Here is a 55,764-nt window from a genome sequence, read left to right as displayed (position 1 = left end):
CGATCGTCACCGGTGGTTCCAGGGGCATTGGTAGGGCAGTGGCCGCGCATTTGGCCCGGTCGGGTGCCGACGTTTGGATCTGGGACGCGGATCCAGTGCCGGCCGACGGAATCCGCAACCAGACGGTCGACGTGACCAAGGCCGGTGACATAAAGGCCGCCCTGACTGAGATTGTCGCTGGAACTGGCCGCATCGACATCCTTGTCAACAATGCTGGCTACCTCGGCCCTTACCACGGCTTCGAGACCTTCGATCCGGCCGAATGGCAGCGCATCATCGGTGTCAATCTCCTCGGAACGTTCGAGGTCACGCACCAGGTTTTGCCGGTCATGCGCCAGGCCGGCAGCGGCCGCATCATCAATATGGGGTCGCTTGCGGGCAAGGAAGGCTTGCCGAATCTTGCCGCCTATTCGGCGGCGAGCGCAGGCGTCATCGCCTTCACCAAAGCGCTGTCACGCGAGGTCTGCGACACCGGTATTCGCGTCAATTGCGTTGCGCCTGGTCCAATCGACACCGACCTTATCAGACGCCTCGGCAATGAAGTCGTCAGCGACATGATCGGCGCCAGCCCGTTGAAGCGGCTGGGTGCGGTGGACGAGGTCGCGGCGCTGGTGCTCTGGCTCTGTTCTGATGCGTCAAGCTTCAACACCGGCGCGGTATTTGACATGTCCGGCGGGAGGGCTCGGTATTGATATCGGCGGCTAGGTGCTGACCGAGGTCGAGGCGCGCAGGCTGCAGCCGGTGATCTTGAAGCTACCGTCCGGCTGCTGCTCCAGCGTATAGACCGCTTCATAGTCCTTGCCGTCGGGGCCGACGATCAGTACCTGCTGGATGATCGAGGCCGGTCCGGTCTGCTCCACCTTGCCGAAATTGTAGCTCTGCGGCCTGCGCACCGGCGCGTAGCCGTTGGTGACCATGTTCATGAAGGTCTCGACCGTCGGGAAGATCCGCTTCACGTTCGGGGCGGCGAAGCTGTAGGCGGTGGCGCCGTCATCGGCCAGGAAGGCCTTGAGCTGGCTGTCGATGACCGTTTGGGCCGCTTTGATCTCGGCGTCGCCGGCCAGGGCCATCGAAGCGATGAGCATTGGAACGAGAGCTAATGCGAACAATACGCGGCGCATGACCTGCCTCCCCGGAATTCGCTTGCGAATGCAATCTAACATACGCGCATCGGCGCGCCGCGGTTTCATCGCTGCAGAACATTCTTGGTACCCGCCGCTGCCAGGGGATGCCCGGCCCAAGGGGCACTCTGTCGCTCGTTATGGGCGGCAGCTCGTAGCCGGTGCGGCATGCCGGTCGCAATTGCGGCAAGCGGTCGCCAGGGCTCGTGCAGCCTGATGCTTGAAAGCCTGTCGCCAGTCTGCCACAAGGGCCGCTTATTGGTGAAGACTGGCAGGATCGGGCAATGAAGGCATTTTTCGTGCAGATAAAGTGCGATCTGGGCAAAGCCTATGAGGTCGCCAGCGCGCTCGCCGATGCCGAGATCGCCTCCGAAATCTACTCGACCGCCGGCAATTACGACCTGCTCGCAAAGTTCTATGTCGATGACGAAGAAGACATCGGCCACTTCATCAACGAGCGGGTGCAGATTCTGCCCGGAATCAAGGACACCTTCACCATCGTCACCTTCCGGGCGTTCTGAGCGCCCCGGCAATGCCCCGCCGCGAGGCAGTGCCTGACCCGGCATCGCTCCGGCTGCCCTAATCTTAGGCAGTTTGCATAGAGTGACCGTCGCCATCGCCCAAATCACCGATTGCGCTTGATTTTCTCCGGCGAGGCCAGTGAAATGGTTCCAGAGGGGAGTACGCGATTGGCAGCCTTCGACGAAATGCTTCCGGAAGTCTCCGGATTGAGAAGACCATACCAAGCTTACGATCGCTGGCTGAAGGAACAGGACCCGGCCAGGCTCACCCAGAAAATGCAGGACGCCGAGCGCGTGTTCCGCAAGACCGGCATCACTTTTGCCGTCTATGGCGAGCAGGAAGCCTCGGAGCGGCTAATACCCTTCGACATCGTCCCGCGCATCATTTCCGGCCAGGAGTGGCGCCGGCTGACGCAGGGCATAGAGCAGCGCGTGCAGGCGCTGAACGCCTTTCTCGACGATATCTATCACCGTCAGGAAATCTTGCGCGCCGGGCGCGTTCCCAGGGATCTTGTCGCTAGGAACGAAGCCTTCCTGCCCGAGATGATCGGCGTGCGGCCGCCGGCGGGCGTCTACACCCACATCATCGGCGTCGACATCGTCCGCATCAGCGAGAACGAATTCTATGTGCTCGAGGACAATGCCCGCACGCCGTCCGGCGTCTCCTATATGCTGGAGAACCGCGAGACGATGATGCAGCTCTTCCCGGAGCTGTTCCAGCAGATCAAGGTGCGGCCGGTCGAAAATTATCCGCAGCTGCTGCGCCAGTCGCTTGCCGCGGTGCGGCCGCAGAGCACAAAGGGCGCCCCCACCATCGCGGTGCTGACGCCGGGCTCCTACAACTCCGCCTATTTCGAGCACGCCTTCCTTGCCGACCAGATGGGCGTGCAACTGGTCGAGGGGCAGGATCTGCGCGTCGTCGACGGCCATGTCACGATGCGCACCACCGAAGGCTACAAGCAGATCGACGTGCTTTACCGGCGCGTCGACGACGCCTTCCTCGATCCACTGACTTTCCGGCCAGATTCGGCGCTCGGCGTGCCGGGCATCATGGACGTCTATCGCGCCGGCAACATCACCATCGCCAATGCGCCGGGCACCGGCATCGCCGACGACAAGGCGATCTATTCCTACATGCCCGAGATCGTCGAGTTCTACACCGGCCGCAAGGCGATCCTCGGCAACATCCCGACCTGGCGCTGCTCGGAGGCGGACAGCCTGAAATATGTGCTGGAGCACATCAGCGAGCTTGTCATCAAAGAGGTGCACGGCTCCGGCGGCTACGGTATGCTGGTCGGTCCGGCGGCAACCAAGAAGGAATGCCAAGAGTTCGCCAAGAAGCTGCAGGCGAAGCCGGCGAACTACATCGCCCAGCCGACGCTCGCGCTGTCGACCTGCCCGATCCTGACCGAGAAGGGCCTGTCGCCACGCCATGTCGACCTCAGGCCCTATGTACTCGTCTCGGACCGCATCCAGCTTGTGCCTGGCGGCCTGACCCGGGTGGCCCTGAAGGAAGGATCCCTCGTGGTCAATTCCTCGCAGGGCGGTGGGACGAAGGACACGTGGGTGCTCGATGATTGAAGAGGCCGGCAGTGAGCAGATGGGACAGAACAATGTCGACCGGACTTCGACCAGCCATTATTCGCTATTCGCTACTCTCTATTCGCTAGCCCGAAGGGCCTGACATGCTTCTCGGCCGCACCGCCAACGGTCTCTACTGGATGAATCGCTATATCGAGCGGGCCGAAAACATGGCGCGCTTGGTCGATGCCGGTTTGCGCATGGCGCTGACACGCACTCAGAACGCGTCTGAGGAATGGAACTCGGTGCTGCTCAGCGCCGGCTCCGACTATGCGTTCTCGCAGAAATACCAGGACTACACCGTCGCCAACGTGTCGGACTTCCTGCTGCGCGACACTTCGAATCCGTCGAGCACGATGTCGTCGATCGAGACGGCGCGCAACAATGCGCGCATGGTGCGCACGGCGCTGACGCGTGAGACCTGGGAGAGCATCAACGAAGCCTGGATGTCGCTGAAGCGCATGCTGGCGAGGCCGATCGACGAGCGCGACCTGCCGACCGTGCTCGATGCCATCAAGCGCGAGACGGCGCTGATCCGCGGCTCGTTCTACGGCACCATGCTGCGCAACGAGATCTTCGATTTCTCGCAGCTCGGTACCTATGTGGAGCGCGCCGACAACACCGCCCGCATCCTCGACGTGAAATACTATGTGCTCTTGCCGTCCATCTCCTGGGTGGGCTCGACGCTCGACAATTATCAATGGGAATCGATCCTGCGCTCGGTGTCGGCGCATCGCTCCTATCGCTGGGTCTATGATGCCGAGTACAAGCCGACCAACATCGCCGACTACCTGATCCTCAATGTCCGCATGCCGCGCTCGCTCACCTTCTGCTATCGCTTCCTTGGCGAACATCTGAAATTCCTCGCCGACGACTATGGCGAGCGCCATGCCTGTCACGCGACGGCCGAGAAGATCCAGGCAATGCTGAAGAAGGGGTCGATCAAGGACATTTTCGACCACGGCCTGCACGAGTTCCTGGTTGAATTCATTCGTGACAACACCAGGCTGGGCGACGAGATCGCCTTGGACTACCGGTTCTACTGAGCGCTGGAGAGACAAGCGCCATGCGGCTCAAGATCACCCACCGGACCGAGTACCGCTACGACGCGCCGGTGCAGTATCTCTTGCAGCGGCTGCGCCTGCTGCCGGTTAGCGGACCGACACAGACGGTTGCGTCCTGGGCGATCAAGATCGACGGCGCGCGCGAGGAGGTGCGCTTCACCGACCATTTCGGCAACGACACGCGGCTGGTGAGTGCCGAGGGCGGCCACCACACCATTACGGTCGAGGCAGCGGGCGAGGTGACGACGCGCGACACGGCCGGCGTATCCGGCCCGCACTATGGTTTCGCGCCGCTCTGGCTGTTCGGCCAGCAAACGCCGCTTACGACCGCCGGCGACGGCATTCGCGAACTGGCGGGCGCGGCGGGCGAGGGGACCGATATCGAGCGGCTGCACAGGCTGATGGCCACGATCCGGGAGCGCGTCGACTACAAGCCGGGCACGACGAGCGTCGTCACAGCGGCGGAGGAGGCCTTGGCGCTGAAGAGCGGGGTCTGCCAGGATCATAGCCACATCTTCGCCGCCGCGGCGCGTGCCATGGGTTTTCCCGCGCGCTATATCAGCGGCTATCTGATGATGGACGCTTCGGTCGAGCAAGCGGCGAGCCATGCCTGGGCGGAAGCGCATGTTCCGGGGCTCGGCTGGGTTGCTTTCGACCCCGCGAACGGTATTTCTCCCGATGAACGTTATGTGAGGGTGGCGACGGGACGCGACTATCGCGATGCCTCGCCGGTGTCGGGGATACTGCTGGGGCAAGCGGAAGAGAAGCTTGCCGTCACCGTCACGGTGGAGCAGTAATTTCCGCCAGGATTCGCTGCTAAAAAGAATCATGACCTATTGCGTCGGCCTCAAGATCGATCACGGGCTCGTGTTCATGTCGGACACGCGCACCAATGCCGGCATGGATTCGATCTCGACCTTCAAGAAAATGCATGTCTGGGAACAGCCCGGCGAGCGCGTCATCGTGCTGATGTCGGCGGGGAACCTCGCCACGACCCAGGCCGTGGTCAGCCTGCTCGACGAGCGCACCAAGGCAGTCGGCGATCGCCACGAGAAGCTGCTTGAAACACCATCCATGTATCAGGCGGTGCGGCTGGTCGGCGACACGGTGAAGGAAGTGATCGCCTATTCGTTGCCGGCCGGCGAAAAGGCCGATTCCTATTTCAACGCCTCCTTCATCCTGGGTGGCCAGATCAAGGGCAGTCCGCCCAGGCTGTTCATGATCTATCCGGAAGGCAATTTCATCGAGTCGACCGAGGACACGCCGTTCTTCCAGATCGGCGAAACCAAATACGGCAAGCCGATCATCATCCGCGCCTATGACCGTGCGATGAGCCTGGCGGAGACGGTAAAGCTGCTGCTCGTCTCGTTCGATTCGACGCTGAAGTCGAACCTGTCGGTCGGTCTGCCGCTCGACCTGCTCTACCTGGAGAACGACGCCTTCAAGGTCGGGCTCAAGAGGCGGATCGGCCAGGACGATCAATATTACCGCACCATCTCCGACGGCTGGTCGAACGCGCTGAAGACGGCCTTCGCCAGCCTGCCGGACTTCCCGGGGTAGGGCGCCCGTCCACGCAGCCGTTGCCTTGCTGTATTTGGCATGTCAATCAAAATTGAGATGCCCGGTCGACCTGCGTCCGGACAGCCGCCGGGAGGATGCATGGATAACAAGGAATTCCGCGACTGGTCGAGGCGCGCAGCCGATTGGGGCGCGGACTACAGGGCCAGCCTGCGCGACCGGCCGGTGCGGCCGGCAATCACGCCCGGGGAGATTTTCAGGAGCATTGAGGAGTCGCCGCCCGAAACGGCGGAGCCGATGGAAAAGATCTTCGCCGATTTCGAAGCGAAGATCGTGCCCGGTATGACGCATTGGCAGCATCCGCGCTTCTTCGCCTATTTCCCGGCTAACGCGGCGCCGGTTTCGGTTGTGGCCGAATATCTGGTCTCGGCCATGGCGGCGCAGTGCATGCTGTGGCAGACCTCGCCCGCGGCGACCGAGCTCGAGACCCGCGTCGTCGACTGGATGCGCCAGGCGCTCGGGCTGCCCGAAGGTTTTTCCGGCGTCATCCAGGATTCGGCATCGTCGGCAACGCTTGCCGCGGTGCTTACCATGCGCGAGCGCGCGCTTCAATGGCAGGGAAACAGACAGGGCCTCGCGGGGCAGGCGAGACTGCGTGTCTATTCCTCCGACCAGGTCCACACCTCGGTCGACCGAGCGATCTGGATTGCCGGAATCGGCGAGGAGAACCTCGTCCGCATCCCGGTTGCCGGCCCTTTCCGCGCCATGGAAACGGCGGCGCTCGAAGCGGCGATCATCGCCGACCGCGACGCCGGCCTGCTGCCGGCGGGCATTATCGCCTGCGTCGGCGGCACCAGCACGGGCGGCACGGACGACATCGCCGCCGTTTCGGCTGTCGCGAAGCGGCACGGGCTCTATCTGCATGTCGATGCGGCCTGGGCCGGATCGGCGATGATCTGCCCGGAATACCGCCATTTCTGGGCTGGCGTCGAAGGCGCCGATTCAATCGTCTTCAATCCGCATAAATGGCTGGGCGCGCAGTTCGACTGCTCGATGCAGTTCATTCGGCAGCCGGAAGATCTCGTGCGCACGCTTGCGATCAAACCCGAATTCCTCAAGACGCATGGTCATGACGGCATTATCAACTATTCGGAGTGGACCGTGCCTCTTGGCCGCCGATTCCGGGCGCTGAAACTCTGGTTCCTGTTGCGTGCTCATGGTCTCGAAGGCCTGCGTGCCATGATCCGCAGCCATGTCGCCTGGAGCGAAGGTCTTGCCGAACGCCTGGCCGGAGAAGCGGATTTCGAGATCGTCACCGAGCCGATGCTGTCGCTGTTCTCGTTCCGCCACCGCACCCCGGCGGGAGCTGACGCGGATGAGCACAATCTGCGCCTTGTCGATGCCATCAACACGGGCGGCCGCATCTATCTGACGCAGACCCGCGTCGACGGGCGGGTGGCGATCCGCTTCCAGGTGGGGCAGTTTGAGACTACGGCCGCCGATATCGATGCGGCGTTCGATGTCGTCACCGAGGTCGCGCGACGCCTTGCGTGACGGCACAGGTCCTGTTGCGAACCAGTTTGTCTTTGCGATCATATGAATTTCGTTAGCCGGCTTATCCCTTTTCATTGTTTTCGTTTTCCGATATAGACGGGAAAAGCGAAAATGGAGGATGCCGGATGTTTCTTTCGCCACGCCATGCAGAGATCATCCAGATGGCGAAGGATCATGGCCGGGTGCTGGTCGATGACCTTGCGACGCATTTCAGCGTCACACCGCAGACGATCCGCAAGGACCTCAACGATCTCTGCGATCAGCGGCTGCTGACCCGCATTCATGGCGGGGCGCTGTTTCCCTCCGGCATTGAGAACATGGAATATGAGGCGCGGCGCAAGATCGCTGCCGATGAGAAGGAGGCGATCGGCCGCGCCGCGGCCAGGCTGATTCCCGACAACGCCTCGCTGTTCATCAATATCGGCACCACGACGGAAGCTGTCTCGAAGGCGCTTCTCGACCATAACGGGCTTATGGTCATCACCAATAACATCAATGTTGCCAATAGGATGCGTATCTATCCTTCGATCGAGGTGGTGATCGCCGGGGGCGTCGTGCGCGGCTCCGACGGCGGTGTCGTCGGTGAAGCAGCCGTCGATTTCATCCGCCAGTTCAAGGTCGACTACGCCGTCATCGGCGCCTCGGCCATCGACCATGACGGCGCGCTGCTCGACTTCGATTTTCGCGAAGTGAAGGTGGCGCAAGCCATCATCGCCAATGCGCGTCACGTGATTCTCGTCTCCGACCAGACCAAATTCGAACGCACGGCGCCGGTTCGCATCGGCCATCTGTCGCAGGTCAACACCTTCATCACCGACCGCTGCGACATCCCCTCGGTACGCAGGATCTGCGAGGAAACTGAGGTTCGTTTGATCGAGACAGCGCTCGGATAAAGGGCCGTCTTGCGGGTATCTCACGCATCTGTGATATTTCGTTTGACATTCGTTCTTAGTTCGAAATAATTCCCCTACGGTTTCGCGAAACACAAAAATGGTGCAATGCGAAAATCGTGGAGGAACCCTGTGAACGCATCCCCGATCCATGACATTTTCGTCATAGGCGGCGGCATCAACGGTTGCGGCATCGCCCGCGACGCCGTCGGCCGCGGATTTTCGGTATACCTCGCCGAGATGAATGATCTCGCCAGCGGGACGTCCTCTGGTTCGACCAAGCTGATCCACGGCGGTCTGCGCTATCTCGAGTTCTATGAATTCCGCTTGGTGCGCGAAGCGCTGATGGAGCGCGAAATTCTCTGGAAGAACGCGCCGCACATCATCTGGCCGATGCGCTTCGTGCTGCCCTATGCCAAGGGCCTGCGTCCGGCCTGGCTGATCCGGCTCGGCCTGTTCCTCTACGACCATATCGGCGGGCGCAAGCTGCTGCCGGCGACGAAGACGCTGGATATGGCCAGCGATCCGGCCGGCAAGCCGCTGAAGCCGCTCTTCCGCAAGGCGTTCGAATATTCGGACGGCTGGGTCAACGATGCCCGCCTGGTGGCGCTCAATGCCCGCGATGCGGCCGACCGCGGCGCTGTCATCCGCACTCGCACCAAGGTGATAAGCGCGCGCCGCAACGGAGCGCTTTGGACGATAAAGATCCAGAATGTGCTGACCGGCGAGACCGAGGAAGTCCGCGCTCGCCTTCTCGTCAACGCCGCGGGGCCTTGGGTCGACCAGGTGCTGGCAAAGGCGGTCGGGCAGAACGACGTCCACAACGTCCGGCTGGTGCAGGGCAGCCACATCGTCATCGCCAAGAAGTTCGATGACCCGCGCGCTTATTTCTTCCAGAACAAGGACGGGCGCATCATCTTCGCCATTCCATACGAGGAAGAGTTCACGCTGATCGGCACTACCGACCGCGACTATCCGGGCGATCCGCATGACGTGAAGATCAGCGACGCCGAGGTCGACTATCTCTGCGCCGCGGCAAGCGAATATTTCGCTCAAGCCGTGAAGCGTTCGGACATCGTCTGGACCTATTCGGCGGTGCGCCCGCTCTATGACGACGGCGCCTCGAAGGCTCAGGAAGCGACGCGCGACTATGTGCTGAAGGCCGATGGCGGGGAGGGCGCAGCGCCTTTGATCAACGCTTTCGGCGGCAAGATCACAACCTTCCGCCGGCTGTCGGAATCGATGCTGGAGAAGATCGAGGGATTTCTCGGCAAGCGCGGCAAGCCGTGGACCGCCAATGCGCCGCTGCCAGGCGGCGATTTTCCGGCGACCGGCTTCGACGCGCAGGTCGCCAGGCTCAAGAACGCCTACCCGTTCCTCGACCAGCGGCTGGCGCGCAGGTTCACCCGGCTTTACGGCACGCGCGCCGAGAAGCTGCTTGGGCTCGCCAAGTCGAACGCCGATCTCGGCCGCAATTTTGGCGTCGACCTCTACGAGGCCGAGGTGCGCTATCTCGTCGAGAACGAATGGGCGGTCACCGCCGAGGACGTCTTGTGGCGCAGGACCAAGCGCGGCCTGCATTTCAGCCGCGAGCAGACCGCGGCGCTCGAAGAATTCATGCGCGGCCGGCGCCACGTCGCGGCGGCCGAATGAGGGTCGCCCGATAATGCGCAAGGCCCGGGAGGAGGCGTGATGCTGGAATTGAGAAACGTGACGAAGACGGTCGGCGCGCAGGAGCATATCCGCGACGTGTCGCTGACGCTTCAGCACGGCTCGCTGAACGTCCTGCTCGGGCCGACGCTTTCCGGCAAGACCAGCCTGATGCGGCTGATGGCCGGGCTTGACGCACCGACAACTGGTTCGGTCTGGTTCGACGGCAAGGATGTCACTGGGCAGCCGGTGCAGAAGCGCAACGTCGCCATGGTCTACCAGCAGTTCATCAACTATCCGGCGATGACCGTCTACGAGAACATCGCCTCGCCGCTTCGGGTCGCCGGCGTCGAGCAGGCCAAGATCGACAAGGAAGTCCGCAACGCCGCCGCGCTTCTCAAGCTCACGCCCTATCTCGACCGCACGCCGCTCAGCCTTTCGGGCGGCCAGCAGCAGCGCACGGCGCTTGCCCGTGCCATCGTCAAGAACGCCAGCTTGGTCCTGCTCGACGAGCCGCTCGCCAATCTCGACTACAAGCTGCGCGAGGAATTGCGGGCCGAGCTGCCGAAGATCTTCGCCGCCGCCGGCACCATCTTCGTCTACGCCACGACCGAGCCGCACGAGGCGCTTTTGCTCGGCGGCAACACGGCAACGCTGTCGGAGGGGCGCGTCACCCAGTTCGGCCCGACCGTCGAAGTGTTCCGCAAACCGGTCGACCTGGTGACGGCGCGAACCTTCGCCGACCCGCCGCTCAACACCATCGTGCTCGCCAAGAAAGGGTCGGATTTCCTGCTCGAAGGCGGCGTCAAGCTGCCGGTGCCGCCGGAACTGCTGAGCATTCCGGACGCCAGCTACACGATCGGCTTCCAGCCGCATCACCTGTCGCTCGAGCGTCCCAATGCCGGCGCCGTGCCGGTGCGAGCCAAGGTCACCATCACCGAGATCACCGGCTCGGAAAGCTTCGTCCATCTCGACTTCGCCGATGCGCGCTGGGTCATGCTCGCGCACGGCATCCTCGATTTCGAGACCGACGACGAAGTCGAGGTGTTCATCGATCCACGACACATCATGGTGTTCGACCAGAACGGCCGCGCCGTGACGGCGTCGAAGCTGGCGGCCTGAGGAGGAAACGATGGCGCGCATCGATGTCAACCATATCCGCCACTCCTACTTGCCCAATCCGAAGAAGGATTCGGATTTCGCGCTGAAGGAGGTGCACCACACCTTCGAGGACGGCGGCGCCTATGCGCTGCTCGGGCCGTCGGGTTGCGGCAAGACCACCTTGCTCAACATCATTTCGGGGCTGCTCCACCCTTCGCACGGCCAGCTCTTGTTCAACGGCAAGGACGTGACCAATCTGTCGACGCAGGAGCGCAACATCGCTCAGGTGTTCCAGTTCCCGGTCATCTACGACACCATGACCGTCTACGACAATCTGGCCTTCCCGCTGCGCAACCGCCGCGTGCCGGAGGCCGATGTCGATCGCAAGGTGCGCGAGACGCTCGACATGATCGATCTCGCCTCGCTGGCGAAGAAAAAGGCGCGCGGGCTGACCGCCGACCAGAAGCAGAAGATCTCGCTCGGCCGCGGCCTGGTGCGCTCGGATGTCAACGCGATCCTGTTCGACGAGCCGCTCACCGTCATCGACCCGCATATGAAGTGGGTGCTGCGCTCGCAGCTCAAGCAACTGCACCGCCGCTTCGCCTACACCATGGTCTATGTCACGCACGACCAGACCGAGGCGCTGACTTTCGCCGACCGCGTCGTGGTCATGTATGACGGCGAGATCGTGCAGATCGGCACGCCGGCCGAGTTGTTCGAGCGGCCGCGCCACACCTTCGTCGGCTATTTCATCGGTTCGCCCGGCATGAATGTGTTGCCGGTTGCCCTCGAAGGCAGGACCGCGAAGCTCGGCTCGCAGCGCATCGAGCTGCCCGGCACGCCGAAGGCCGAAGCCGGTCCCGTCGAGCTCGGCATTCGTCCCGAATATGTGCGGCTCGGCCGTGAAGGCATGGCGGTGTCCGTCAGCAAGGTCGAGGATGTCGGCCGCCACAAAGTCGTTCGCGCCAATCTCGAAGGCAAGGAGATCGCCGCCGTCATCGGCGAGGACGACGAGGTGCCGGCCGAACCAAAAGTCCGCTTCGAGCCGGCCGGCATCAACATCTATGCCGATTCATGGCGCGTCGAGATGGGGGCATAGATGGAAAAGACCTGGAACAACAGGGCCTGGTTCCTTGTCCTGCCGGTGCTGGTGCTGGTGGCGTTCTCCGCCGTCATCCCCTTGATGACCGTCGTCAACTATTCGGTGCAGGACACGTTCGGCAACAACGTCTTCTTCTGGGCCGGCACGGAATGGTTCGAGGAGCTGCTCGCCTCCGACCGCTTCTGGGAAGCGATGGTGCGCAACCTGATCTTCTCCTTCATCATCCTGGCGATCGAGGTCCCGCTCGGCATCTTCATCGCGCTCAACATGCCGAAGAAGGGCTGGGGCGTGCCAGTCTGCCTTGTGCTGATGGCGTTGCCGCTGCTCATTCCGTGGAACGTCGTCGGCACGATCTGGCAGGTCTTTGGCCGCAACGACATCGGCCTGCTTGGCTACTACGTCAACAAGCTCGGCATCAACTACAACTATGTGCAGAATCCGATCGACGCCTGGGTCACCGTTATCATCATGGATGTCTGGCACTGGACGAGCCTAGTCGTGCTGCTCTGCTACGCCGGCCTGGTTTCGATCCCGGACGCCTTCTACCAGGCGGCCAAGATCGACGGCGCCTCGCGCTGGGCGGTGTTCCGCTTCATCCAGTTGCCGAAGATGCAGCGCGTGCTGCTGATCGCGGTGCTGCTGCGCTTCATGGACAGTTTCATGATCTACACCGAGCCCTTCGTCGTGACCGGCGGCGGTCCCGGCAATTCGACCACCTTCCTGTCGATCGACCTCGTCAAGACCGCACTCGGACAGTTCGACCTCGGTCCGGCGGCGGCCATGTCGCTCGTCTACTTCCTGATCATCCTGTTGTTGTCATGGGTGTTCTACACCGTGATGACCAACTATGACGCGGAGCGCTGACATGACCGGCGTCAACGAAAGAACGAACAGAGTGAGTGAGACGACGGTTTCGGAAGGACTGAGCAGCGCTCTGTCGCAAGACGAGATCGCGCGGCTCATGCGTCGCCGAGGCGAGGAATCGCGTTGGTGGTGGATCGTGCCGACGATCTACATCATCGTCCTGCTGCTGCCGATCTACTGGCTCATCAATATGAGCTTCAAGACCAACCAGGAGATCATCTCGTCGCTGACGCTTTATCCGCACCAGCCGACGCTGCGCAACTACAGCATCATCTTCACCGACGCGTCCTGGTATTCGGGCTACATCAATTCCATCACCTATGTGGTGATGAACATGGTGATCTCGGTCACCGTGGCGCTGCCGGCGGCTTACGCCTTCTCGCGCTACCGCTTCCTCGGTGACAAGCACCTGTTCTTCTGGCTGCTCACCAACCGCATGGCGCCGCCGGCGGTGTTCGCACTGCCGTTCTTCCAGCTCTATTCGGCCTTCGGCCTCATCGACACGCATATCGCAGTGGCGCTGGCGCACTGCCTGTTCAACGTGCCGCTGGCGGTGTGGATCCTGGAGGGCTTCATGTCCGGCGTGCCGAAGGAGATCGACGAGACCGCCTATATCGACGGTTATTCCTTCCCGCGCTTCTTCGTGAAAATCTTCATGCCGCTGATCGCGAGCGGCATTGGGGTGGCCTGCTTCTTCTGCTTCATGTTCTCATGGGTGGAACTGTTGATCGCGCGCACGCTGACGACGACGGACGCCAAGCCGATCGCCGCCACCATGACGCGCACCGTCTCGGCCGCGGGCATGGACTGGGGTCTGCTGGCCGCCGCCGGCGTGCTGACGCTGATCCCCGGCGCGGTGGTCATCTGGTTCGTCCGCAACTACATTGCCAAGGGCTTCGCCCTGGGGAGGGTATGATCATGAACCTCGACCTCTCCTGGATGGCGTGGACCTGGCCGACGGCGGCCTTCTTCGGAACCATCTTTCTGCTGCTCTTCGGCATGGCTGCCTGGGAATATGTCTCGCCGGGCGGCAATCCGCGCGTCGGCGTGCTGCGCTTCGAAACGACGCGCGGTGACCGCCTCTTCCTTTCGCTGCTCGGCAGCGCCTTTATCCATCTCGCTTGGCTGGGTCTCGTTGGGCCCAACCTGTGGTGGGCTCTCGCTCTCTCCGTAGTCTACGCCATTGGCGTGTTCCGCTACGTATAGAGGGGGAAACTGTTGGAGCGACCGCGTGCTGGCGGCCGCTCCAGATCGCACTTGAAAACCTAAATGTGGAGGAACCTCATGCGACGGCAAATCTTAACATCAACGACCGCTATTGTCCTATTGCTCGGGGCCGGCAACGCCTATGCCGGTATGGACGAAGCCAAGGCTTTCCTTGACAAGGAGATCGGCCCGCTCTCGACGCTCTCGCGCGCCGACCAGGAAAAGGAGATGCAGTGGTTCATCGATGCCGCGAAGCCTTTCGCCGGCATGGAAATCAAGGTCGTCTCCGAAACCATCGCCACCCACTCCTATGAGTCGCAGGTGCTGGCGCCGGCCTTCTCGGCAATCACCGGCATCAAGGTCACACATGACGTCATCCAGGAAGGCGACGTCGTCGAGAAGATCCAGACCCAGATGCAGACCGGCCAGAACCTCTATGACGGCTGGGTCAACGATTCCGACCTGATCGGAACGCACTGGCGCTATCAGCAGGTGCGCAACCTCTCCGACTGGATGGCCGGCGAGGGCAAGGACGTCACCGACCCGATGCTCGACGTCGACGATTTCATCGGCAAGTCGTTCACCACCGCGCCAGACGGCAAGCTCTACCAGCTGCCGGACCAGCAGTTCGCCAACCTCTACTGGTTCCGCTACGACTGGTTCAATGACGAGAAGAACAAGGCCGATTTCAAAGCCAAGTACGGCTACGACCTCGGCGTTCCCGTCAACTGGTCGGCCTATGAGGACATCGCCGCCTTCTTTACCGGCCGCGAGATCGACGGCAAGAAGGTCTTCGGCCATATGGACTACGGCAAGAAGGACCCGTCGCTCGGCTGGCGGTTCACCGACGCGTGGCTGTCTATGGCCGGTAACGGCGACAAGGGCATTCCGAACGGCAAGCCGGTCGACGAATGGGGCATCAAGGTCGATGAGAACTCCCGTCCCGTCGGCTCCTGCGTTGCCCGCGGCGGCGACACCAACGGCCCGGCCTCGGTCTACGCCATCCAGAAGTACCTCGACTGGCTGAAGGCCTACGCGCCGCCGGAAGCCCAGGGCATGACCTTCTCCGAATCGGGTCCGGTGCCTTCGCAGGGCACGATCGCCCAGCAAATCTTCTGGTACACCGCCTTCACCGCCGACATGGCCAAGCCCGGCCTGCCGGTCGTGAATGAAGACGGCACGCCGAAATGGCGCGTCGCGCCGTCGCCGCATGGCGTCTACTGGAAGGACGGCATGAAGCTCGGCTATCAGGACGCGGGTTCCTGGACACTGATGAAGTCGACCCCAACCGACCGTGCCAAGGCCGCCTGGCTCTATGCGCAGTTCGTCACCTCGAAGACCGTCGACGTGAAGAAGAGCCATGTCGGCCTCACCTTCATCCGCGACTCCACCATCCACGACAAGAGCTTCACCGAGCGGGCTCCGAAGCTCGGCGGCCTGATCGAGTTCTACCGCTCGCCGGCTCGCGTGCAGTGGACCCCGACCGGCACCAACGTTCCGGACTATCCGAAGTTGGCCCAGCTCTGGTGGCAGAATATCGGCGACGCGTCGTCGGGCGCCAAGAGCCCGCAGGAAGCGATGGACTCGCTCTGCGCCGACCAGGAAAAGGTCCTGAGCCGTCTCGAGAAGTCGGGCGTCCAGGGCGACATCGGCCCGAAGATGGCCGAAGAGCATGATCTCGACTATTGGAACAAGGACGCCGTCTCGAAGGGTAACCTTGCGCCGCAGCTTAAGGTCGAGAACGAGAAGGACAAGCCGATCACCGTCAACTATGACGAGCTGGTGAAGAGCTGGCAGAAGTAAACGTCTGACGCAGGCGGCGACGCCCGCGTTGCATACTCGGGGGAGGCGGGTGATTCCCGTCTCCCCTGTTGCATGAGAAGTGGAGGGATGCCGAATGAGCGGTTTTGTGCTGGCCATCGATCAGGGGACGACCTCGACCAGGGCTATCCTCTTCGACGACAAGATGAAGGTTGCGGGCATTGGCCAGCAGGAATTCACGCAGCACTATCCGGCTTCCGGCTGGGTCGAACATGACCCCGAAGACATCTGGGCGAGCGTCGTCGCGACGGTGAAGGCCGCGCTGAAAGCCGCTGGCCGCGCGGCATCGGACGTGGCGGCGATCGGCATCACCAACCAGCGCGAGACCGTTGTCATCTGGGACAAGGCGACCGGCAAGCCGATCCACAATGCGATCGTATGGCAGGACAGGCGCACGGCGCCGCTTTGCCAGAAACTGAAGAAGCAGGGCCTGGAGAAAAAGTTCACGCGCAAGACCGGCCTGCTGCTCGACCCCTATTTCTCCGGCACCAAGATCGCCTGGATGCTGGACAAGGTGAAGGGAGCCAGGAAGCGCGCCGAGACGGGCGAGCTGCTCGCCGGCACCATCGACAGTTTCCTCATCTGGCGGCTGACCGGCGGCAAGGTGCACGCGACCGACGCCACCAACGCCTCGCGCACGCTGGTCTACAACATCGAGAAGAATGTCTGGGACGACGAGCTGCTGTCCATCCTGAACATACCGGCCGCGATCCTGCCGCAGGTTAAGGATTGCGCCGATGATTTCGGCGTCACCGAGAAGAGCCTGTTCGGCGCCGAGATGAGGATCCTCGGCGTCGCCGGTGACCAGCACGCGGCGACGATCGGCCAGGCCTGTTTCGAGCCCGGCATGATGAAATCGACCTACGGCACCGGCTGCTTCGCGCTGCTCAACACCGGCGCCGACCTGGTGCGCTCCAAGAACCGGCTGCTCACCACCATTGCCTATAGGCTCAACGGCAAGACCACCTATGCGCTGGAAGGTTCGATCTTCATCGCGGGCGCCGCCGTGCAGTGGCTGCGGGACGGCATCAAGGTGATCGGCAAGGCCGAGCAGAGCGGTGCGCTTGCGGCAACCGCCGACCCGGCGCAGCAGGTTTATCTGGTGCCGGCCTTCGTCGGCCTCGGCGCGCCGCATTGGGACGCCGAAGCGCGCGGCGCCATCTTCGGCCTGACACGCAATTCGGGGCCGGCGGAGTTCGCCCGCGCGGCGCTGGAATCCGTCGCCTTCCAAACGCGCGACCTGCTCGACGCCATGCGCAAGGACTGGAAAGGCGCTTCCGCCAAGACCGTGCTGCGGGTCGATGGCGGCATGGTGGCGTCCGACTGGACCATGCAGCGTCTGGCCGACATTCTGGATGCGCCGGTCGACCGTCCGACGATCCTGGAGACGACGGCGCTCGGTGCCGCCTGGCTTGCGGGATCAAGGGCAGGCGTATGGTCAAAGGCGAAGGACTTCGCCAAGACCTGGGCGCTCGATAAGCGCTTCAAGCCTGACATGGACGCTGCGACACGGTCGGCAAAGCTGGCTGGGTGGCGCGACGCTGTGCGCAGGACGCTGAACACGAACTAGTATCACAAAGAGAGAGCCCGTGCCTCTCGAGGCACGGGCTCTTCAACGGCTCTGGGTACTGACTGGAGGCCGTCAGTAGGGCGAGATGCACTGCTGACGCGGGCCGTTGTAAGGCTGGAAGGTGTTGTCCGAGGCGCGATAGGAGCGGTAGCGGTCATAGCACCACTGCACATGCGCATCGCCGCGATAGACACGGTTGTTCTCGCTGTTGACGATAGCCCCGGTGATCAGCGCGCCGGCGGCAAAAGCAGCCAGCGGAAACCAGTAGTCGCCGTGCCGGCGATAGCCGTGACGATAATGTCGATAGCCGCGATGGCCGTTCCACCAGGCACCGCTGTCATTGCGCGAGAAACGAGGACTGCCGCGCCAATTGCGATGTCTCCACTGGAGATCGCCATTGCGGGCTTCGATCTTCTGGATGTCCGGGGAGGCAGGCGACGCCTGCGGGACGTAGACCTCAGCGGCGTTGACCGGCACCGCCGCTGCTGCGGCGAACGAAACCGACAAGGTGGCGGCAAGCAAGCCCGACACGATCTTTCTCATGGTTCTCCTCCTCGAAAAGAGCGGTTGACGTCCCTTTTGCCGGAGAAACGGCTTAGGGTTGCAATGGTTCCAAATGCAGCCACAACCAATTGTTATTGTTGAAACTTCTGAAATATCTGACCCATATCGGGGCCGGGCGATCTTTCACGGACCGGGCGCCCGCCCATGGTCGGAAGTACCTTCGAGGCCCCCTGAAAGTGCCGCAAAACTCCGGTTGGAAAGCCATCTTTTTCCGGTTGACCGGTCGCGGCACTCTCCCTATGTTCCGCGCAATTTCGAGGGCGGCGTTTCGAGCCCGCGGGAGCGCGTAGCTCAGCCGGTAGAGCAACTGACTTTTAATCAGTAGGTCATGGGTTCGAATCCCATCGCGCTCACCAAGATTTTTCCAAAACATTCAATAGTTTGTCAGAGATCGCGCGGCTTAGGCGGTGCCGGCGTCCAGCGCTCAGTCACTCGATTTCGCCGTCGCATTTTTTTGCCTTCTACCAGGGCAGTGGGTCGGTGCCCCAACGGAATAGGGGGCTATATCTTTCCTTTATTCGGACCAATGCCGTTGGAAGGATGGACCTCAGCCGATTGTGGACCTGTCGGCAACTCAGGCACTTTGCAGCGCGCCGGCTGATAACCCCAAGCCCCCCGCCCATCAGTCGGCGCACAGCCCGGCTTGCGAACCTCAATCCAACACCAAAGCAAGCCGGGCTCTCGATCAAGCACCCCTGCCAAACCGAGGAGCGCCGCATGATCACTTACATCCTCGTAGCGTGGCTCCTCTTCCAGCCCGCAAGTATCGTCGCCGGCAAGTCTATCGCTTTCGGCAGCCAGTGATGGCCGACTGATATATACCCAAGCTCCCGCCCGTCGCGGGAGGTAAAGGCGCCGGGCCGGCCTTCGTGGGGAAGCCGGCTTGCATGGGCGGAACGGTTGCGCAATGCTGGCGTCGGAGAGTTCGCAATATCGATTCCGTGGAAGCGCCACATGTTCGTCGACTACTACGAACTTCTTGAAATCAGCCCGAACGCGAATTCGGAGACCATTGAACGGATATTTCGTTATTTTGCGATGCGCTACCATCCCGACAATCGGGACACCGGCAATGAGTCACGCTTCAGCGAAATCGTAGAAGCCCACAATACGCTCAAAGATCCGGTCAAGCGCGCCCAATACGATGTCCAGTATAAAGATCATTTGAGCCTTCGACGCGGACTGAGCGAGGAAGCCAGCGACGCCAAAGGGCTCGAGCGGGACGTCGTCATTCAAGCCAAACTGCTGTCGCTTCTTTATGTAAAACGCCGGCAAGACGTCAACAATCCCGGCATTGGCGATGAAGAACTCGAACGCTTGTCGGGCTGTCCGCGAGAGCATCTGGAATTTCATCTCTGGTATCTGAAAGCGAAGGGCTGGATAGCAAGGATCGAAAACGGGATGTTCGCCATCACCGTGGACGGCATCGATCGCGCCAATTCCGAACGTCGTCGTGACGTTGCCGTGACCAGGCTGCTGGATCATGCGGACTGAGGCGTCCAAGGGGAGGCCGAATTGGCCGAGAAGAAAGTGATCGCGGTCAAAGACTGGACCTGCGCCATGAGTGACGAGCTTGGGCGCGTCGCCCTGATGGTCAACCCAACCGAGGGCGAGCCAATCCTGGTTTTGATGACGATCTTCCAGGCGGCAAAGATGGGGCGTGAGTTGCAGTCGCCGAAACGCACGCAACTGCCCATCTAGGGCACCAGCTGAGGTCTCTGTAGGACCAGGTGCAGGTTGTTATATTAGCGGTCGCTTGTGTAAAACCTCACGCAGGATCATAATAGCAGGCGCTTTCGGGAGCTTGAGGGAGGTTCCGATGCGAACAATCCTGCTGCTGCTCGCCCTGGTGGTGTGTTTCTTCATCTGGGACCGCCTGGCGAACGACGGGGTCTATACGGCTGACGTGGAGCGCAGCTTCAGGGAGGCCGCAGCCGATATGCCGCACGGGTACGACACCGGCATCACGTTCAACCGAGACCTTCTGAAGCGCTAGACCCTGCTGGAACGAGGCACCCAACGCCGGGACAGCTCGCACGCCCGCCAATTGCAGGAGGAAGTGACCGGGCGCGTTTCATTCACCGGAAACTGCCCTCGACCACCAACCCAACCTTGTGGCCGGACTCCTTGGTGACTACAGTCGACTTTCCCGAAGGAGAGCTCGACCATGGCACTTGACCTTTCGGTAGATGCTTCAGCCCCCAAGGCGGCGGCACCTGGAAAATATCTCTTCGGCCCGGTCGCCGACTTCCTCATGCTCGGCGGCAGCGCGTTCGTGATCCTGCCGATCCTGTTCCTGGTGCCGCTCGAATATGAAGGGTTGGTGGCCGCGACGATGGTGATCGTGGCATATCTGGTCAACTATCCCCACTTCGCCCATTCATACCAGATCTTCTACCGCAATTTCGGGCGCAAGGTGAGCGGCAACGGCTACGACCGGAGCCTCCAGCTTCGCTATATATTCGCGGGCATCGTCGTTCCCGTGATCATGGGCGCGTTCTTTGCCTATGGCGCGGCCACGACGAACACGCGCCTGCTCGGATACGCGGCCAACGCGATGTTCTTCTTCGTCGGCTGGCACTACGTCAAGCAGGGCTACGGCATGCTGATGGTGGACGCCGTGCTGAAGCGCAAATTCTTCGACGATCGCGACAAGAAGGTGCTGCTGGTCAACAGCTATGCTGTCTGGATCCTGGCTTGGCTGCAGACGAACACGGCAGTCACCCAGGGGAATTACTATGGCCTGCAATACTACACATTTGCCGCACCTTCCTGGATCGCCAACATTGCCCTGCTCGCGGCCGTTGCCTCGACAGCGGCCACAGTTCTGATGCTGATCAATCGCTGGCGACGGAACGGCCGCGCCCTGCCGTATAACGGCATCGTCGCCTATGTCGCGTCGCTTTATCTATGGATCCTGATTGCAAGGGTAAACCCGCTCTGGCTGCTTGTCGTGCCGGCGCTTCACTCGCTGCAATACCTGGCGGTGGTCTGGCGCTATCAGACCAATGTCGAGCGCGACGTCGCGGATGCCGCAGGAAAACCGCGACCGAAGATGCTGTCCTTTCTCGGACCTCTCTACAGGCTTCGGGTGCTGGGATTCATCGTCGGGGGCGGCGCGCTTGGATATCTCGGCTTCTGGCTGATCCCGTTCGTGATGAGTGCCCTGATCCCCTACGACAGGCAAGTCCTCGGGTCCTCGCTGTTCTTCTTCATCGTGCTGATCTTCATCAACGTGCACCACTATTTCCTGGACAATGTGATGTGGCGCCGCGGCAATCCGGAAGTGTCCAAATACCTGTTCCGCTAGAGCGATTCAGGAGCGACCGAAGATCAGCGACACATTCCCACCGGCGTGGCGTTCGAGCCGGCCGGCGAGGTCGAGTTCCAGGAGGACCATCGCGATCTGCGCGGCGCCCAGGCCGGTGTGGCGGATGATCTCGTCCACGCCGACGGGCGTCGGGCCGAGCGCCTCCAGCACGTCGGCGCGCTCGCTCTCGCCGGGCGGCGGCAGTGCCGACAGGTCGGGCGCCTCGGCGAGCGGCGTGCCGCGGGAAACGCGGACGCCAGCGAGCGGCGCCAGCGCGTCCAGGATGTCGGCCGCTTCGGTGACGAGCGTGGCGCCGTCCTTGAGCAGGGCGTTGCAGCCGGCGGCGCGCGGGTCGAGCGGCGAGCCCGGCACGGCGAAGACCAGACGGCCCATCTCGCCGGCCAGCCTGGCGCTGATCAGCGAGCCGGAGCGCTGCGCCGCCTCGACCACGACCAGCCCCAGCGCCATGCCGGCGACCAGGCGGTTGCGGCGCGGAAAATCCTGCGCGCGCGGCTGCCAGCCGAACGGCATTTCCGAAACGATGGCGCCGCCGCGCTCGGCAATCTCGTCGCAAAGACCGGCATTCTCGGGCGGGTAGGGGACATCGAGGCCGCCGGCCAGCACGCCGACGGTGCCGGTCGAAAGACTGCCCTGATGCGCCGCCGTGTCGATGCCGCGCGCTAGGCCGGAGGTGATGGCGTAACCGTCCCGGCCGAGGTCTCCCGCCAGCATGCGCGCCATCTTGATGCCGGCAAGCGAGGCATTGCGGGCGCCGACGACGGCCACCGCGGGCAAACGAAACACCGCACCTTCACCCTTCACCGCCAGCAGCGGCGGCGGGTTGTCCATGGTCTTCAGCAAAGCCGGGTAGTCGGCCTCGCCGATGCCGACAAAGCGGGCGCCAGCGCGCCGCGCGGCATCCAGTTCCGCCTCGGCCTCGGCGACGGAAGGAATGCGGACGATGCGGTTCGCGCCGCCTGAAATCATCAGCTCGGGCAGCATCTCGAGCGCGGCTTCCGCCGAGCCGAAGCGGTTGATCAATTCGCGGAACGAGGCAGGGCCGACATTCGGCGTGCGGATCAGGCGGAGCCAGGCAAGCCGCTGCCGGTCGCTGAGGCGCGGGCCGGCGGCGGGCGCGCTCACCCCTTCGCCCCGATCTTGCCTTCTGTGCCGGCGAGCAGCCGCGAGATGTTGGCGTGGTGCTTGATGAAGACGATCAGGCTCATCACGGCGAACAGGCCGGCGATCTGCGGCGTGCTGATGAAATAGAGCGCGATCGGCACGACCACCGCCGCCACCAGCGCCGCCAGCGAGGAGTAGCGGAACAGGAAAGCCATGGCGAGCCAGACGACGGCGAAGACAAGCATGCCCTGCCAGGCCAGCCCGATCAGCACGCCGAGATAGGTGGCGACACCCTTGCCACCCTTGAAGCCGAGCCAGACGGGAAAGAGATGGCCGAGGAAGGCGCCGAAGCCGGCGAGCAGCCCGAAGTCGGGCGAAAAATGTCCGGCAATCAGGGCTGCCGCCGTGCCTTTCAGCGCATCGAGCACCAGTGTCGCCGCGGCGAGGCCTTTGTTGCCCGTGCGCAGCACATTGGTCGCGCCGATGTTGCCGGAGCCGATCTGGCGCACATCGCCGAGACCGGCCGCGCGGGTGATCAAGAGCCCAAACGGGATCGAGCCGAGCAGGTAGCCGAAGATGAGCGCGAGCCCGTAACCCATTGTTTCCCCCGCATTTCCTGTTTTGTCAGCCTGAACGTTCCCGCTCTGCGGTGCTCAGGCTGAAAACACTGTGCGGCCCGCCACCATCGTTTGCAAGACCTTGCCCTGCAGGCGCGCGCCTTCGAAGCAGGTGTTCTTCGAGCGCGAGCGCAGGCCGCTCTCGCTGACGATCCATGGCTCGTCGAGATCGACCACGGCCAGATCGGCCACAGCGCCCGGCTTCAGCGTGCCGCCGGGCAGTCCGAACAATCTTGCCGGCGCGGTCGAGAGCGTCTCGATCAGCCTAAGCAAAGGCACGTCACCATTGTGGTAAAGCCGCAATGCGGCGCCAAGCAGCGTCTCCAGCCCGATCGCGCCGGCGGCGGCATCGGCGAAAGGCAGGCGCTTGGTGTCGACATCCTGCGGGTCGTGCGAGGAGACGATGAGGTCGACGATGCCGTCCTTGATCGCCTCGATCATCGCCAGCCGGTCGTCCTCGGCACGCAAAGGCGGGGTCAGCCGGAAGAAGGTACGGTATTCACCGACATCGTTCTCGTTGAGGGAAAGGTTGTGGATGGCCACGCCCGCCGTGACATTGGCGCCGTCCGCCTTGGCCCGGCTTACCGCACCGACCGCCATCGCGGTCGAAATCTTGGCGGCATGATAGGCGCCGCCTGTCAGCCGCGCGAGCGCCAGGTCCCGCTCCAGCGGGATGAGCTCAGCCTCGCGCGGGATGCCGGAAAGGCCGAGCCAACTCGCATAAAGGCCTTCGTTCATTACGCCGGCCGAGGCGAGGTCGGCATCCTGGGTTTCATGGGCGATCACACCGCCGAAATCGCGGGCATAAGTCAGCGCGCGGCGCATCACCAGCGCATTGGCGATCGTATGGCGGCCGTCGGTAAAAGCGACGGCACCGGCTTCGCGCAGCAGGCCGAACTCGGTCATCTCGTGGCCTTCCAGCCCTTTGGTGACTGCCGCCGCCGGAAAAATGTTGACGCTCGCCGTGTCCCTTGCCGTGCGCAGCACGAACTCGACCAGCGCCACATTGTCGATCACCGGATTGGTGTCTGGCATCATGACGATGGAGGTGACGCCGCCGGCCGCCGCCGCCACGCTCGCCGAGGCGATGGTCTCGCGGTGCTCGCCGCCGGGTTCGCCGATGAAGACGCGGGCATCGATCAAACCCGGGATGACCGTCTTGCCTGCGCAGTCGATGACAACAGCACCCTCGGGCGCGCCCTGGTTCAGCGCCGCCTTGCCGGCAGCGGCGATCTTCTTCCCGTCGACGATGACACTGCCGATCTCATCGACGCCGCGCGAGGGGTCAACGACGCGCGCCTTGCTGAGGACCGTCACGCTCATGCGCCGCGCCCTTCATGATTGCGGCGCGGGTCGAGCAGCGCTTCCATCACCGCCATGCGCACGGCAACGCCCATCTCGACCTGCTCCTGGATGACGCTTTGCGGCCCGTCGGCGATTTCCGAGGCGATCTCGACGCCGCGGTTCATCGGTCCTGGATGCATGACCAGCGCATCGTCCTTGGCTGCCTTCAGCTTTTCGGCGTCGAGGCCGAAATAGCGGAAATATTCGCGGATCGACGGCACGAAGGCGCCTTCCATGCGCTCGCGCTGCAGGCGCAGCATCATCACCACGTCGGCATCCTTCAGCCCCTCGGCCATCGAGCGCGCCACGATCACGCCCATCCTGTCGATGCCAGCTGGCAGCAGCGTCGAGGGAGCCACGACCCGCACCTGCGCGCCAAGCGCATTCAAGAGTATGATATTGGAGCGGGCGACGCGCGAATGCAGGATGTCGCCGCAGATCGCCACGATCAGCTTCGACAGCGGTCCCTTGGCGCGACGGATGGTCAGTGCGTCGAGCAGCGCCTGCGTCGGGTGCTCATGCGCGCCGTCGCCGGCATTGACCACGGAGCAGCCGACTTTCTGTGCCAGAAGCGCCGCCGCGCCCGCCGACTGATGGCGAATGATCAGGATATCCGGCCGCATGGCGTTGAGCGTCATGGCGGTGTCGATCAGCGTCTCGCCTTTCTTCACCGATGAACTCGCCACCGACATGTTCATGACGTCGGCGCCGAGCCTTTTCCCCGCCAGCTCGAAGGACGATTGCGTGCGGGTCGAGGCCTCGTAGAACAGGTTGATCTGGGTGCGGCCGCGCAGCGTCGAGGTCTTCTTCTCCGATTGCCGCGAGATCGCAACGGCGCGGTCCGCCCGGTCGAGCAGCAGCTCGATGTCGGCCGGGGAAAGATCACGGATGCCCAGAAGATGGCGGTGCGGAAAGAGGGGCAGGGACGAAGCGTCGGTCATCTCAAGGCGCTGCTATAGGGTGCGGTCTGAAAAGCCGCAAGCGCAAGCTTGGGATCGCGGGCGTTCTCCCCGGTATTTTCGTTGCGTGGCTTGGGCTATAACCCAGCGGTGGCTTCGGATTCGCGACCGCGGCCTTCAGACAAGTAACGGCTTTTCTGCCAATTGAAGGATTGGGCGTGACCGACGAGGTGATCAACCAGCCGCCGCCGCTGACGGGCGGCAATGCATGGCGGTGCGATCCGTTGCTCATCCAGCTTGCCGAGCGCTTTTCCGATCCGGTGCGCAAGGATCTCGACGGGCTTGGCCGTTTCGTCATGACGCACGAGGCGCAGGAGCTCGCCCGCCTCGCCAATGTGGACACGCCGAAACTGAAGACACATGACCGTCAGGGCCGGCGCATCGACCTGGTCGAGTTTCATCCGGCCTATCATGCGCTCATGCGACGCTCGGTTGCTGGCGGCCTGCATTCCTCGGTCTGGGAAAACGGCGACGCCGAGATCGGCCGCCGGCACCAGGTGAGGGCGGCGCGCTTCTATCTGACGGCCGAACTGGAGACCGGGCATCTCTGCCCCATCACCATGACTAGCGCTTCGCTGGCGGCGCTGATGGCAAGTCCAAAACTGTTCCGCGAATGGGCGCCGCGCGTGACGACGCGCAAATACGACCAGAGCCAGAAGCCGCCGGTGCAGAAGACGGGGCTGACGCTCGGCATGGGCATGACCGAGAAGCAGGGCGGCACCGACGTGCGCGCCAACATCACAAGGGCGGAGCGCACGGGAAGCGGCTTCTACCGGCTCACCGGGCACAAATGGTTCATGTCGGCGCCGATGTCCGACGCTTTCCTGGTGCTGGCCCAGGCATCGGAGGGACTGTCCTGCTTCCTCGTGCCGCGCATCCTGGGTGACGGCTCGGGCAATGGATTCCGCTTCCAGCGCCTGAAGGACAAGCTCGGCAACCGCTCCAACGCCTCGTCGGAAGTCGAGTTCGTCAACGCCATCGGCGAGATGGTCGGCGAGCCCGGCTCCGGCATCAAGACGATCATGGACATGGTGACGCTGACCCGGCTCGACTGCGCGGTCGCCTCGTCGGCGATCATGCGGGCCGGGCTCGCCGAAGCCGTTCACCACACGCGTCATCGCCAGGTGTTCGGCGCCAATCTTATCGACCAGCCGCTGATGCAGCGGGTGCTGGCCGACATGGCGCTCGACGTCGCCGCAGCCACGGCGCTGTCGTTCCGGCTGGCCCGCTCCTTCGACGAGGCGGCGAGCGATCGCGGCGAGGCGGCCTTTGCCCGCGCCATGACGCCGGTGGTCAAATACTGGGTCTGCAAGATCGCGCCGCAGCTGCTCTACGAGGCGATGGAGTGCCTCGGCGGCAACGGCTATGTCGAGGAAGCGCCGCTTGCCCGCTACTATCGCGAGGCTCCGGTCAACGCCATCTGGGAGGGCTCGGGCAACGTCATGGCGCTGGACGTGCTGCGCGTGCTCGGCCGCGCGCCCGGCCTGTTCGAGGAGGTGCTGGCCGGCATCGACCGCGACCTCGGCACCGGCGGCCGCGGCACCATAGGCGTGCTCAAGGCGGCAATGCAGGTGTCCGCGACCGACGAGGGCTCGGCGCGGCTTCTGACCGAGCAGTTGGCGCTGTCGGCAGCGGCGGCGGAGCTGCGTCGGCTGGGGGCAGGGCGGATTGCCGACGCCTTCGTCGAAACACGGCTCGGCGGCCAATGGCGCACCACCTACGGTATGCTCGATTCGCGGCATGACGCGCGCATGATCATCGATACGCTCTATCCGCCGCTGGCCTGAACAGGGCCGGAGCACGGTCCATCGCCGGCCTGTGGATTGCCGTTAACCTTAACAAATGGTTTCCGTTGCAGAGAAACTGCGCAGAGCCCACTCTGCCCACCGGAGTAGGGAAGTGTTAACCATGGGCGTCCCGTGCTCCGCCAGGCAGGAAGCGTATGCGGCACGTGTTGACATCATTTCTGGCCTTGCACTGGGCGGTCGTTTTCGCCCTGCTGGCCTACATCTGCATGGATGGGACCCGCGGCATCGCCTCGGCGCTCGGCGTGCTCGGCGTATCGGTGCAAGGCAGCGGTTTCCCGGGTCTTGAGCACGCCGCGGTCGTGGCGCCGCTTTCGATCGCGCTGCTGATTGTCGCGCTGCTGTTCTGCTGGGCTTTCGTCGAGACGCTGCTCAACATCGCGACAAGGCCGGATGCCGGCGATGCTGTGGTGCGGATCGCCTTCATCTCAGCCTCCTTCCTGCTTTCGATCATCCTTGTCGGCGGCGCTGCGCAAGGCATCAACGGGCTGTTCATGGTGGTCGCCATCCAGATGACGGCGCTGCTTGCGTCTTATGTCGCGGTGCTCGCCGAGCGCCGCTCGGCGCTGGCCGCGATGACCTTCAATGAGAGCGAAGCCCGCCTGACCGCCCATCGCATGGCGGCGGGCGCCGCGCACAGCACGCTCCTGTCCCGCATCTCAAGCCGCCCCGAAACCGGGCCCGGGGGTCGCCGCTGATGCGAGCCCTGTTCGCATTCTGGGCTGGTCCTCTGGTCCTTTTCTGGGGCTGGTTCTTCCTGTCGCTCAACGACATCAATTTCGGCTATGTGATGCTGAGCCGTCAACTCCACGACCTGGTCTTCCAGCTTTATGGCCAGATGCTCGGTATCGATCCTGCGATCATCCCCGGCATGGTCGCGCGGGCCTGCGTATTCGACAGTTTCCTGCTGCTCGGACTGGTGGCATTCCGCCGCCGGCGCCAGATCGCCGAATGGATCAGGCGGCGCCGGGAAGGCCCGGTCAGTCCTGACCGGCTCTGCCGAGTGACTGAAGCCGGTCCAGGGCTCCCTGCAGAATAAAGGCGGCGGCCGCCGAATCGATCTTGCCGGCGCGCTTCTTGCGCGAGAAGTCCATCTCGATCAGCGTCCGTTCCGCGGCGACCGTCGAAAGCCTCTCGTCCCACAGCACGAATGGCAGGTCGGACAGGGTCGCCATGTTGCGCGCGAAGGCGCGGGATTTCTGTGCGCGCGGGCCTTCCGACCCGTCCATGTTGATGGGAAGGCCAAGCACGATGGCGCCGACATTGTCCTTCTCAAGCTGAGCCAGCAACTGGGCGGCATCGAGCGAAAACTTCTTGCGCAGGATGACCGGGCGCGGGTGGGCAAAGGACAGGCCGCGGTCCGACACCGCGACGCCGATCGTCTTGTCGCCCAGATCGAGGCCGGCAAGCGTGCGGCCGCCAGCGAGCCGTGCCGGCAATTCCTCAATGCTGATGATGCTCAACAGCTCTCCCCGGTCTTGCGCCGCGCGGCTTTTTGATCGGCCGCAGGACTTTCAATTTGCCGTCGGCGTTCTATCCTTTGGTAGCAAGAAAATCGAGGAACCCATTCATGAAACTGACCTGGTATGGTCATTCGGCATTCCGCCTTGAGACCAAGGACGCCAACATCCTCATCGACCCGTACCTGGTCGGCAATCCGTCCTGGACCGGCGGCTGGGAAGGGCCGGCGGAAGGAGTTACCCATGTCCTGCTGACCCATGGCCACAACGACCATGTCAGCGGCGCGATCGAAGTCCTGAAGAAAAGCGGCGCCATGCTGGTCGCCAATTTCGAGATCTGCATGTATCTCGTAGGCCAGGGCGTCAGCGACAAGAAGATCAATCCCGGCAACATCGGCGGTACCGTCGATTGCGGTCCCTTCACCACCACCTTCGTCCAGGCGCTGCATTCCTCCTCGTTCGGCGGGCAGGGCGGCACCAACACCTATCTCGGCAATCCGGGCGGGCTCGTGCTGCATTTCCCGCAGGACAAGACGCTCTACCACATGGGCGACACCGACATCTTTTCCGACATGGCGCTGATCAACGAATTGCATGAACCGAAGATAGGCATCGTGCCCATCGGCGACCGCTTCACCATGGGCGGCGCGGTGGCGGCCCTTGCCTGCCTTCGCTTTTTCAGCTTCGATACGGTCGTTCCATGCCATTTCGGCACCTTCCCGATCATCGACCAGACCGCCGACAAATTCGTGGCCGGCATGGAAGGGTCGGGCGTCAAGGTGGCGCTACCGGAGATCGGCAAAGCGATCACGATCTAAGGCGTTTCGCTCCTCTGCGACGGGGTTGCGCTGCCTTTAGGCGGCGCTCGAAGCACCCGCAGGCCGATCGGCCGGCATGATCGATGTTGCGCCGCAAGCGCCGCGCCGCTATAGCCGCACTGGTTTTCCCGAGGCGATAGACATGTCCGTTGATCTTCAGACCGTGAAGCGCGTCGCGCACCTTGCCCGCATTGCGGTGAGCGAGGAGGATGCCGAACGCATGACCGGCGAGCTGAACACCATCCTCGGCTTCGTCGAGCAACTGAACGAGGTCGACGTCTCGGGCGTCGAGCCGATGACCTCGGTCACGCCGATGGAGATGAAGGAGCGCCAGGATGTCGTCACCGACGGCAGCAAGGCGGCCGATATCGTCGCCAACGCGCCGGCAACGGAAGAAAACTTCTTCCTCGTTCCCAAGGTCGTGGAGTAGGCCAGAATGGCCGTCGAGATCGCCGTCGAGACGCCCTTGCAGGACGATGTGCGCGCGCTGGTCGCGGAGCTCAACGCCGCGCTGCTCGAGCTGACGCCGCCGGAACATTGCTATCACCTGACCGTCGAGCAGATGGCCGGCCAGGACACGACCGTGTTCATCGCCCGCGACGATGGCATTGCCGTCGGCTGCGGCGCGCTGAGGCGCCATGGCGAGGCGACCGGCGAGGTCAAGCGCATGTACACGCGGCCTTCGCATCGCGGCCGGAAGATCGGCGCGCAAATCGTCGCGCGGGTTGAGTCATTGGCGCGGCAGGAAGGGCTGAAACGGCTGGTTCTGGAGACCGGCGACCGCCATCCCGCCGCCTGGGCCGTCTATGAGCGCGCCGGTTTTTCGCGTTGCGGACCGGTGCTGGATTATCCCGACTCCGAATGGTCGGTGTTTTACGAAAAGAGCCTTGCCTGATGAGCGACCTCACACATCTCACCATTTCCGAGGCCCGCGCCAAGCTGCGCGGCAAGGAGATTTCCGCTGCCGAGATCACGGAAGCCTATCTCTCGGCGATCGAGAGCGCCAATCCTGTGCTCAATGCCTATGTCGCGGTGACCGCCGACAAGGCGCGCGAGATGGCCAAGGCGTCGGATGCCAGGCTCGGGAAGGGCGAGGGCGGGGCGCTGGAAGGCATTCCGCTCGGCATCAAGGACCTGTTCGCCACCGAAGGCGTCCACACCCAGGCCTGCAGCCACGTGCTGGACGACTTCAAGCCGCGCTACGAATCGACCGTCACGGCCAATCTGTGGGCCGACGGGGCCGTCATGCTCGGCAAGCTCAACATGGACGAGTTCGCCATGGGCTCCTCCAACGAGACCTCCTATTACGGCCCGGTCATCAACCCGTGGCGGCGTTCGCGCCTCGACACTGTGGTGATGCCGACGACGCATCAGGGTGACGGCGGCTTCGTCTCGGCCGGCGGTACGAAGACCGCGCGCACTTTGGACAATGCCCAGTTGGTGCCGGGCGGCTCGTCGGGCGGATCGGCTTCGGCCGTCGCCGCCTTCCTCTGCGCCGGGGCCACCGCCACCGATACCGGCGGCTCGATCCGCCAGCCCGCGGCCTTCACCGGCACGGTCGGCATCAAGCCGACCTATGGCCGCTGCTCGCGCTGGGGCGTGGTCGCCTTCGCCTCGTCGCTCGATCAGGCCGGGCCGATCGCGCGCGACGTGCGCGACGCCGCGATCCTTTTGAAGTCGATGGCCTCCTCCGACCCGAAGGACACGACCTCGGTCGACCGGCCGGTGCCGGATTACGAAGCGGTGATCGGCAAGCCGATCAAGGGCATGAAGGTCGGCATTCCGAAGGAGTACCGCGTCGACGGCATGCCGGAGGACATCGAAGCGCTCTGGCAGAAGGGCATTGCCTGGCTGAAGGACGCCGGCGCCGAGATCGTCGACATATCGCTGCCGCACACCAAATACGCGTTGCCGGCCTATTACATCGTGGCGCCGGCCGAGGCCTCGTCCAACCTCGCGCGCTATGACGGCGTCCGCTACGGCCTGCGCGTGCCAGGCAAGGACATTGTCGAGATGTATGAGAAGACGCGCGCCGCCGGCTTCGGCCGCGAGGTCAAGCGTCGCATCATGATCGGCACCTATGTGCTGTCGGCAGGCTATTATGATGCCTACTACCTGCAGGCGCAGAAGGTGCGCACGTTGATCAAGCGCGACTTCGAGAACGTCTTTGCCGCGGGCGTCGACGTCATCCTGACCCCGGCAACGCCGTCGGCCGCTTTCGGCGTAGCGGACGAGGACATGAATTCCGATCCGGTGAAAATGTACCTCAACGACATCTTCACGGTGACGGTGAACATGGCCGGCCTGCCGGGCATTTCGGTGCCCGCCGGTCTCGACGGCAAGGGCCTGCCGCTCGGCCTGCAGCTCATCGGCCGGCCGTTCGACGAGGAAACGCTGTTCCAGACCGCGCATGTCATCGAACAGGCAGCGGGCAAATTTCAGCCGGAAAAGTGGTGGTAGCGTCGTCCCTCTTCTGAAAGGGGTGAGCGATGTTCTACTATCTTTCCAAGATCCTCTGGTTTTTCGTCCAGCCGCTCAACCTGGCGATTTTTCTTTTGCTTGCCGGTCTGCTGGCGGCGCTTTTCGGTCGCCGGCGACTGGCTGCCACCGGCAGCGTGCTCGCCTTCCTGATACTTGCGCTGTCGGCCTGGACCTCGGTCGGCGCAATGATGCTGACGCCGCTGGAAGAACGCTTTCCAAAGCCCGCGCTGCCGGAGAAAGTCGACGGCATCGTCGTGCTCGGCGGCGGCTTCGAGGGCGCCATCAATCTCGCCCGCGGCGGCTACGAATTGAACAGCGGCGGCGACCGCATGGTGGAGACCGCGATCCTCGCGAGGCGTTTCCCACAGGTGAAAGTGGTCGTCTCAGGCGGGAATGGTGAGCTTTTCCTCGACGGCGAGGGCGATGCCGACACCGCGCCGCGACTGCTAGGCGCCCTTGGCGTCGCGCCCGATCGCCTGATCCTCGAGAACAAGTCCCGCAACACCTATGAGAATGCCGTCTTTTCCCGCCGGCTCGTGGAGCCGAAGCCGGGCGAGACCTGGCTGCTGGTGACGTCGGCTTTCCACATGCCGCGCGCCAAGGCGCTGTTCGATAAGGCAGGTTTTTCGACCGTTCCCTGGCCGGTCGACTACCGAACCTCTGGCCGCGAAGGCATCGGCCTTTACCGCGACAACCCGGCCGACGCGCTGCAGGCGACCACAACGGCAGTCCGCGAGTGGATCGGGCTTTTCGCCTATTGGCTTTCCGGCCGGATCGATCAGCCTTTCCCGGCGCCGGGCGGCTGACCGAGCACTGCCTGACGGGCGTGCGAGAAGAACTGGCGGCGCACCAGCACCGCCAGCAGCACAAGCGTCGAGAGCACGAACACGACCGGGTCGACGAACCAGCCGAGATAGCCGATCGAGAAGAAGACGGCGCGCAGGCCGGAGTTGAAGTGCTTGCCGGCAAGCACGTTCATGCGCGTCGCGCGCCAAACCGCCGTTTCGCTGATTGGATTGCGCGAGGCCGCGCCATGCGGGATCGGCACCGCCCCGATCAGGATCGAGCAGTAGTTGAACAGCCGGTAGGCCCAGCCGAACTTGAAGAAGGCGAAGGCCAGGATCAGCACAAGGCCGAACACCTTGGTCTGGAAGGCCTCGCGTGACGAGGCGGCGCCGAAAGGCAGGTCGGCCAGCACCTGGAGCACGCGGTCGGATGCGCCGAGCAGGGCGAAGCAGCCGCCGAGCGCGATCAGCGAGCTCGAGGCAAAGAAGGCAGTGCCTTGCTGCAGGCCAGTCATGATGGCTGTGTCGACGATGCGCACCTCGCGCTCGGCCATGTTGCGCATCCAGGCCTCGCGCTGGGCGTTCATTGCAGTCGTCAGCGACACGCGGCTGACGAGCTTGCCGTCCGAGGCCAGCGTGTGCAGCACCCAGACGACCAGGAAGAAGGCCAGCGACGCCAGATCGGCGGCCGAAAGATGTATGGAATCGCCCATGCAATCTTCTACCACAGGCCGCGCCGGCGCTTCGATGACTGAAACAAGCACCTGGCCATGTCGCTGCCGGAGCAAACAAGGTCGGCGGACGCCGAGCCGCGGCACGCAAAACAGCGGAAAAATCCCAGGAATTCCTATATGTGAGTCTTGAGCTGCCTTCAGGAGACAACGGCGCGTGTTCCTTTCGGTTTTCGACCTGTTCAAGATCGGCATTGGCCCATCGAGCTCGCATACGATGGGGCCGATGACGGCGGCGCGCCGCTTCCTGGACGAGGTCCTGGCCGGCGACTGGCCGCGTCCGGCCGGCGTCAAGGTCGATCGCATCGGCGCCAGCCTGCACGGCTCGCTTGCCTATACCGGCATCGGCCATGGCTCGGACCGCGCCGTTGTCCTCGGACTGGCCGGTGAGACGCCGCAGACTGTCGACCCGGACGAGGCGGACGGCATCGTTGCTCGCATCGGCGCGGAGAAACGGATCTCGCCGCCCGGCCACCCGTCCTATCGCTTCGATCCGGCCAAGGACCTGGTGCTCGACCGCAAGACGCCGCTGACCGGCCATGCCAACGGCATGGCGTTCTATGCCTATGACGCGTCCGACCGGCTGCTGCTCAAGCGCATCTATTATTCGATCGGCGGCGGCTTCGTCGTCTCCGAGGAAGAACTGCAGCGCCTGAAGGCCAAGGGCTCGGTAACGACCGAAGGCAAGAAGGTACCCTACCCCTTCAAGAATGCGCTCGAGATGCTGGCGATGGCGGCCAAGAGCGGGCTTTCCATCGCCGAGATGAAGCGCGTCAACGAGGAAAAGCACATGTCGCGCGAGGAACTCGACGCCGGCCTCGACGCGATCTGGAGCGCGATGAAGGGCTGCATCGATCGCGGCCTGTCGCAGGACGGCGTCATGCCGGGTGGGCTGAAGGTGCGCCGGCGCGCACGCCAGCTACACGACAAGCTGCAGGAGCAGTGGCAGCAGAACCGTCCCAATCCCTTGCTCGCCAACGACTGGCTGTCGATCTACGCAATGGCGGTCAACGAGGAGAACGCCGCCGGCGGGCGCGTGGTGACCGCGCCGACCAACGGCGCCGCGGGCACGCTGCCGGCGGTGCTGCGCTACTGGCTGCATTTCCATCCCGAGGCCGACCAGCCGAGCATCCGCGACTTCCTGCTCACGGCCGCCGCCGTCGGCGGCATCATCAAGTCCAACGCCTCGATCTCGGGCGCCGAGGTCGGCTGCCAGGGCGAGGTGGGGTCCGCCTCGGCGATGGCTGCCGCCGGCCTTTGCGCCGTCATGGGCGGCACGCCAGAGCAGGTCGAGAATGCCGCCGAGATCGCGCTCGAGCATCACCTCGGCATGACCTGCGATCCCGTCGGCGGTCTCGTGCAGGTGCCTTGCATAGAGCGCAATGCGCTTGGCGCGGTCAAGGCGGTGACCGCCGCCTCTTTGGCCATCAAGGGCGACGGCACGCATTTCGTGCCGCTCGACGCCGCGATCGAGACCATGCGCCAGACCGGCCTCGACATGAACGAGAAGTACAAGGAAACCAGCCTCGGCGGGCTGGCTGTCAACGTGGTTGAGTGCTGAGCGCCGGCTGGCGCTGCGAACTGGCCCTGTGGAGAAGTCGGACAAGACGTTGACGCATCGGGCTGCCCAGCTAAATCTTGGGGCATGTCTCTCAATCTCATCAAACTCTGCGTCGGCTGCGACAGCGTCGAGGACCTGGAAGAGTGGATTGCCTTCCGGCTCGACGAGCGGCGCCGCGCCGGCGAGCCGGCCGAGCATTGGCACACGACTCGCATGGTGCCGACGCGCGGCGAGGAGATCACCGACGGCGGCTCGCTCTATTGGGTAATCAAGGGCAACGTCCAGTGCCGGCAGTTCATTACCGAGATCCGGCCTTTCGTCGACGGCGAAGGCATCGGCCGCTGTCACCTGGTGCTCGATCCCGAAGTGGTGCGCACCGACTGGCAGCCGCGCCGCGCTTTCCAGGGCTGGCGCTATCTCAAGCCTTCCGACGCCCCGGCCGATCTCGGCAAAGGCAAGGCGGCGCTCGCCGAGATGCCGCCGAAATTGCGGCTGGAACTCGCCGAACTGGGGCTGCTTTAGCGCAAGGCTGATCGGTCGCTACGTCGCTGGCCCCTTCGGCTGGTCCGGTGTGGGGCTTGCAAGCGCCGCACCTACGCCACATCTTGATTTCCATGCACAATCATCTGGATGGCGGTGCAAACCGATGGGCGTGATCATCGCATTGGCGGCTTTGCTTCTGGTGCTTTTCGGCTTCGCGACGTTCTTTGTGCGCGCCGACCCCGCCAGGATGGCAGACAGTCTTAGAACGCTTGGGCCCGCGCTGCTGGGCCTGATCGGCGCGACGATGCTCGTGGTCGGCCGCAGCAGCATCGGCGGCCTGCTCATGGTTGCGGCGGCCGGCTGGTATGCATGGATGCGAGCGAGCCGGCCGCCGCCGAGGCCTGTCGCGGCCAAACGCTCGACCGTGCGCACCGCGGCTCTCGAAATGGACCTCGACCAGGACAGCGGCAAGCTCGAGGGCCTCGTCCTGGCCGGCCACTACGAGGGAAGAATGCTGGGCGCGATGGGGATTGTGGACCTACAGCAGCTCTATGTCGAGCTGCGGCCGGACCCGGAGAGCCGTCAGCTGCTAGAGACGTATCTTGACGGCCGTTTTCCCGCCTGGCGCAAGGACGCGCAGCCGGACGGTGGCGAAGGGTTGCGTGTTGCGCCAGGTGCGGGCGCCATGACTAAGGAGGAGGCCTACAAGGTCCTTGGTCTTGAAGCGGGGGCTGCCGCGGCGGATATCCGCAAGGCGCACCGCCGCCTGATGCAGCGCCTGAACGCCGATGTCGGCGGCACGTCTGTCCTGGCGGCGCGGATCAATGAAGCCAAGGACGTCTTGCTCTCCAATCACGACTAGTCTCCTTCGACGCGGAACTTTCCGGGGAGTTTCAAAAGCCGCCTATTGCTGGACGGCGTAGCACGAGATTTTCTTGCGCTTCAGCGCATCGCAGGCCTTCCAGGCAGCGTCCTTCGAGCCGAAGCCGCCGAAGCGGGCGCGGTAGTAGGTGACGCCGCCCTTATCGAACGCGACCGTGAAGCCCGACGCATCGGCCAGCGCCTTCGGCGCCTGCCTGCTCGTCTTGTCCAGGAGAGCCTGGGCTCCCGATTGCGTCGGCGAGGACGCGACCTGCACCACCCATCCCGATGGAACCGAGGACGTCTTGACCGGATCGACGGCCGGTGCGGCCGCTGGAGCCGGCTCGGCATAAGCGGCGACGGCCTGGGACGTGGTTTCGGCTTGGGACGTGGCTTCCTGGGGCGCCGGCGCCGGAGCCATGGCGGCCACCGCAACCGTCTTGACCTTCCTGACCTGGATCACCGGCTTGGTTTCCTCGGCGACCGGAGCGCTGTCGTCGGCAGACGCGACCTCGGTGTCGTCGATCGCCGGCTTTTCGTCCGGGGTCGGCGCGTCATGCTTCGGCAGAAAAACCTTGGCCAGCGCCTTGATCGGGCCGTCGCCGCCCGCCTTGGCGATCAGATTGCCGCCGCCGCGGGTCGAGGCGCGCGGCAGATAGGTGTTGATCAGCGAAGCCATCTGGTTGTCGCGGCTGCGGCCGGAAGCCCCACCCATCACCACGGCGACGAGGCGGCGATCGCCATCGGCGACGGAGGAAACCAGGTTGTAGCCGGAAGCGCGCGTGTAGCCGGTCTTGATCCCGTCGACGCCCTTGATGCGGCCGAGCAGGCGATTGTGGCCGTTGATGCGCTGGCGGCCGTAAAGGAACGAGCGCTGCGCGAAATAGCCGTAGTATTGCGGGTAGTGCTCGCGCAGCGCAATGCCCAGCATGGCCATGTCGTGCGCCGTGGTGAACTGACCGGGATCGGGCAGGCCGTTGGCATTGCGGAAGACGGTGCCGTTCATGCCGAGCTGGCGCGCCTTGGCCGTCATCATGCGAGCGAAATTGTCTTCGCTGCCGCCCAACAGCTCGCCCAGCGCGGTCGCCGAGTCGTTGGCCGACTTGGTCACCATCGAGAGGATCGCGGTCTCGACCGGCACCGAGCCGCCGGCGCGCACGCCGAGCTTGGTCGGCGGCTCGGACGCGGCATGGGCCGAGTACGGCACCGGCGTGTTCTTGCCGATCCTGCCCTTCGCCAGCGCCTCGAAGGTGAGGTAGAGCGTCATCATCTTGGTGAGCGAAGCCGGATAGCGCCGGCCGTTGGCGTCGGCCGAATAGAGCACCCTGCCGGTCTTGGCATCGACGACGATGGCCGCGGACTTCGCGGCAAGAGCCGATGCGACATCGGCGGCGGCAATCGTCACCGCGAGCGCGGTGATCATGACCGCCTTGAAGGAGAATGAAGATTTGGAGACGAAGCCCGACAACGCCTGACGCACCGTTATTTACCCTGAATTTTCGTTGCCCCGGAGGCGGCAGAGGGGTGCCTGCCTCACTTCCGGCCAAGCTATCGCGGTCAGCGTTACCAATCCGTTTATGGTAACCGCCGCGTTCACCATTTTCCGGCGATTTGTGCCTCTGTTTATTCGAATTTTAGCCGTCGCTGGCGCTCTGGCCCCTTGCGGCTCAAGGGAATCTTGACTTTTTGTGCAGCGCACAATATGTTGAGGTGCATTGCACAAGGGCGCCCGGGGCTAATGGGCGTTTCAACCAAGGGAAGAATGAAATGACCCAGACCTATGAGGACTTCACGAAATACGGCAAGGAGTTTGCCGACACCGGGCTGAAGAGCTTTGCCTCGCTCACCAAGGGCGCGCAGGCGATCGCCACCGAAGCCGGCGAATACACCAAGAAGAGCTTCGAGGCCGGCAGCGCCGCCGTCGAGAAGCTGTTCTCCGCCAAGTCGATCGAGAAGGCCATCGAGATCCAGACCGACTACGCCAAGCAGAGCTACGAGAGCTTCGTGGCCGAGGCCAGCAAGATCGGCAACCTGTATGCCGAGCTCGCCAAGGAAGCCTACAAGCCGTTCGAATCGGTCGTCGCCAAGGCGAAGTAACTTCGCCCGACTACATCCGGTACGGCCAGCCGGCCTGCGTAAAGGACCCGGTCGCGGAAGCGCGGCCGGGTTTTTTCATGCGCGATTGCAACGCCGCATTCACGATTGAGAAATTCGCTGAAGTTTGCCCACCTAGCCATATTGTCAGCTAAACAGAAGGGCTTAAAATCGGCCATCGAAGACCTACATGTTGAACTCGCATGAGGATTCGAAAAGGCAGGACTACGTGACGATCGGTTTGACTGCCACGGCAAGCGTGGTGCGAATGCAAAGTGACGGCGACCGCAACGATCCCGGTCGCGGCACGGCGGTCATCACGCGCACCAAAACCAAGACCAAGAAGCCCAGCCTCTACAGGGTCCTCATCCTCAACGACGACTACACTCCGATGGAGTTCGTGGTCCACGTCCTGGAGCGTTTTTTCCAGAAGGACCGCGAGGCCGCCACACGCATCATGCTGCATGTTCACAATCATGGAGTGGGCGAGTGCGGGGTCTACACATTCGAGGTGGCCGAGACCAAAGTGTCTCAGGTCATGGATTTCGCCCGACAGAATCAGCATCCGCTGCAATGCGTGATGGAGAAGAAGTGAGGTAACATGCCGGCTTTCTCCCAAGGCCTGGAAAAGGCGCTACATCAGGCGCTGACATTCGCCAACGAGCGGCATCATGAATATGCAACGCTCGAACATCTGCTGCTCGCGTTGATCGACGACACCGAGGCGGCCGCCGTCATGCGTGCCTGCAACGTCGACCTCGACGAGCTCAAGCACACCGTTCTCACCTATATCGACACCGAGCTCGACAACCTCGTCACCGGTTACGACGAGGATTCCAAGCCGACCGCCGGTTTCCAGCGCGTCATCCAGCGCGCCGTCATCCACGTGCAGTCGTCCGGCCGCGAGGAGGTGTCCGGCGCCAACGTGCTCGTCGCGATCTTCGCCGAGCGCGAGAGCCACGCCGCCTATTTCCTGCAGGAACAGCAGATGACCCGCTACGACGCGGTGAACTACATCTCGCACGGCATCGCCAAGCGCCCCGGCGCCTCGGAGTCGCGCACGCCGCGCGGCGCGGAGGACGAGCAGGGCGGCCAGAACGGCGCCGAGCCGCAGGAGGAGAACGGCAAGAAGAAGCCGCAGGACGCGCTGACGGCCTACTGCATCAACCTCAACAACAAGGCCAAGGCCGGCAAGATCGATCCGCTGATCGGCCGCGAGAGCGAGATCAACCGCACCATCCAGGTGCTGTGCCGCCGTTCCAAGAACAACCCGCTCTATGTCGGTGATCCCGGCGTCGGCAAGACGGCGATCGCCGAGGGCCTGGCCAAGCGCATCGTCGAAGGCGACGTGCCCGAGGTGCTGCAGGACGCCACCATCTTCGCGCTCGACATGGGCACGCTGCTGGCCGGCACCCGCTATCGCGGCGACTTCGAGGAGCGGCTGAAGCAGGTCGTCAAGGAGCTCGAGGACTATCCGGGCGCTGTGCTGTTCATCGACGAGATCCACACCGTGATCGGGGCCGGCGCCACGTCCGGCGGCGCCATGGATGCGTCGAACCTGTTGAAACCGGCACTCTCGTCGGGCGCCATCCGCTGCATCGGCTCGACCACCTACAAGGAGTTCCGCCAGTTCTTCGAGAAGGACCGCGCGCTGGTGCGGCGCTTCCAGAAGATCGACGTCAACGAGCCGACCATCGAGGACGCCATCGAGATCATGAAGGGCCTGAAGCCCTATTTCGAGGAGTTCCACAAGGTCCGCTACACGTCTGAAGCCATCAAGGCCTCTGTCGAGCTTTCGGCGCGCTACATCAACGACCGCAAGCTGCCGGACAAGGCGATCGACGTGATCGACGAGACCGGCGCCTCGCAGATGCTGGTGCCGGAAGCCAAGCGCAAGAAGACGATCGGCATCAAGGAGATCGAGGCGACGATCGCCACCATGGCGCGCATTCCGCCGAAGACGGTTTCGGCCGACGACGAGAAGGTGCTGCAGGGCCTCGATGTCGAGCTGAAGCGCGTCGTCTACGGTCAAGACACCGCGATCACCGCACTGACCTCGGCGATCAAGCTGGCTCGGGCCGGCCTGCGCGAACCGGAGAAGCCGATCGGCTCCTACCTGTTCTCGGGCCCAACCGGCGTCGGCAAGACGGAAGTCGCCAAGCAGCTTGCGGCCTCGCTCGGCGTGGAACTGATCCGCTTCGACATGTCGGAATACATGGAACGCCACACCGTCTCGCGGCTGATCGGCGCGCCTCCCGGCTATGTCGGCTTCGACCAGGGCGGCCTGTTGACCGATGGCGTCGACCAGCATCCGCACTGCGTGCTGCTGCTCGACGAGGTCGAGAAGGCGCATCCGGACCTGTTCAACATCCTGTTGCAGGTGATGGACCACGGCAAGCTGACCGACCACAACGGCAAGCAGATCGACTTCCGCAACGTCATCCTGATCATGACGACCAATGCGGGCGCCTCTGACGCCCAGCGCGCGGCGATTGGCTTCGGCTCGACCAAGCGCGAGGGCGACGACGTCGAGGCGATCAACCGGCTGTTCACGCCGGAGTTCCGCAACCGTCTCGATGCGATCATCCCGTTCGGCTCGCTGCCAGTGCCGGTGATCCACCAGGTGGTGCAGAAGTTCGTCATGCAGCTGGAGGCCCAGCTTTCCGAGCGCGGCGTCACCTTCGACCTGGCGCCGGAGGCGATCGCCTGGCTGGCCGACAAGGGCTATGACGAGCGTATGGGCGCGCGTCCGCTCGGCCGCGTCATCCAGGAGCACATCAAGAAGCCGCTGGCCGACGAAGTGCTGTTCGGCAAGCTGAAGAAGGGCGGCACGGTGCGCGTCACCGTCGAGAAGAAGGAGACCGGCGAGACCGGCCTGAAACTCGAGTCGCTCGCCGACGAAGCCCCGGTGAAGCCGAAGAAGGAAGAGCCGGAGGACGCGCCGAAGCCGAGGAAGGCGGTGGCCAAGAAGTCCGTCGCCAAGAAGGCAGTGGCGCAGAAGCCGGAGCCGAAGGGCAAGGACGGCGGCAAGCGCAGCCTGGTGCCGCAACTGCCCCGCAAGGGTTGATCGGCTTGGAAATCAAAAAAGCCCCGGCAACGGGGCTTTTTTTGTTGGAGGACACCGGCATTGGCTGGACAAATCATCATCCTCAACGGTGCGCCGCGGTCAGGAAAGTCGAGCATCGCCCTGGCGATCCAGGAGACATTCGACGGCATCTGGATCAATCTCGGCGTCGATGCTTATGCGCGGGCAACGCCGCCGCGGCTGCGCCCCGGCATAGGCCTGCGTCCCGGCGGCGAACGTCCCGATCTCGAAACCGTCGTGCCGAACCTCTATGCCGGGCTCTATGAATCCATCGCGGCACACAGCCGGCTGGGCTTGAACGTCGTCACCGACGTTGGTCATCACGACAACTATTCGAGGCCACTCGGCATCCTGCACGAATGCGCCCGGCGCCTCGCTGGCCTGCCGGTACTGTTTGTCGGGGTCCGCTGCCCGGTGGAGGTGATCATGCAAAGGCGCGCCGCGAGTAGAGCGGACGGAGCGTATGTGACCGGCTCCGTCGACGACCCGGTGCCGCTGCCTGTCGGCCTTTGGCAGGAAGAGGTGCATAGGTCGGGCGTTTACGATTTTGAGGTCGATACATCGCGGCAAGATCCCGCCGAGTGCGCCAGGGCGATCCGGCAACGGCTTGATTACGGGCCAGAACCGCTGGCCTTCCGGAAGCTGGCGTAGATGCCTGCTCCTGAGCCTCAGAAACCCCTTCGGGAGCGAATCGGCTCAGGAAATATCCGCATGCCTTCCAGATCGCGACCGACAAGAGCGCGCCCGCGTATCCGTCCAGTGCATAGTGCCAGCCGAGCGCGACCGAAGCGATCATGATTATACCGGAAAATGCCCACATCAGCACACCGGCCAGCCGGGAGCGGCGCGTTGCGTAGAGGGCGAAAAGCACCGCCATCGCCACGTGCATGGAAGGGAAGGCGGATATTCCGATGCTGCCGCTGGTCGCGCCGGTATAGCCGCCCCATAGCATGTCCTGCGTGCTGAGCGCCCAGATCGGATAGATGCGATCGGCGGCGGCGAGTGCTTGCATGAGCGGACGAAAATCAGTGCCGAGCCCCAGCCGCTCGAAAAAGCACGGCCCGGCCGACGACAATCCCATCGCTAGGAAAAAGCCGCCCAGCGTCCACACCAGCATGAAACTCATCAGGAACTGGTGACGCAGCTTTGTATCGATGCGAGTAATGCAAGCGATGAAAACCGTGGCGACGAGGGTGATGAACCAGAAATTGTAGGCGAAATTGAGCAGCCTCAGCGCGAGTGGCGACTGGACGATGAACCACAGCCACTCGTCCGGTGCCCGGCCGAAATGCAGGACCCGATCGGCGTGAGCCAGCGCCTTGTCCCATGCAAACGGGGAAAGGATCGCGATGGCTCCCTTCAGCACGCCGACGGCGGACATGAAGCCGATGCTGGCGGCCAGGCCGTTCAGGCTGTTGGCAGTGCGTTCGGCGTCGCCGAAGAAGCTGCCGAGCGATTTCAGGAAGACACCGAGCGGCTCGGGATCTCGCTTGATCAGCGCCAGGTGGAAAAAGCTTCCGAGAGCGAAGACGCAGCCGCAGATCCAGAAGGCTATAAGAAGATACTGGGCGTACTCCTTCAACACGCCGAAATCCGGCCTGTTTCCGGTGTGGATGCCGACCGCGGTCGCCAGAAGCAGGGCGGCGACGGCCATTGCGTGCAGCAGCCGGTGGCGTCGAAAGGCGTCCGCCAGGGCGATGAGAAAAGCGCGTCCGACGGCTGTCCTCGTCAGGAGCGACGATGTTGCAACCGAATTTTCCATGGCTTTGAAACCCGATAGCCCGCTGCTGCTCAGCGTTTTACCGGGAGAAGGTTCGATATTCCCTAACCAGGCCATTCGAGTGCAAACGATCGCACTCGGCGCGGCACGCAACCTGCCGGACTCAAAAATCTGCCTTCCGGAAGGTCGAGCTGCCTGGAGGTTCTTGCAGCATGCCAAATCGCGCTTGCAAGCTCGAGGCTGTCGAGCTGCCTCTCATGTCGACGGACTTGCCAGTTTCAATTTCCCAACGCCGCCCGGATCTTGCCGGCGTTCTCGGCCAGCACCTCCGGCTTTTCCATCTGCCCGGAATGGGGCTTCAGCGGCACACCTTCGAAGCGCGGGATGACGTGGACATGGAGGTGATAGACGGTCTGTCCGGAGGCCGGTTCGTTGAACTGCAGCAGGGTGACACCATCGGCATTGAAAGCCTTTTTCACCGCCACCGCCACTTTCTGCACCACGGCAAACAACGGGCCGAACGTCGCCGGATCGGCGTCGAGGATGTTGCGCGACGGCGCCTTTGGCACCACCAGCGTATGGCCCGCCCCTTGCGGCATCACGTCCATGAAGGCAACGACCGCGTCGTCCTCATAGATGCGGTGCGAAGGGATTTCGCCGCGCAGGATCTTTGCGAAGATGTTACCGGGATCGTAGGTGGCTTCGGCCATGGCGGGCGCTCCGGATCTTGCTGTTCCGCCCCATGTAGCGGGGCCGCCGTGATGCGGCAAGGCAAGTCAGGCGAGATCGACCATGCGGGACTGGAACCTGTGCGCGACGATTTCGGCCCTAGTCCTTGAGATCCTTGCGGAAAGGCGTGTGCTCTTCAAGATATTCGCCCATCCGCTCCACCTCGCGCCGCTCGCGGCGCAGATAGTCGCCGACTGCGTTGCGCAGGCCGGGGTGGGCGATGTAGTGCGCCGAATGCATGGTAACCGGCTGGTAGCCGCGCGCCAGCTTGTGCTCGCCTTGCGCGCCTGCCTCCACCACCTTCAGCCTGTGCTCGATGGCGAAGTCGATCGCCTGGTGGTAGCAGACTTCGAAATGCAGGAAGGGATGATCCTCGATGCAGCCCCAGTTTCGGCCGTAGAGCGCATCCGAGCCGATGAAGTTGATGGCGCCGGCGATGTAGCGGCCGTTCCGCTTAGCCATCACCAGCAAAATATCGTCGGCCATGCGCTCGCCGATCAGCGAGAAGAACTGGCGGTTGAGATAGGGTCGGCCCCATTTCCGGCCGCCGGTGTCCATGTAGAAGGCGAAGAAATCGTCCCAGGCCCTTTCGGTGATGTCCTTGCCGGTCAGCCAGTCGATGCTGATGCCGTCCGCCAACGCATCGCGCCGTTCCTTCTTCATCGCCTTGCGCTTGCGTGAGGCAAGCGTGGCGAGGAAGTCGTCATAGTTCGAGAAGCCTTCGTTGAAGAAATGGAACTGCTGGTCGGTGCGGTGCAGGAAGCCGGCCGCCTCCAAGGTCGCCGTATCGGTCTCCGTCGCAAAGGTGACATGCGCGGAAGACACGCCAAGCTTATCGGTCACAAGTTTGAGGCCGGTGGCAAGTCCGGCTTTCACTGCGCCTTCGTCCTCGCCCTTGCTTACCAGCAGGCGAGGGCCGGTGACCGGCGTGAACGGTACAGAGCATTGCAGCTTTGGATAATAGCGCCCGCCGGCGCGCTCGAAGGCGTCGGACCAGCCATGATCGAAGACATATTCGCCCTGGCTGTGCGACTTGAGATAGCAGGGCGCGGCGCCCAGCAGCTTGCCTTGCGCATTCTCTAGCCTGAGGTGGTGGCCTTGCCAGCCGGTGCGCCGCACGGAGCAGCCGGAATCCTCCAGCGCGCTCAGAAAGGCGTATGAAACGAGCGGGTTGTAGCTGTTTTCACCGCCGCCGCGCGTGGTCCCGGCGAAGCCGTTCCATTCATCGCAGGTGAACGCGCCGATGCCCGCCGCGATGCGGATCGCATAGTCCGCATTCGCTGTCCGTCCATCGTCGTCGTCACCCTGATCCATGGGGCTTATTTAAGCGTCATCAGGGCCGCTACAAGTCACGTTTCAGGCACCCGCCTCAGAGCATGACGCCGAAAAGTGTGAAGCGGTTTTCGGACGACATCATGCTCTCTCTTTGGATTGATTTAGAGGCGGATCAGATTTCAGGTCGTTTCGACCTGAAATCATCCGGCTCTAGGCGACCTTGACCAGATCGGGCTCGAAGCCCTCGAAGGTCATCTGGTCGGCATATTTGAAGGTGAGGTCGACCGCCGGCTGGTCATGCACGGTCCAGGTGATGACCGGCATCCTGAGCCTTTCGCGCACGAAGCTGACGAACGGGTTGGGCAGGTCGCCGGCGGCGTAGGAGGTGAAGGCGAGGTCGTGCGCCAGCATGGCGAAATGCGCCTCGATCAGCCGGTTGTCCTTGCCGTAGGCGGTCAGCCCGCCAGGGATGCCCGGCGCATCCTTGGCGAAGTCGCGGATCAGCCAGTGATCGAACGACATGATCGCTACCTTGCCCTTGTAGCGCTTGAGCAGCCTGCCGACGCTCGCCACCAGCCCCTGGTCGTGGCCGGCAACGCCTTTCAGCTCGACCACCAGCGGCACCCGGCCGTCGATCAGATCGAGCGCCTCCTGCAGCGTCGGCACATGATCTTTCGTGCCGCCCACCTTGAGCGCCGTGAGCTCGGCCGCGGTGCGCTGCCAGACGAATCCGTCCTCGCCGGCCAGGCGTTTCAGGTCGCCGTCGTGGATGATGACAGGAACGCCATCGGACGAGATATGCACGTCGCATTCGATGGCATAGCCGCGCTCGGCCGCCGCGGCAAAAGCCGAGAGCGTGTTCTCCCAGCGCTGCTTGTTCATGTCATGAAAGCCGCGATGCGCGACCGGGCGGGCGATCAGCCAGGAAAGGTCGGTCATGGCAGGCTCTTCTCACTCGACTTCGAAGATCGCTTCGATTTCCACCGCGGCGTTGAGCGGCAGCGAGGCGGTTCCGACGGCCGAGCGGGCATGCTTGCCGCGCTCACCGAGGGCGGCGACCAGGAAGTCGGAAGCGCCGTTGGCGACGAGATGCTGCTCGACGAAGTCGGCCGCCGAGGCGACGAAGACGGTGATCTTCACCAGGCGACGGATCTTCTCGAGGTCGCCGAGCGCTGCCTTGGCTTGCGCCAGGACGTTGATGGCGCAGAACTTTGCGCCTTCCTTGCCGGCGGCGGTGTCGATGTCGCGGCCAAGCAGGCCTGCCACCAGCTTGCCGTCGTTGAGTGGCAACTGCCCGGCCGTGAACAGCAGGTTGCCGGTCCGGCAGTAGGGCACGTAATTGGCCGCTGGCGCGGCGGCGGCCGGAATGGTGACGCCAAGATCGCTTAGCCGCTTTTCGATTGTTTCGCTCATTGGTTTTCCCTATTGCTGGAAGGCGCCGCGTTGGCCGGGCCGAAATTGCTATTTTTGCCTCGCTTCCGCCACGACTTTTTTTAAGCTGGACCATCTTTCCCTGCGGCCTGCCATCGGCCGCGACGATCGGAGCACTACATGCGCGTAACGCGCCTTTTCCTTTCCGCCGCTCTCCTGTCGACGGCCGTCCCGATGGCTCCGGCGTTTGCCGTACCCGCGCTGCAGGCGCACCGTGCCGTCTACGACCTCACCCTCAACAAGGCGTCCGACCGCTCGGGCATCACCGGCATTTCCGGCCGCATGGTGTATGAGTTCAACGGCTCTCCCTGCGAGGGCTACACGGTGAAGTTCCGCTTCGTTACCCAGATCGTCACCAGCGACAACACCAGGCTGACCGACCAGCAGACCACGACATTCGAGGACGCCGAAGGCAAGACCTTCTCCTTCGTGACGAAGTCCTTCGTCGACCAGAACCTCGACAAGGAGGTCAAGGGCATGGCGACCAGGGAGCCGAAAGGCCTCAAGGTCGACATCGACAAGCCCGAGAAGAACACACTCGAACTCGCCGCCACGCAGTTCCCGACCCAGCACCTGGTTGAACTGATCGGCAAGGCCGAGAGCGGCGAGAACTTCTATCAGACCAATCTGTTCGACGGCTCCGAAGACGCCAACAAGGTGATGACGACCACCGTCGTCGTCGGCAAGAAGACCGATGCCGACAAGTCGGATCCGGAGGCACCGGCGCTCGCCAAGCTCGCGACGGAAAAATACTGGCCGGTCGACATCGCCTATTTCGACGAAACCGACAAAAGCGGCGAGGAAGTGCCGGAATACCGGATCAGCTTCAAGCTGCACGAAAACGGCATCACGCGCGATCTCGTCATGGACTATGGCGACTTCTCGATGACCGGCAAGCTGGTCAACCTGTCGTTGTTCGATCAGACCAAGCCCTGTCCAGCGTCGAAGTAGCAGCGGATTAACCACCAAGCGGGCTCGCACTCGGCCCGACTTGAAGGCGCCGCAATCCGATCCCAATTTCTCCTGACGGCATTTCGGGGGAGATAGCTTGGGCAGGATCGACGTGTTCGTGGCGCCGCGACCCAATCCGGCGCTGATCAATGTCATGACGATCGTCAACCGGATCGTCATGTTGCGTGGTGTTCCAGGCTTTCGCGACTTCTTGCCGTTCAATCGGCTCGCCGGCTTGCGCGGCGTCGCCAATGTCCGCCACATCGACTTTCCCGCGGCCGACCAGCAAAAGCTGCAGGCCTGCTGCGGCGCGGGGCAGGCGACATTCATCACGCCCAACCATCCGGAATTCTTCACCGACTGGATGATCGACAAGGAGGTCGTCTCGCGCGTCAGCCCGCTGGCGGCGTCCTGGGCGACGCATGGCGTGGTAAACGGGCTTGGCCGGCCGATGCAGAAGTTCTGGCTGGCCAACAATCTGATCGCGCAGATCCCCGGCAACAACGAGGCGGCCAAGGCGCACTCGGTCGACTGGGCGCTCAAGGGCCATGGCGTGCTGCTTCATCCGGAAGGCGGCGTCGGCTGGCACGGCAATTTCGTCGGGCCATTGCTTCCCGGCGCGGTGGGGATGGGGTTGGAGGCGCTGCAGCGCGGCCGCGAAATGAACAAGGAGTTCAACGCCTGGGTTGCTCCGGTCGTCTGGAAACTTGCTTTCACCGGCAATGTCGAGCAGGCGCTCGCCCGGGAATGCGCCTATGTCGAGAAAAGCCTGAAAATCGAGGGCGCCGCAGGCGGCTCGCCGTCGGAACGCGTCTACCGCATCTATTCAACCCTGCTGTCCCGCGACGAACGGGCCTGTGGCCTGACGGCGGAGGAGGGCGCTCCCTATGCCGTCCGCCAGCAAAGCGCGCTGGCTGAACTTGGACGGCAGGTAGCCGCCGCTATTGCTGCCGAGCCGGGCCTGGACATGGCCGAACTGCTGCGGCACTCACGCCGATGGCTGCGTGAGGGCAAGGCCGATGCCGATGAGCAGAAACGCGTGCGAAAACTGACGGAAACAATCCAGCGCATCCAGCGCGTCGGCCCATGGGCCTTCGCCAATCAAACGATCACCCAGGAAGAGATCGCCGAGCATCTGAAGCGCATCCGCAACGATTATTGCAAGGGCACGTTGCGCGACACCATCAACCGCTTCATTCCGCAACCCGCGGGGCCGCGCTGCGCCCATATCCGCGTGCCCGAGCCGTTGGGATTGCATGCCTATGGCGGCTCGATCGACGAGGCGCTCGTCATGCTGCGCTCGCGCATGCAGCAAGCGGTGACCGGGATCGTCGCCGAGCTCCAGGCCGGCGGCGGCTTCATTTCCTATCCGAATCCCTTCTATCATCACTGACTTCAGGTCGGCCCGGGTGAAGTGGGCGGGCCGCCCATGTCGGTAGGAGTGCGGCAAGCTCGATGGCTGTCTATGTCGATGCGGCGATCTGGAAATGGGCCGGCCACCGCTGGTGCCACCTGATGGCCGACGACACCGACGAGTTGCATCGCTTCGCAGCGGAACTCGCGCTCAAGCGCTCATCCTACCAGGGGCCGCCCAAGACATCGGCGCCGCACTATGACATAACCGGCTTCGAGCGCGACCGCGCAGTGCGGCTGGGCGCCATCGAGTGCAGCCGCGAGGAAATCGTGGCGATCTTCCGCCGCGTGCGGGTTCCGAACGGGAAGATACGACCATGACGTTCACAGCATTTCTAGCCTACTGCGCGGCGATCACACTTGCCGCCGCCACACCCGGCCCATCGATGTTCGCCGTCATCACCAACGGCGTGTCGCGTGGCTTTATCAGGGCATTCATCGCCGGTGTCGGCATTGCCGCCGGTGACGCCGTGCTGGTGATTCTGGCGCTGCTCGGTCTTGTGGCGTTGGCACAGACCTTCGAATGGGTGTTTCTCGCCTTGAAGTATGCGGGCGCGGCCTATCTGGTGTTTCTCGGTATCAAGATGTGGCGGTCGGCCGGTACCCAGGCAGTCGAGTCGCAGGCAACTCAAGCGAAGTTGTCCAGGTCGTTTTTCCTCGGCGCCTCCATCGCACTCGGCAACCCCAAGGCAATCCTGTTTCACGCATCGATCATGCCGCTGATCCTTGACCTCGATACCATGACCTTCGCCGACGGACTGCTCGTCGTCGCAATCGTCATCAGCGTCAATATTGCCACGATGGGCGTCTATGCGGCGCTAGCCGGGCGGGCCTCGGTCTGGTTCAGAACACCGAGGCGCATGCGCCTTATGAACAGGTTTGCCGGCGGCGCCATGATCGGTACAGGTGCGCTGATCGCCGCACGCTGAATTGGAAGACGCGGCAGCGCTTGCGTTTGTCGCACTTCCCCTCTATATGCGCGCTCATTCCACACACGGACTTTGGTGTCTGCCCGGGAGAAATCCGGCTGAAACCTCCGGTGGCATCAGGACATCCGTCCGAAATGCCTGTGTCCGTGGAGGCCAACCGGAAAGGAACTAAAGAATGGCTCTGCCTGATTTCAGCATGCGCCAGCTTCTGGAAGCTGGTGTTCACTTCGGCCACCAGACCCACCGCTGGAACCCGAAGATGGCGCCCTACATCTACGGCGCCCGCAACAACATCCATATCATCGACCTCTCGCAGACGGTGCCGCTGCTGCACCAGGCCCTGAAGCAGGTTTCCGACACCGTCGCCAAGGGCGGCCGCGTGCTGTTCGTCGGCACCAAGCGCCAGGCTTCGGACATCGTCGCCGATGCTGCGCAGCGTTCGGCCCAGTACTACGTCAACTCGCGTTGGCTGGGCGGCATGCTGACCAACTGGAAGACGATCTCGAATTCGATCCAGCGCCTGCGCAAGCTCGACGAGACGCTGGCCGGCGAGGCCCAGGGCCTCACCAAGAAGGAGCGCCTCAACCTCGACCGCGAGCGCGAGAAGCTCAACAAGGCGCTGGGCGGCATCAAGGACATGGGCTCGACGCCGGACCTGATGTTCGTCATCGACACCAACAAGGAAGCGATCGCCATCCTCGAGGCCAAGCGCCTCGGCATCCCGGTCGTGGCCATCATCGATTCGAACTGCGATCCGGACAAGATCGACTTCCCGATCCCCGGCAATGACGACGCGGCGCGCGCCATCCAGCTCTATTGCGACCTGATCGCCAAGGCTGCCATCGACGGCATCGCCCGCCAGCAGGGCGCGCTTGGCATGGATATCGGCGCGTCTGCCGAGGCTCCGGTCGAGCCGGCGCTCGATACCCCGGCCACCGAAGCTCCGGAAGCTTGAAAAGCGAAGGCCGGCTCCGGCCTTCATCTTTCCAATAAGTTGGCGCGCTAAAGCGCTTTTGCCGGGCGCATCATCGAGTACCGATGGTGCGTCGGCGCATTTGAAACAAAGAGGCGACAATGAGCATTTCGGCTGCACAGGTCAAAGAACTCCGCGACTTGACCGGCGCGGGCATGATGGACTGCAAGGCGGCGTTGAATGAAACCAACGGCAACATGGAAGAGGCCGTCGACTGGCTGCGCAAGAAGGGCATCTCCAAGGCCGACAAGAAGGCCGGCCGCACCGCGGCAGAGGGCCTGATCGGTGTCGATTCCGGCGTGCGCGAGGCTGCCATTGTCGAGGTCAATTCCGAGACCGACTTCGTTGCGCGCAACGCCGCCTTCCAGGAGATCGTCGCCAATGTTGCCAAGGTGGCGCTCGCCTATGGCACGACCGAGGCTGTGGCCGCGGCCAAGTATCCGGGCTCCGACAAGTCGGTCACCGACACCATCAAGGACGCGGTCGGCACCATCGGCGAGAACATGGGCTTCCGCCGCTCGGCCAAGCTCACCGTTCCGCACGGGGCTGTCGCAACCTACGTCCACAACGCGGTTGCCGATGGCCTCGGCAAGCTCGGCGTGCTGGTCGCGATCGAGACCACCGGCAATGAGCATGCCGCCAACGCCTTCGGCCGTCAGGTCGCCATGCATGTCGCCGCCACCAATCCGATGGCGCTGACCACGGAGGAACTCGATCCGGCCGCGGTCGAGCGCGAGAAGGCGATCTTCGCCGACCAGGCGCGCCAGTCCGGCAAGCCCGAAGCGATCATCGAGAAGATGGTCGAGGGCCGCCTGCGCAAGTTCTACGAAGAGGTGGTGCTTCTGAAGCAGGCCTTCGTGCTCAATCCCGACATCACTGTCGAGAAGGCGCTGAAGGATGCCGAGAAGGAGATCGGCGCTCCGGCCAAGGTCAGCGCTTACCTGCGCTTCGCGCTCGGCGAAGGCATCGAAAAGGAAACGACCGATTTCGCGGCGGAAGTCGCGGCCGCGGTCAAGAAATAGCCTGCAGATAGAGCAAGGCTAAAGAGCTCAGGCAACTCGGCCGGGTGTCCGCAAGGATGCCCGGCCGATCTCATTTGCGGTGTCGATGAAGGCTCTCAGCTTTGGCGCCATCGCTGCCCGGCGCGGTAAGTAGAGGAAGAGGCCCGGCTCCTCGATCGCCGTCTTCGGTAGGATCTGGACCAGTCGCCCGGCAGCAAGATCGGTGCGCACCAGCGGCTCGAACACATAGGCCAGCCCGACGCCTGCAAGCGCAAGATCGATGGCGCCAAGCGAATCGGTGACGACGACAGTGCCGCGGGTCTCGATCACGACATCCTTGCCGTTGTCGTTCAAATCCCAGCGATAGAGCCCGCCGGAGCGGACGAGCCGGTAGCCGACGCAATTGTGCTTGGCGAGGTCGGCCACGTCGCGCGGGCGGCCGTGCTTTCCGATATAGGCGGGCGAAGCGACGACCACGGCCTTGAAGGGCGGCGTCAGCCGCACCGCGACCATGTCCTGCGCGATCATCTCGCCCAGCCTGATGCCGGCGTCGAATCCCTCGCCGACGATGTCGACAAGGCCCTGCTCGGCGAAAACCTCGACCGTCACATCCGGATAGCGCTCGGCCATGGCCGCGACCACGGGCGTCACCGCCAAGGGAATCGCGATGTTGGAGGCATTGATCCGGAGCAGGCCCGAGGGCCGGCCCTTGATGCCGCGGATGCGGTCCAAGCGTTCGGCGATGTCCTGAAGGGCAGGGCCTGTCGTCTCGACCAATGCCTTGCCCGCCTCGGTCAGCGAAACGCTGCGCGTCGTGCGCGCGAACAACGGCTGGCCGATACGCTCTTCCACCTGCCGCACCGCATGGCTGACGGCCGACGGGCTCATGCCGAGCTCGGCCGCGGCAAGCGCGAAGCCGCCGCGACGTGCGACGGCAACGACAACAGGCAGGTGTGTGAGCAGGTCGCGATCCATTCATGAACAATATCGCATAGTCTTTGCGAACAATGCAATCTTATCGATGCCGGCACGTTGGCCTACATTGTCGCCAACACGTCGGCCGCGGGCCGATTCTCAAGGAGAAGAGACATGAATGCGTTGAGACGTGCGACCTTCGCGGCAGGATTGGCACTGGCGCCGATCGATGCGGGCGGAGCCGAACCGGCGCCAGACTGGCAGGCGCTCGCCGACGAGCGCACCGTCATTCGTATCGCGGATGCCATCGACCGCGCCGTCGATGCGCAGGACTGGAAGCTTGCCCGCAGTTACTTCGCCGACCGTGTAACGGCGGACTTCAGCAGCCTCTCCGGTCAGCCTGCGGCCACCATCGCCTCCGATGATCTGATCGGCGCCTGGGCAGCCAATCTCAAGGGCAGCAAGACAAGCCTGCATTTGCGCACCAACCATCAGGTCGTCATCGAGGCCGATGCGGCGACCGTTCGTTCCAACGGCTATGCCTGGAACCGGATGGAGGGCAATGGCGATCCGCTCTGGGAAGTGTGGGGCACCTATGAGCACCACCTGACCCGCTCGAGCGCCGGCTGGAAGGTCAACGGCTTCACCTTCCGCATGACGCATGAGCGCGGCAATCCCTGGGTCAAATCGACCCCCGGCCAATAGGCAGACGAGATCGGAGAACATCATGAGCATGACCTATTACACGCTCGGCAACAGCGGCCTGCGCGTCAGCCGGCTGGCTCTGGGCACCATGACCTTCGGCACCGAATGGGGGTGGGGCGCCGACAGGGAAACCGCCCGCGCCATGTTCGACACCTATGTCGAGGCAGGTGGCAATTTCTTCGACACCGCCGACCTCTATACCGGCGGCACCAGCGAGACCTGGCTCGGCGAATTCGTCGCCGAGCGCGGCTTGCGCGACAAGGCGGTGATCGCCACCAAATTCAGCTTCAATTCGGAACCGGGCAATCCGAATGCCGGCGGCAACGGCCGCAAGAACATCATGCGCGCGGTCGAAGCTTCGCTGAAGCGGCTTGGAACCGACTATATCGACCTCTATCTCATGCATGTCTGGGACCGGCTGACGCCGGCCGAAGAGGTGCTGCGCACGCTTGACGACCTGGTGCGCGCGGGCAAGGTGCGCCATATCGGCCTTTCCGACGTGCCGGCCTGGTATGCCGGCCGGGCGCAGGCGGTCGCCGAACTGCGCGGCTATGAGCCGATATCGGCCCTGCAACTCGAATATTCGCTGGCCGAGCGCATGATCGAGCATGAATTCGTGCCTTTGGCCACGCGTCACGGCGCCGGCATCATGGTCTGGAGCCCGCTGGCCAGCGGGCTGCTCAGCGGCAAGTACCGGCCGACGCAGGCCGGGAATGCCGGACGGCTCGACGGTTTTCGCAACACCACGCATCCGGGCTTCCAGAAATTCAGCGACCGCAACTGGGCGATCGTGGCGGAGCTCGAACAGGTCGCCGCCGAACTCGGACGCAGCATGGCCCAAGTGGCGATCAACTGGGTTGCGACGCAGCCCGGCATCGCCACCGTCATCCTCGGCGCGACGAAGCTCGCGCAACTGCAGGACAACCTCGGGGCGCTGGATTTCGAAATTCCTGCCGCACTTCGTCAGCGGCTGGGGGCCGTCAGCAGCGTTGCGGCACCATTTCCTCATCCGTATTTCGGCTCGCAGATCCAGGTCAGGGTCACGGGCGGCACCGTGACCGGCGACAAGCCTTCCAGCTATTCGCTGCCGGTCCTGGTCGAAGGCGAGGCGGTCAGCATCAGCAGCAACTGATCGAAAAAGCCTGGGATTTTGCGCAAGGGCGCGGCGTGACATCGCCGCGCCCTTCGTGTATCGGGTCGAACCATCATGCCAGCGCCGCCAGGCGAAGCGGGGCAGCTTTCGCCTCCAGATTTGCCGCGCCGAGATTTTCGAGGAACCAGATGACGGTGAAGCCCCTCTATCGACGTGTCTTGCTGAAAGCTTCGGGTGAAGCGCTGATGGGAGAACAGCATTTCGGCATCGACGTTTCGGTCGTCGACCGCATCGCCGCCGACATCGCCGAGGCGCTGGCGCTCGGCATCGAGGTCGGCGTCGTCATCGGCGGCGGCAATATCTTCCGCGGCGTGGCCGTCGCCTCCAAGGGCGGCGACCGCGTCACCGGCGACCACATGGGAATGCTGGCCACCGTCATCAATTCGCTGGCGCTGCGCACCTCGCTGAACAAGATCGGGGTCGACGCGGTGGTGCTTTCGGCCATCGCCATGCCCGAGCTCTGCGAAAGCTTCTCGCAGCGCCAGGCGACCGCCTATATGAACCAGGGCAAGGTGGTGATCTTCGCCGGCGGCACCGGAAACCCGTTCTTCACCACCGATTCGGCCGCAGCACTTCGCGCCGCCGAGATCGGCGCCGACGCGCTGTTCAAGGGCACGCAGGTCGACGGCGTCTATTCGGCCGACCCCAAGAAGGATCCGAACGCGGTGCGTTTCGACCGCATAAGTCATGCCGAAGTCATCAAACGCGGGCTTACGATCATGGACACGGCAGCGATTGCACTTGCGCGCGAAAACAACATTCCGATAATCGTCTATTCGATCCACGAAAAGGGTGGCTTCGGCGATATTCTGAGGGGTGGCGGCCGTTGCACGATCGTCGCGGACAATTGACTGGGGCCGGAGTCGGCTAAACGATTGCCGGTTCGGAACGACTAGAAGACAAGCAGTGAACCCGGGGAACGGGTC

General features: G+C 63.4%; 58 protein-coding genes, 1 tRNA gene and 1 pseudogene (1 of these 60 only partly in view). 45 read left to right on the top strand and 15 right to left on the bottom strand.

From position 1 onward, the window contains the following. Nucleotides 1-692: the 3' portion of an SDR family NAD(P)-dependent oxidoreductase gene (locus EN853_RS05665; protein ID WP_127857998.1), read on the top strand. 34 nt of this gene lie to the left of the window's left edge; only the last 692 of its 726 coding nucleotides appear in the window; the start codon falls outside the window, past its left edge; the stop codon is at nucleotides 690-692. A 9-nt stretch (nucleotides 693-701) separates the two neighbouring features. On the opposite strand, the gene EN853_RS05660 is transcribed toward EN853_RS05665, so the two are convergent. Next, a complete protein-coding gene (locus EN853_RS05660) occupies nucleotides 702-1,121 on the bottom strand; it encodes a DUF4864 domain-containing protein (protein ID WP_127857999.1) in 420 nt (139 codons plus the stop codon). A 284-nt stretch (nucleotides 1,122-1,405) separates the two neighbouring features. Between EN853_RS05660 and EN853_RS05655 the strand changes: the two genes are divergently transcribed. The 15 genes from EN853_RS05655 to glpK all read left to right on the top strand — a co-directional run bounded on the left by EN853_RS05655 (nucleotide 1,406) and on the right by glpK (nucleotide 17,563). Continuing rightward, on the top strand, nucleotides 1,406-1,642 hold the full coding sequence (locus tag EN853_RS05655) for an Lrp/AsnC ligand binding domain-containing protein (RefSeq protein WP_066992504.1): 237 nt from the start codon (nucleotides 1,406-1,408) through the stop codon (nucleotides 1,640-1,642). A 168-nt stretch (nucleotides 1,643-1,810) separates the two neighbouring features. Further along, the gene (locus EN853_RS05650) at nucleotides 1,811-3,223 is read left to right on the top strand and encodes a circularly permuted type 2 ATP-grasp protein (protein WP_167524382.1); all 1,413 of its coding nucleotides are present in this window, start codon (nucleotides 1,811-1,813) and stop codon (nucleotides 3,221-3,223) included. A 104-nt stretch (nucleotides 3,224-3,327) separates the two neighbouring features. Further along, nucleotides 3,328-4,269, top strand: coding sequence for an alpha-E domain-containing protein (locus EN853_RS05645; protein ID WP_127858001.1), 942 nt, complete (start codon nucleotides 3,328-3,330; stop codon nucleotides 4,267-4,269). 20 nt (nucleotides 4,270-4,289) lie between these two features. Further along, nucleotides 4,290-5,084 carry a transglutaminase family protein gene (locus EN853_RS05640; RefSeq protein WP_127858002.1) on the top strand — a complete coding sequence of 265 codons (795 nt, stop codon included), beginning with the start codon at nucleotides 4,290-4,292 and terminating at the stop codon, nucleotides 5,082-5,084. Nucleotides 5,085-5,115: 31 nt separating this feature from the next. Further along, nucleotides 5,116-5,847 (top strand): peptidase, encoded by a 732-nt coding sequence (locus EN853_RS05635; RefSeq protein WP_127858003.1) that lies wholly within the window; start codon nucleotides 5,116-5,118, stop codon nucleotides 5,845-5,847. A 99-nt stretch (nucleotides 5,848-5,946) separates the two neighbouring features. After that, on the top strand, nucleotides 5,947-7,359 hold the full coding sequence (locus EN853_RS05630) for a pyridoxal-dependent decarboxylase (protein ID WP_127858004.1): 1,413 nt from the start codon (nucleotides 5,947-5,949) through the stop codon (nucleotides 7,357-7,359). A 125-nt stretch (nucleotides 7,360-7,484) separates the two neighbouring features. Then, on the top strand, nucleotides 7,485-8,252 hold the full coding sequence (locus EN853_RS05625; RefSeq protein ID WP_127858005.1) for a DeoR/GlpR family DNA-binding transcription regulator: 768 nt from the start codon (nucleotides 7,485-7,487) through the stop codon (nucleotides 8,250-8,252). Between the two features lie 129 nt (nucleotides 8,253-8,381). Continuing rightward, a complete protein-coding gene (gene glpD, locus EN853_RS05620; protein ID WP_127858006.1) occupies nucleotides 8,382-9,902 on the top strand; it encodes a glycerol-3-phosphate dehydrogenase in 1,521 nt (506 codons plus the stop codon). Between the two features lie 39 nt (nucleotides 9,903-9,941). Continuing rightward, nucleotides 9,942-11,021: an ABC transporter ATP-binding protein gene (locus tag EN853_RS05615; protein WP_127858007.1), complete on the top strand. Its 1,080-nt coding sequence runs from the start codon at nucleotides 9,942-9,944 to the stop codon at nucleotides 11,019-11,021. Between the two features lie 10 nt (nucleotides 11,022-11,031). Beyond that, nucleotides 11,032-12,099, top strand: a complete 1,068-nt coding sequence (locus EN853_RS05610; protein ID WP_127858008.1) for an ABC transporter ATP-binding protein — start codon at nucleotides 11,032-11,034, stop codon at nucleotides 12,097-12,099. After that, a complete protein-coding gene (locus EN853_RS05605) occupies nucleotides 12,100-12,966 on the top strand; it encodes a sugar ABC transporter permease (protein WP_127858009.1) in 867 nt (288 codons plus the stop codon). A 1-nt stretch (nucleotide 12,967) separates the two neighbouring features. After that, on the top strand, nucleotides 12,968-13,882 hold the full coding sequence (locus tag EN853_RS05600; RefSeq protein WP_127858010.1) for a carbohydrate ABC transporter permease: 915 nt from the start codon (nucleotides 12,968-12,970) through the stop codon (nucleotides 13,880-13,882). Nucleotides 13,883-13,884: 2 nt separating this feature from the next. Continuing rightward, a complete protein-coding gene (locus EN853_RS05595) occupies nucleotides 13,885-14,172 on the top strand; it encodes a DUF2160 domain-containing protein (RefSeq protein WP_126089830.1) in 288 nt (95 codons plus the stop codon). Nucleotides 14,173-14,250: 78 nt separating this feature from the next. Then, nucleotides 14,251-15,975, top strand: a complete 1,725-nt coding sequence (locus tag EN853_RS05590; protein WP_127858011.1) for an ABC transporter substrate-binding protein — start codon at nucleotides 14,251-14,253, stop codon at nucleotides 15,973-15,975. Nucleotides 15,976-16,069: 94 nt separating this feature from the next. Continuing rightward, complete coding sequence (gene glpK, locus EN853_RS05585; protein WP_127858012.1) at nucleotides 16,070-17,563, top strand: glycerol kinase GlpK; 1,494 nt, start codon at nucleotides 16,070-16,072, stop codon at nucleotides 17,561-17,563. Between the two features lie 72 nt (nucleotides 17,564-17,635). Here the strand turns inward: glpK and EN853_RS05580 are convergent, their stop codons facing one another. After that, nucleotides 17,636-18,106 carry a BA14K family protein gene (locus EN853_RS05580; RefSeq protein ID WP_127858013.1) on the bottom strand — a complete coding sequence of 157 codons (471 nt, stop codon included), beginning with the start codon at nucleotides 18,104-18,106 and terminating at the stop codon, nucleotides 17,636-17,638. Nucleotides 18,107-18,407: 301 nt separating this feature from the next. On the opposite strand from EN853_RS05580, the gene EN853_RS05575 reads away from it, so the two are divergent. From EN853_RS05575 to EN853_RS05560, 5 genes are all read left to right on the top strand, one after another. Continuing rightward, a tRNA-Lys gene (locus EN853_RS05575) sits at nucleotides 18,408-18,483 on the top strand. 598 nt (nucleotides 18,484-19,081) lie between these two features. Beyond that, entirely contained in the window at nucleotides 19,082-19,621 is a 540-nt protein-coding gene (locus tag EN853_RS05570) for a J domain-containing protein (RefSeq protein ID WP_127858014.1), read from the top strand. A gap of 21 nt (nucleotides 19,622-19,642) precedes the next feature. Continuing rightward, entirely contained in the window at nucleotides 19,643-19,828 is a 186-nt protein-coding gene (locus EN853_RS05565) for a hypothetical protein (RefSeq protein ID WP_127858015.1), read from the top strand. Nucleotides 19,829-19,946: 118 nt separating this feature from the next. Beyond that, nucleotides 19,947-20,123, top strand: a complete 177-nt coding sequence (locus EN853_RS33870; RefSeq protein WP_167524381.1) for a hypothetical protein — start codon at nucleotides 19,947-19,949, stop codon at nucleotides 20,121-20,123. Nucleotides 20,124-20,294: 171 nt separating this feature from the next. Beyond that, on the top strand, nucleotides 20,295-21,437 hold the full coding sequence (locus EN853_RS05560) for a hypothetical protein (RefSeq protein WP_127858016.1): 1,143 nt from the start codon (nucleotides 20,295-20,297) through the stop codon (nucleotides 21,435-21,437). A 6-nt stretch (nucleotides 21,438-21,443) separates the two neighbouring features. Here the strand turns inward: EN853_RS05560 and dprA are convergent, their stop codons facing one another. The 4 genes from dprA to EN853_RS05540 are packed head-to-tail and all read right to left on the bottom strand — an operon-like array spanning nucleotide 21,444 to nucleotide 25,461. Next, nucleotides 21,444-22,580 (bottom strand): DNA-processing protein DprA, encoded by a 1,137-nt coding sequence (gene dprA, locus EN853_RS05555; protein WP_127858017.1) that lies wholly within the window; start codon nucleotides 22,578-22,580, stop codon nucleotides 21,444-21,446. Beyond that, nucleotides 22,577-23,158 carry a glycerol-3-phosphate 1-O-acyltransferase PlsY gene (plsY, locus tag EN853_RS05550; protein ID WP_127858018.1) on the bottom strand — a complete coding sequence of 194 codons (582 nt, stop codon included), beginning with the start codon at nucleotides 23,156-23,158 and terminating at the stop codon, nucleotides 22,577-22,579. Before plsY ends, dprA begins: the two co-directional genes overlap by 4 nt. A 54-nt stretch (nucleotides 23,159-23,212) precedes the next feature. Continuing rightward, nucleotides 23,213-24,499, bottom strand: a complete 1,287-nt coding sequence (locus EN853_RS05545) for a dihydroorotase (RefSeq protein WP_127858019.1) — start codon at nucleotides 24,497-24,499, stop codon at nucleotides 23,213-23,215. Then, nucleotides 24,496-25,461, bottom strand: coding sequence for an aspartate carbamoyltransferase catalytic subunit (locus EN853_RS05540; RefSeq protein WP_127858020.1), 966 nt, complete (start codon nucleotides 25,459-25,461; stop codon nucleotides 24,496-24,498). The genes EN853_RS05545 and EN853_RS05540 overlap by 4 nt, the downstream gene beginning before the upstream one ends. Nucleotides 25,462-25,637: 176 nt before the next feature. Between EN853_RS05540 and EN853_RS05535 the strand changes: the two genes are divergently transcribed. From EN853_RS05535 to EN853_RS05525, 3 genes are all read left to right on the top strand, one after another. Further along, a complete protein-coding gene (locus EN853_RS05535) occupies nucleotides 25,638-27,266 on the top strand; it encodes a DNA alkylation response protein (RefSeq protein WP_127858021.1) in 1,629 nt (542 codons plus the stop codon). 155 nt (nucleotides 27,267-27,421) lie between these two features. Then, entirely contained in the window at nucleotides 27,422-27,982 is a 561-nt protein-coding gene (locus EN853_RS05530; protein ID WP_127858022.1) for a hypothetical protein, read from the top strand. Continuing rightward, on the top strand, nucleotides 27,982-28,323 hold the full coding sequence (locus EN853_RS05525) for a DUF6105 family protein (protein WP_127858023.1): 342 nt from the start codon (nucleotides 27,982-27,984) through the stop codon (nucleotides 28,321-28,323). Before EN853_RS05530 ends, EN853_RS05525 begins: the two co-directional genes overlap by 1 nt. On the opposite strand, the gene ruvX is transcribed toward EN853_RS05525, so the two are convergent. Beyond that, nucleotides 28,265-28,747, bottom strand: coding sequence for a Holliday junction resolvase RuvX (gene ruvX, locus EN853_RS05520; protein WP_127858024.1), 483 nt, complete (start codon nucleotides 28,745-28,747; stop codon nucleotides 28,265-28,267). The genes EN853_RS05525 and ruvX overlap by 59 nt on opposite strands. A 107-nt stretch (nucleotides 28,748-28,854) precedes the next feature. On the opposite strand from ruvX, the gene EN853_RS05515 reads away from it, so the two are divergent. The 5 genes from EN853_RS05515 (at nucleotide 28,855) to EN853_RS05495 (ending at nucleotide 32,849) form a co-directional block, all read left to right on the top strand. Next, on the top strand, nucleotides 28,855-29,562 hold the full coding sequence (locus tag EN853_RS05515) for a metal-dependent hydrolase (RefSeq protein WP_127858025.1): 708 nt from the start codon (nucleotides 28,855-28,857) through the stop codon (nucleotides 29,560-29,562). Nucleotides 29,563-29,704: 142 nt separating this feature from the next. Then, complete coding sequence (gene gatC / locus EN853_RS05510) at nucleotides 29,705-29,992, top strand: Asp-tRNA(Asn)/Glu-tRNA(Gln) amidotransferase subunit GatC (RefSeq protein ID WP_127858026.1); 288 nt, start codon at nucleotides 29,705-29,707, stop codon at nucleotides 29,990-29,992. A 6-nt stretch (nucleotides 29,993-29,998) separates the two neighbouring features. Then, the gene (locus EN853_RS05505) at nucleotides 29,999-30,457 is read left to right on the top strand and encodes a GNAT family N-acetyltransferase (RefSeq protein WP_127858027.1); all 459 of its coding nucleotides are present in this window, start codon (nucleotides 29,999-30,001) and stop codon (nucleotides 30,455-30,457) included. Further along, on the top strand, nucleotides 30,457-32,022 hold the full coding sequence (locus EN853_RS05500) for an amidase family protein (protein WP_127858028.1): 1,566 nt from the start codon (nucleotides 30,457-30,459) through the stop codon (nucleotides 32,020-32,022). The genes EN853_RS05505 and EN853_RS05500 overlap by 1 nt, the downstream gene beginning before the upstream one ends. Before the next feature lie 29 nt (nucleotides 32,023-32,051). Continuing rightward, nucleotides 32,052-32,849 (top strand): YdcF family protein, encoded by a 798-nt coding sequence (locus EN853_RS05495; RefSeq protein WP_127858029.1) that lies wholly within the window; start codon nucleotides 32,052-32,054, stop codon nucleotides 32,847-32,849. Here the strand turns inward: EN853_RS05495 and EN853_RS05490 are convergent. Then, entirely contained in the window at nucleotides 32,822-33,541 is a 720-nt protein-coding gene (locus EN853_RS05490; RefSeq protein WP_127858030.1) for a DUF599 domain-containing protein, read from the bottom strand. The two genes, EN853_RS05495 and EN853_RS05490, sit on opposite strands and share 28 nt — an antisense overlap. A gap of 175 nt (nucleotides 33,542-33,716) precedes the next feature. Here EN853_RS05490 and EN853_RS05485 point away from each other — a divergent pair, with 175 nt between their 5' ends. From EN853_RS05485 to EN853_RS05475, 3 genes are all read left to right on the top strand, one after another. Beyond that, the gene (locus EN853_RS05485) at nucleotides 33,717-35,120 is read left to right on the top strand and encodes an L-serine ammonia-lyase (RefSeq protein WP_127858031.1); all 1,404 of its coding nucleotides are present in this window, start codon (nucleotides 33,717-33,719) and stop codon (nucleotides 35,118-35,120) included. A gap of 84 nt (nucleotides 35,121-35,204) precedes the next feature. Then, nucleotides 35,205-35,642: a DUF1489 family protein gene (locus EN853_RS05480; protein WP_127858032.1), complete on the top strand. Its 438-nt coding sequence runs from the start codon at nucleotides 35,205-35,207 to the stop codon at nucleotides 35,640-35,642. A gap of 124 nt (nucleotides 35,643-35,766) precedes the next feature. Next, on the top strand, nucleotides 35,767-36,465 hold the full coding sequence (locus tag EN853_RS05475) for a molecular chaperone DnaJ (protein WP_127858033.1): 699 nt from the start codon (nucleotides 35,767-35,769) through the stop codon (nucleotides 36,463-36,465). Nucleotides 36,466-36,507: 42 nt separating this feature from the next. Here EN853_RS05475 and EN853_RS05470 read toward each other — a convergent pair whose 3' ends face one another. Continuing rightward, on the bottom strand, nucleotides 36,508-37,944 hold the full coding sequence (locus EN853_RS05470; protein ID WP_127858034.1) for a D-alanyl-D-alanine carboxypeptidase: 1,437 nt from the start codon (nucleotides 37,942-37,944) through the stop codon (nucleotides 36,508-36,510). A 287-nt stretch (nucleotides 37,945-38,231) separates the two neighbouring features. Between EN853_RS05470 and EN853_RS05465 the strand changes: the two genes are divergently transcribed. From EN853_RS05465 to EN853_RS05450, 4 genes are all read left to right on the top strand, one after another. Beyond that, nucleotides 38,232-38,561: a phasin family protein gene (locus EN853_RS05465; protein ID WP_059185707.1), complete on the top strand. Its 330-nt coding sequence runs from the start codon at nucleotides 38,232-38,234 to the stop codon at nucleotides 38,559-38,561. 265 nt (nucleotides 38,562-38,826) lie between these two features. Beyond that, nucleotides 38,827-39,153, top strand: coding sequence for an ATP-dependent Clp protease adapter ClpS (gene clpS / locus EN853_RS05460; RefSeq protein ID WP_040972327.1), 327 nt, complete (start codon nucleotides 38,827-38,829; stop codon nucleotides 39,151-39,153). Between the two features lie 6 nt (nucleotides 39,154-39,159). After that, nucleotides 39,160-41,625 (top strand): ATP-dependent Clp protease ATP-binding subunit ClpA, encoded by a 2,466-nt coding sequence (gene clpA, locus EN853_RS05455; protein WP_127858036.1) that lies wholly within the window; start codon nucleotides 39,160-39,162, stop codon nucleotides 41,623-41,625. 60 nt (nucleotides 41,626-41,685) lie between these two features. Further along, a complete protein-coding gene (locus EN853_RS05450) occupies nucleotides 41,686-42,294 on the top strand; it encodes a chloramphenicol phosphotransferase (protein WP_127858037.1) in 609 nt (202 codons plus the stop codon). 76 nt (nucleotides 42,295-42,370) lie between these two features. On the opposite strand, the pseudogene EN853_RS34470 reads toward EN853_RS05450, so the two are convergent. From EN853_RS34470 to EN853_RS05425, 5 genes and pseudogenes are all read right to left on the bottom strand, one after another. After that, nucleotides 42,371-43,024, bottom strand: a pseudogene (locus tag EN853_RS34470) (phosphatase PAP2 family protein); the annotation flags it as partial. A gap of 617 nt (nucleotides 43,025-43,641) precedes the next feature. Next, the gene (locus EN853_RS05440; RefSeq protein ID WP_127858038.1) at nucleotides 43,642-44,073 is read right to left on the bottom strand and encodes an HIT domain-containing protein; all 432 of its coding nucleotides are present in this window, start codon (nucleotides 44,071-44,073) and stop codon (nucleotides 43,642-43,644) included. Between the two features lie 118 nt (nucleotides 44,074-44,191). Beyond that, on the bottom strand, nucleotides 44,192-45,406 hold the full coding sequence (locus EN853_RS05435; protein WP_127858039.1) for a GNAT family N-acetyltransferase: 1,215 nt from the start codon (nucleotides 45,404-45,406) through the stop codon (nucleotides 44,192-44,194). 171 nt (nucleotides 45,407-45,577) lie between these two features. Continuing rightward, entirely contained in the window at nucleotides 45,578-46,306 is a 729-nt protein-coding gene (locus EN853_RS05430) for a glycerophosphodiester phosphodiesterase (RefSeq protein WP_127858040.1), read from the bottom strand. Nucleotides 46,307-46,318: 12 nt separating this feature from the next. Next, nucleotides 46,319-46,780, bottom strand: coding sequence for a RidA family protein (locus tag EN853_RS05425; protein WP_127858041.1), 462 nt, complete (start codon nucleotides 46,778-46,780; stop codon nucleotides 46,319-46,321). 138 nt (nucleotides 46,781-46,918) lie between these two features. Here EN853_RS05425 and EN853_RS05420 point away from each other — a divergent pair, with 138 nt between their 5' ends. The 6 genes from EN853_RS05420 (at nucleotide 46,919) to tsf (ending at nucleotide 52,086) form a co-directional block, all read left to right on the top strand. After that, complete coding sequence (locus EN853_RS05420) at nucleotides 46,919-47,749, top strand: cell envelope integrity EipB family protein (RefSeq protein WP_127858042.1); 831 nt, start codon at nucleotides 46,919-46,921, stop codon at nucleotides 47,747-47,749. Between the two features lie 97 nt (nucleotides 47,750-47,846). Next, on the top strand, nucleotides 47,847-49,142 hold the full coding sequence (locus EN853_RS05415; protein WP_127858043.1) for a hypothetical protein: 1,296 nt from the start codon (nucleotides 47,847-47,849) through the stop codon (nucleotides 49,140-49,142). 62 nt (nucleotides 49,143-49,204) lie between these two features. After that, complete coding sequence (locus EN853_RS05410) at nucleotides 49,205-49,483, top strand: DUF4031 domain-containing protein (RefSeq protein WP_127858044.1); 279 nt, start codon at nucleotides 49,205-49,207, stop codon at nucleotides 49,481-49,483. Further along, a complete protein-coding gene (locus EN853_RS05405) occupies nucleotides 49,480-50,091 on the top strand; it encodes a LysE family translocator (protein WP_127858045.1) in 612 nt (203 codons plus the stop codon). The genes EN853_RS05410 and EN853_RS05405 overlap by 4 nt, the downstream gene beginning before the upstream one ends. A gap of 175 nt (nucleotides 50,092-50,266) precedes the next feature. Then, a complete protein-coding gene (rpsB, locus tag EN853_RS05400; protein WP_059188654.1) occupies nucleotides 50,267-51,046 on the top strand; it encodes a 30S ribosomal protein S2 in 780 nt (259 codons plus the stop codon). A gap of 119 nt (nucleotides 51,047-51,165) precedes the next feature. After that, on the top strand, nucleotides 51,166-52,086 hold the full coding sequence (gene tsf, locus EN853_RS05395) for a translation elongation factor Ts (protein WP_127858046.1): 921 nt from the start codon (nucleotides 51,166-51,168) through the stop codon (nucleotides 52,084-52,086). Nucleotides 52,087-52,113: 27 nt separating this feature from the next. Here the strand turns inward: tsf and EN853_RS05390 are convergent, their stop codons facing one another. After that, nucleotides 52,114-53,040, bottom strand: a complete 927-nt coding sequence (locus tag EN853_RS05390; protein WP_127858047.1) for a LysR family transcriptional regulator — start codon at nucleotides 53,038-53,040, stop codon at nucleotides 52,114-52,116. Between the two features lie 114 nt (nucleotides 53,041-53,154). Here EN853_RS05390 and EN853_RS05385 point away from each other — a divergent pair, with 114 nt between their 5' ends. From EN853_RS05385 to pyrH, 3 genes are all read left to right on the top strand, one after another. After that, nucleotides 53,155-53,685 (top strand): nuclear transport factor 2 family protein, encoded by a 531-nt coding sequence (locus EN853_RS05385; protein ID WP_127858048.1) that lies wholly within the window; start codon nucleotides 53,155-53,157, stop codon nucleotides 53,683-53,685. Nucleotides 53,686-53,707: 22 nt separating this feature from the next. Beyond that, nucleotides 53,708-54,817, top strand: coding sequence for an aldo/keto reductase (locus tag EN853_RS05380; protein ID WP_127858049.1), 1,110 nt, complete (start codon nucleotides 53,708-53,710; stop codon nucleotides 54,815-54,817). Between the two features lie 149 nt (nucleotides 54,818-54,966). Further along, nucleotides 54,967-55,689, top strand: a complete 723-nt coding sequence (pyrH, locus tag EN853_RS05375; protein WP_127858050.1) for a UMP kinase — start codon at nucleotides 54,967-54,969, stop codon at nucleotides 55,687-55,689. The last annotated feature ends 75 nt before the right edge of the window (nucleotides 55,690-55,764 follow it).

This window comes from Mesorhizobium sp. M1C.F.Ca.ET.210.01.1.1 (assembly GCF_004791585.1).
Taxonomy (GTDB): domain Bacteria; phylum Pseudomonadota; class Alphaproteobacteria; order Rhizobiales; family Rhizobiaceae; genus Mesorhizobium.
This window is presented reverse-complemented; position numbering and strand designations above follow the sequence as displayed.

Bases quoted from the DNA above. Each gene is read 5' to 3' on its own strand.
- EN853_RS05660 (WP_127857999.1), bottom strand. From the start codon at position 1,121: ATGCGCCGCGTATTGTTCGCATTAGCTCTCGTTCCAATGCTCATCGCT.
- EN853_RS05655 (WP_066992504.1), top strand. From the start codon at position 1,406: ATGAAGGCATTTTTCGTGCAGATAAAGTGCGATCTGGGCAAAGCCTAT.
- EN853_RS05645 (WP_127858001.1), top strand. From the start codon at position 3,328: ATGCTTCTCGGCCGCACCGCCAACGGTCTCTACTGGATGAATCGCTAT.
- EN853_RS05640 (WP_127858002.1), top strand. From the start codon at position 4,290: ATGCGGCTCAAGATCACCCACCGGACCGAGTACCGCTACGACGCGCCG.
- EN853_RS05635 (WP_127858003.1), top strand. From the start codon at position 5,116: ATGACCTATTGCGTCGGCCTCAAGATCGATCACGGGCTCGTGTTCATG.
- EN853_RS05630 (WP_127858004.1), top strand. From the start codon at position 5,947: ATGGATAACAAGGAATTCCGCGACTGGTCGAGGCGCGCAGCCGATTGG.
- EN853_RS05625 (WP_127858005.1), top strand. From the start codon at position 7,485: ATGTTTCTTTCGCCACGCCATGCAGAGATCATCCAGATGGCGAAGGAT.
- EN853_RS05615 (WP_127858007.1), top strand. From the start codon at position 9,942: ATGCTGGAATTGAGAAACGTGACGAAGACGGTCGGCGCGCAGGAGCAT.
- EN853_RS05610 (WP_127858008.1), top strand. From the start codon at position 11,032: ATGGCGCGCATCGATGTCAACCATATCCGCCACTCCTACTTGCCCAAT.
- EN853_RS05605 (WP_127858009.1), top strand. From the start codon at position 12,100: ATGGAAAAGACCTGGAACAACAGGGCCTGGTTCCTTGTCCTGCCGGTG.
- EN853_RS05600 (WP_127858010.1), top strand. From the start codon at position 12,968: ATGACCGGCGTCAACGAAAGAACGAACAGAGTGAGTGAGACGACGGTT.
- EN853_RS05595 (WP_126089830.1), top strand. From the start codon at position 13,885: ATGAACCTCGACCTCTCCTGGATGGCGTGGACCTGGCCGACGGCGGCC.
- EN853_RS05590 (WP_127858011.1), top strand. From the start codon at position 14,251: ATGCGACGGCAAATCTTAACATCAACGACCGCTATTGTCCTATTGCTC.
- glpK (WP_127858012.1), top strand. From the start codon at position 16,070: ATGAGCGGTTTTGTGCTGGCCATCGATCAGGGGACGACCTCGACCAGG.
- EN853_RS05580 (WP_127858013.1), bottom strand. From the start codon at position 18,106: ATGAGAAAGATCGTGTCGGGCTTGCTTGCCGCCACCTTGTCGGTTTCG.
- EN853_RS05570 (WP_127858014.1), top strand. From the start codon at position 19,082: ATGTTCGTCGACTACTACGAACTTCTTGAAATCAGCCCGAACGCGAAT.
- EN853_RS33870 (WP_167524381.1), top strand. From the start codon at position 19,947: ATGCGAACAATCCTGCTGCTGCTCGCCCTGGTGGTGTGTTTCTTCATC.
- EN853_RS05560 (WP_127858016.1), top strand. From the start codon at position 20,295: ATGGCACTTGACCTTTCGGTAGATGCTTCAGCCCCCAAGGCGGCGGCA.
- plsY (WP_127858018.1), bottom strand. From the start codon at position 23,158: ATGGGTTACGGGCTCGCGCTCATCTTCGGCTACCTGCTCGGCTCGATC.
- EN853_RS05545 (WP_127858019.1), bottom strand. From the start codon at position 24,499: ATGAGCGTGACGGTCCTCAGCAAGGCGCGCGTCGTTGACCCCTCGCGC.
- EN853_RS05540 (WP_127858020.1), bottom strand. From the start codon at position 25,461: ATGACCGACGCTTCGTCCCTGCCCCTCTTTCCGCACCGCCATCTTCTG.
- EN853_RS05530 (WP_127858022.1), top strand. From the start codon at position 27,422: ATGCGGCACGTGTTGACATCATTTCTGGCCTTGCACTGGGCGGTCGTT.
- EN853_RS05525 (WP_127858023.1), top strand. From the start codon at position 27,982: ATGCGAGCCCTGTTCGCATTCTGGGCTGGTCCTCTGGTCCTTTTCTGG.
- EN853_RS05515 (WP_127858025.1), top strand. From the start codon at position 28,855: ATGAAACTGACCTGGTATGGTCATTCGGCATTCCGCCTTGAGACCAAG.
- gatC (WP_127858026.1), top strand. From the start codon at position 29,705: ATGTCCGTTGATCTTCAGACCGTGAAGCGCGTCGCGCACCTTGCCCGC.
- EN853_RS05505 (WP_127858027.1), top strand. From the start codon at position 29,999: ATGGCCGTCGAGATCGCCGTCGAGACGCCCTTGCAGGACGATGTGCGC.
- EN853_RS05500 (WP_127858028.1), top strand. From the start codon at position 30,457: ATGAGCGACCTCACACATCTCACCATTTCCGAGGCCCGCGCCAAGCTG.
- EN853_RS05495 (WP_127858029.1), top strand. From the start codon at position 32,052: ATGTTCTACTATCTTTCCAAGATCCTCTGGTTTTTCGTCCAGCCGCTC.
- EN853_RS05490 (WP_127858030.1), bottom strand. From the start codon at position 33,541: ATGGGCGATTCCATACATCTTTCGGCCGCCGATCTGGCGTCGCTGGCC.
- EN853_RS05480 (WP_127858032.1), top strand. From the start codon at position 35,205: ATGTCTCTCAATCTCATCAAACTCTGCGTCGGCTGCGACAGCGTCGAG.
- EN853_RS05475 (WP_127858033.1), top strand. From the start codon at position 35,767: ATGGGCGTGATCATCGCATTGGCGGCTTTGCTTCTGGTGCTTTTCGGC.
- EN853_RS05465 (WP_059185707.1), top strand. From the start codon at position 38,232: ATGACCCAGACCTATGAGGACTTCACGAAATACGGCAAGGAGTTTGCC.
- clpS (WP_040972327.1), top strand. From the start codon at position 38,827: ATGCAAAGTGACGGCGACCGCAACGATCCCGGTCGCGGCACGGCGGTC.
- clpA (WP_127858036.1), top strand. From the start codon at position 39,160: ATGCCGGCTTTCTCCCAAGGCCTGGAAAAGGCGCTACATCAGGCGCTG.
- EN853_RS05440 (WP_127858038.1), bottom strand. From the start codon at position 44,073: ATGGCCGAAGCCACCTACGATCCCGGTAACATCTTCGCAAAGATCCTG.
- EN853_RS05435 (WP_127858039.1), bottom strand. From the start codon at position 45,406: ATGGATCAGGGTGACGACGACGATGGACGGACAGCGAATGCGGACTAT.
- EN853_RS05430 (WP_127858040.1), bottom strand. From the start codon at position 46,306: ATGACCGACCTTTCCTGGCTGATCGCCCGCCCGGTCGCGCATCGCGGC.
- EN853_RS05425 (WP_127858041.1), bottom strand. From the start codon at position 46,780: ATGAGCGAAACAATCGAAAAGCGGCTAAGCGATCTTGGCGTCACCATT.
- EN853_RS05420 (WP_127858042.1), top strand. From the start codon at position 46,919: ATGCGCGTAACGCGCCTTTTCCTTTCCGCCGCTCTCCTGTCGACGGCC.
- EN853_RS05410 (WP_127858044.1), top strand. From the start codon at position 49,205: ATGGCTGTCTATGTCGATGCGGCGATCTGGAAATGGGCCGGCCACCGC.
- EN853_RS05405 (WP_127858045.1), top strand. From the start codon at position 49,480: ATGACGTTCACAGCATTTCTAGCCTACTGCGCGGCGATCACACTTGCC.
- rpsB (WP_059188654.1), top strand. From the start codon at position 50,267: ATGGCTCTGCCTGATTTCAGCATGCGCCAGCTTCTGGAAGCTGGTGTT.
- tsf (WP_127858046.1), top strand. From the start codon at position 51,166: ATGAGCATTTCGGCTGCACAGGTCAAAGAACTCCGCGACTTGACCGGC.
- EN853_RS05390 (WP_127858047.1), bottom strand. From the start codon at position 53,040: ATGGATCGCGACCTGCTCACACACCTGCCTGTTGTCGTTGCCGTCGCA.
- EN853_RS05385 (WP_127858048.1), top strand. From the start codon at position 53,155: ATGAATGCGTTGAGACGTGCGACCTTCGCGGCAGGATTGGCACTGGCG.
- EN853_RS05380 (WP_127858049.1), top strand. From the start codon at position 53,708: ATGAGCATGACCTATTACACGCTCGGCAACAGCGGCCTGCGCGTCAGC.
- pyrH (WP_127858050.1), top strand. From the start codon at position 54,967: ATGACGGTGAAGCCCCTCTATCGACGTGTCTTGCTGAAAGCTTCGGGT.